Source organism: Parabacteroides sp. PF5-6, from assembly GCF_029504695.1.
In the GTDB taxonomy this organism is placed as follows: Bacteria; Bacteroidota; Bacteroidia; order Bacteroidales; family Tannerellaceae; genus QVMG01.
This window is the reverse complement of record NZ_JAQFIN010000001.1, coordinates 346,028-403,698: the sequence shown is the minus strand read 5'-3', so window position 1 is coordinate 403,698 and position 57,671 is coordinate 346,028. Positions and strand designations below refer to the sequence as shown.

General features: G+C 47.4%; 44 protein-coding genes and 1 pseudogene (2 of these 45 running past the window's edge). 27 read left to right on the top strand and 18 right to left on the bottom strand.

All coding sequences use genetic code 11. The features are described from left to right. The 3 genes from M2133_RS01605 to M2133_RS01595 all read left to right on the top strand — a co-directional run. Window positions 1-648: the 3' portion of an endonuclease/exonuclease/phosphatase family protein gene (locus tag M2133_RS01605; protein ID WP_277464209.1), read on the top strand. Its footprint begins 384 nt before the window's first position; 648 of the gene's 1,032 nt are visible here — the last part of the coding sequence; its start codon lies beyond the left edge, outside the window; the stop codon is at window positions 646-648. A 69-nt stretch (window positions 649-717) separates the two neighbouring features. Continuing rightward, window positions 718-1,779 carry a mechanosensitive ion channel family protein gene (locus tag M2133_RS01600; protein ID WP_277464208.1) on the top strand — a complete coding sequence of 354 codons (1,062 nt, stop codon included), beginning with the start codon at window positions 718-720 and terminating at the stop codon, window positions 1,777-1,779. A 163-nt stretch (window positions 1,780-1,942) separates the two neighbouring features. Next, the gene (locus tag M2133_RS01595; RefSeq protein ID WP_277464207.1) at window positions 1,943-3,073 is read left to right on the top strand and encodes an ATP-binding protein; all 1,131 of its coding nucleotides are present in this window, start codon (window positions 1,943-1,945) and stop codon (window positions 3,071-3,073) included. Window positions 3,074-3,266: 193 nt separating this feature from the next. Here the strand turns inward: M2133_RS01595 and M2133_RS01590 are convergent, their stop codons facing one another. Continuing rightward, window positions 3,267-4,148, bottom strand: a complete 882-nt coding sequence (locus M2133_RS01590) for an alpha/beta hydrolase (RefSeq protein WP_277464205.1) — start codon at window positions 4,146-4,148, stop codon at window positions 3,267-3,269. Window positions 4,149-4,398: 250 nt separating this feature from the next. Further along, a complete protein-coding gene (locus M2133_RS01585; RefSeq protein ID WP_277464203.1) occupies window positions 4,399-7,086 on the bottom strand; it encodes a hypothetical protein in 2,688 nt (895 codons plus the stop codon). 219 nt (window positions 7,087-7,305) lie between these two features. Between M2133_RS01585 and M2133_RS01580 the strand changes: the two genes are divergently transcribed. Next, on the top strand, window positions 7,306-9,105 hold the full coding sequence (locus M2133_RS01580) for a helix-turn-helix domain-containing protein (protein ID WP_277464201.1): 1,800 nt from the start codon (window positions 7,306-7,308) through the stop codon (window positions 9,103-9,105). A 277-nt stretch (window positions 9,106-9,382) separates the two neighbouring features. Here M2133_RS01580 and ccsA read toward each other — a convergent pair whose 3' ends face one another. From ccsA to nrfH, 4 genes are all read right to left on the bottom strand, one after another. Beyond that, window positions 9,383-10,165, bottom strand: a complete 783-nt coding sequence (ccsA, locus tag M2133_RS01575; protein WP_277464315.1) for a cytochrome c biogenesis protein CcsA — start codon at window positions 10,163-10,165, stop codon at window positions 9,383-9,385. After that, entirely contained in the window at window positions 10,152-11,396 is a 1,245-nt protein-coding gene (locus M2133_RS01570; RefSeq protein ID WP_277464200.1) for a cytochrome c biogenesis protein ResB, read from the bottom strand. The genes ccsA and M2133_RS01570 overlap by 14 nt, the downstream gene beginning before the upstream one ends. A gap of 132 nt (window positions 11,397-11,528) precedes the next feature. Further along, complete coding sequence (nrfA, locus tag M2133_RS01565; RefSeq protein WP_277464314.1) at window positions 11,529-12,956, bottom strand: ammonia-forming cytochrome c nitrite reductase; 1,428 nt, start codon at window positions 12,954-12,956, stop codon at window positions 11,529-11,531. 222 nt (window positions 12,957-13,178) lie between these two features. Then, window positions 13,179-13,760, bottom strand: a complete 582-nt coding sequence (nrfH, locus tag M2133_RS01560) for a cytochrome c nitrite reductase small subunit (protein WP_277464198.1) — start codon at window positions 13,758-13,760, stop codon at window positions 13,179-13,181. Window positions 13,761-13,936: 176 nt separating this feature from the next. Between nrfH and M2133_RS01555 the strand changes: the two genes are divergently transcribed. Then, window positions 13,937-17,038: a glycoside hydrolase family 2 TIM barrel-domain containing protein gene (locus M2133_RS01555; RefSeq protein WP_277464196.1), complete on the top strand. Its 3,102-nt coding sequence runs from the start codon at window positions 13,937-13,939 to the stop codon at window positions 17,036-17,038. 61 nt (window positions 17,039-17,099) lie between these two features. Here the strand turns inward: M2133_RS01555 and M2133_RS01550 are convergent, their stop codons facing one another. Next, complete coding sequence (locus M2133_RS01550) at window positions 17,100-17,774, bottom strand: Crp/Fnr family transcriptional regulator (protein ID WP_277464195.1); 675 nt, start codon at window positions 17,772-17,774, stop codon at window positions 17,100-17,102. A gap of 204 nt (window positions 17,775-17,978) precedes the next feature. Between M2133_RS01550 and M2133_RS01545 the strand changes: the two genes are divergently transcribed. The 4 genes from M2133_RS01545 to M2133_RS01530 all read left to right on the top strand — a co-directional run bounded on the left by M2133_RS01545 (window position 17,979) and on the right by M2133_RS01530 (window position 23,837). Beyond that, window positions 17,979-18,839: a 4Fe-4S dicluster domain-containing protein gene (locus tag M2133_RS01545; protein WP_277464194.1), complete on the top strand. Its 861-nt coding sequence runs from the start codon at window positions 17,979-17,981 to the stop codon at window positions 18,837-18,839. A gap of 96 nt (window positions 18,840-18,935) precedes the next feature. Then, window positions 18,936-20,567, top strand: a complete 1,632-nt coding sequence (gene hcp, locus M2133_RS01540) for a hydroxylamine reductase (protein ID WP_277464193.1) — start codon at window positions 18,936-18,938, stop codon at window positions 20,565-20,567. A 187-nt stretch (window positions 20,568-20,754) separates the two neighbouring features. Continuing rightward, window positions 20,755-22,377 (top strand): PepSY-associated TM helix domain-containing protein, encoded by a 1,623-nt coding sequence (locus tag M2133_RS01535; protein ID WP_346843223.1) that lies wholly within the window; start codon window positions 20,755-20,757, stop codon window positions 22,375-22,377. A 260-nt stretch (window positions 22,378-22,637) separates the two neighbouring features. Next, on the top strand, window positions 22,638-23,837 hold the full coding sequence (locus tag M2133_RS01530) for a glycoside hydrolase family 99-like domain-containing protein (RefSeq protein WP_277464192.1): 1,200 nt from the start codon (window positions 22,638-22,640) through the stop codon (window positions 23,835-23,837). 6 nt (window positions 23,838-23,843) lie between these two features. On the opposite strand, the gene rluF is transcribed toward M2133_RS01530, so the two are convergent. Further along, window positions 23,844-24,788 (bottom strand): 23S rRNA pseudouridine(2604) synthase RluF, encoded by a 945-nt coding sequence (gene rluF / locus M2133_RS01525; protein WP_277464191.1) that lies wholly within the window; start codon window positions 24,786-24,788, stop codon window positions 23,844-23,846. A 422-nt stretch (window positions 24,789-25,210) separates the two neighbouring features. On the opposite strand from rluF, the gene trpB reads away from it, so the two are divergent. The 7 genes from trpB to trpA all read left to right on the top strand — a co-directional run bounded on the left by trpB (window position 25,211) and on the right by trpA (window position 32,041). Continuing rightward, window positions 25,211-26,410, top strand: coding sequence for a tryptophan synthase subunit beta (gene trpB / locus M2133_RS01520; protein ID WP_277464189.1), 1,200 nt, complete (start codon window positions 25,211-25,213; stop codon window positions 26,408-26,410). 26 nt (window positions 26,411-26,436) lie between these two features. Beyond that, window positions 26,437-27,921 carry an anthranilate synthase component I family protein gene (locus M2133_RS01515; RefSeq protein ID WP_277464188.1) on the top strand — a complete coding sequence of 495 codons (1,485 nt, stop codon included), beginning with the start codon at window positions 26,437-26,439 and terminating at the stop codon, window positions 27,919-27,921. Between the two features lie 12 nt (window positions 27,922-27,933). Continuing rightward, entirely contained in the window at window positions 27,934-28,503 is a 570-nt protein-coding gene (locus M2133_RS01510; RefSeq protein WP_277464186.1) for an aminodeoxychorismate/anthranilate synthase component II, read from the top strand. Between the two features lie 236 nt (window positions 28,504-28,739). After that, window positions 28,740-29,735 (top strand): anthranilate phosphoribosyltransferase, encoded by a 996-nt coding sequence (trpD, locus tag M2133_RS01505; protein ID WP_277464185.1) that lies wholly within the window; start codon window positions 28,740-28,742, stop codon window positions 29,733-29,735. Between the two features lie 27 nt (window positions 29,736-29,762). Continuing rightward, window positions 29,763-30,569: an indole-3-glycerol phosphate synthase TrpC gene (gene trpC, locus M2133_RS01500; RefSeq protein ID WP_277464184.1), complete on the top strand. Its 807-nt coding sequence runs from the start codon at window positions 29,763-29,765 to the stop codon at window positions 30,567-30,569. Beyond that, complete coding sequence (locus M2133_RS01495; RefSeq protein WP_277464183.1) at window positions 30,566-31,234, top strand: phosphoribosylanthranilate isomerase; 669 nt, start codon at window positions 30,566-30,568, stop codon at window positions 31,232-31,234. Before trpC ends, M2133_RS01495 begins: the two co-directional genes overlap by 4 nt. Before the next feature lie 33 nt (window positions 31,235-31,267). Continuing rightward, window positions 31,268-32,041: a tryptophan synthase subunit alpha gene (gene trpA, locus M2133_RS01490; RefSeq protein ID WP_277464182.1), complete on the top strand. Its 774-nt coding sequence runs from the start codon at window positions 31,268-31,270 to the stop codon at window positions 32,039-32,041. 81 nt (window positions 32,042-32,122) lie between these two features. Here trpA and M2133_RS01485 read toward each other — a convergent pair whose 3' ends face one another. Both M2133_RS01485 and M2133_RS01480 read right to left on the bottom strand, forming a co-directional pair. Then, window positions 32,123-34,528 carry an ABC transporter permease gene (locus M2133_RS01485; protein WP_277464181.1) on the bottom strand — a complete coding sequence of 802 codons (2,406 nt, stop codon included), beginning with the start codon at window positions 34,526-34,528 and terminating at the stop codon, window positions 32,123-32,125. 87 nt (window positions 34,529-34,615) lie between these two features. Continuing rightward, entirely contained in the window at window positions 34,616-35,320 is a 705-nt protein-coding gene (locus tag M2133_RS01480) for an ABC transporter ATP-binding protein (protein ID WP_277464180.1), read from the bottom strand. Between the two features lie 387 nt (window positions 35,321-35,707). Between M2133_RS01480 and M2133_RS01475 the strand changes: the two genes are divergently transcribed. From M2133_RS01475 to M2133_RS01435, 9 genes and pseudogenes are all read left to right on the top strand, one after another. Next, window positions 35,708-36,577, top strand: coding sequence for an Rpn family recombination-promoting nuclease/putative transposase (locus M2133_RS01475; RefSeq protein WP_277464179.1), 870 nt, complete (start codon window positions 35,708-35,710; stop codon window positions 36,575-36,577). Between the two features lie 161 nt (window positions 36,578-36,738). Continuing rightward, window positions 36,739-36,837 (top strand): annotated as a pseudogene (locus M2133_RS01470) (KilA-N domain-containing protein); the annotation flags it as partial. Between the two features lie 15 nt (window positions 36,838-36,852). Next, the gene (locus M2133_RS01465; protein WP_277464178.1) at window positions 36,853-38,205 is read left to right on the top strand and encodes a sigma-54 dependent transcriptional regulator; all 1,353 of its coding nucleotides are present in this window, start codon (window positions 36,853-36,855) and stop codon (window positions 38,203-38,205) included. Continuing rightward, window positions 38,202-39,452 (top strand): ATP-binding protein, encoded by a 1,251-nt coding sequence (locus M2133_RS01460; protein ID WP_277464177.1) that lies wholly within the window; start codon window positions 38,202-38,204, stop codon window positions 39,450-39,452. The genes M2133_RS01465 and M2133_RS01460 overlap by 4 nt, the downstream gene beginning before the upstream one ends. 92 nt (window positions 39,453-39,544) lie before the next feature. Continuing rightward, a complete protein-coding gene (nusB, locus tag M2133_RS01455) occupies window positions 39,545-40,471 on the top strand; it encodes a transcription antitermination factor NusB (protein WP_277464176.1) in 927 nt (308 codons plus the stop codon). Window positions 40,472-40,513: 42 nt separating this feature from the next. Beyond that, window positions 40,514-40,834 (top strand): preprotein translocase subunit YajC, encoded by a 321-nt coding sequence (gene yajC, locus M2133_RS01450; RefSeq protein WP_277464175.1) that lies wholly within the window; start codon window positions 40,514-40,516, stop codon window positions 40,832-40,834. 8 nt (window positions 40,835-40,842) lie between these two features. Beyond that, on the top strand, window positions 40,843-41,856 hold the full coding sequence (locus M2133_RS01445) for a CdaR family protein (RefSeq protein WP_277464174.1): 1,014 nt from the start codon (window positions 40,843-40,845) through the stop codon (window positions 41,854-41,856). Then, window positions 41,849-42,436: a dephospho-CoA kinase gene (gene coaE, locus M2133_RS01440; RefSeq protein ID WP_277464173.1), complete on the top strand. Its 588-nt coding sequence runs from the start codon at window positions 41,849-41,851 to the stop codon at window positions 42,434-42,436. The genes M2133_RS01445 and coaE overlap by 8 nt, the downstream gene beginning before the upstream one ends. 93 nt (window positions 42,437-42,529) lie before the next feature. After that, window positions 42,530-42,979: a DUF5606 domain-containing protein gene (locus tag M2133_RS01435; protein WP_277464172.1), complete on the top strand. Its 450-nt coding sequence runs from the start codon at window positions 42,530-42,532 to the stop codon at window positions 42,977-42,979. Between the two features lie 223 nt (window positions 42,980-43,202). On the opposite strand, the gene M2133_RS01430 is transcribed toward M2133_RS01435, so the two are convergent. The 4 genes from M2133_RS01430 to M2133_RS01410 all read right to left on the bottom strand — a co-directional run bounded on the left by M2133_RS01430 (window position 43,203) and on the right by M2133_RS01410 (window position 52,725). Beyond that, window positions 43,203-43,781: a Crp/Fnr family transcriptional regulator gene (locus tag M2133_RS01430; RefSeq protein WP_277464171.1), complete on the bottom strand. Its 579-nt coding sequence runs from the start codon at window positions 43,779-43,781 to the stop codon at window positions 43,203-43,205. A gap of 1,212 nt (window positions 43,782-44,993) precedes the next feature. Next, complete coding sequence (locus tag M2133_RS01425) at window positions 44,994-45,926, bottom strand: hypothetical protein (RefSeq protein ID WP_277464170.1); 933 nt, start codon at window positions 45,924-45,926, stop codon at window positions 44,994-44,996. Between the two features lie 168 nt (window positions 45,927-46,094). Beyond that, the gene (gene carB / locus M2133_RS01420; protein WP_346843220.1) at window positions 46,095-50,693 is read right to left on the bottom strand and encodes a carbamoyl-phosphate synthase (glutamine-hydrolyzing) large subunit; all 4,599 of its coding nucleotides are present in this window, start codon (window positions 50,691-50,693) and stop codon (window positions 46,095-46,097) included. Between the two features lie 142 nt (window positions 50,694-50,835). Continuing rightward, window positions 50,836-52,725: an amidophosphoribosyltransferase gene (locus M2133_RS01410; protein WP_277464169.1), complete on the bottom strand. Its 1,890-nt coding sequence runs from the start codon at window positions 52,723-52,725 to the stop codon at window positions 50,836-50,838. A 486-nt stretch (window positions 52,726-53,211) separates the two neighbouring features. On the opposite strand from M2133_RS01410, the gene M2133_RS01405 reads away from it, so the two are divergent. Further along, window positions 53,212-53,529 (top strand): type II toxin-antitoxin system RelE/ParE family toxin, encoded by a 318-nt coding sequence (locus tag M2133_RS01405; protein ID WP_277464168.1) that lies wholly within the window; start codon window positions 53,212-53,214, stop codon window positions 53,527-53,529. A 6-nt stretch (window positions 53,530-53,535) separates the two neighbouring features. Then, window positions 53,536-53,880 carry a HigA family addiction module antitoxin gene (locus M2133_RS01400; protein WP_277464167.1) on the top strand — a complete coding sequence of 115 codons (345 nt, stop codon included), beginning with the start codon at window positions 53,536-53,538 and terminating at the stop codon, window positions 53,878-53,880. An 89-nt stretch (window positions 53,881-53,969) separates the two neighbouring features. Here the strand turns inward: M2133_RS01400 and M2133_RS01395 are convergent, their stop codons facing one another. The 4 genes from M2133_RS01395 to M2133_RS01380 all read right to left on the bottom strand — a co-directional run. Further along, a complete protein-coding gene (locus M2133_RS01395) occupies window positions 53,970-54,437 on the bottom strand; it encodes a hypothetical protein (protein ID WP_277464166.1) in 468 nt (155 codons plus the stop codon). A gap of 117 nt (window positions 54,438-54,554) precedes the next feature. Then, window positions 54,555-55,556, bottom strand: coding sequence for a glycoside hydrolase family 43 protein (locus M2133_RS01390; RefSeq protein ID WP_277464165.1), 1,002 nt, complete (start codon window positions 55,554-55,556; stop codon window positions 54,555-54,557). A 34-nt stretch (window positions 55,557-55,590) separates the two neighbouring features. Beyond that, on the bottom strand, window positions 55,591-56,646 hold the full coding sequence (locus M2133_RS01385) for a glycosyl hydrolase family 28-related protein (RefSeq protein ID WP_277464164.1): 1,056 nt from the start codon (window positions 56,644-56,646) through the stop codon (window positions 55,591-55,593). A gap of 88 nt (window positions 56,647-56,734) precedes the next feature. Further along, on the bottom strand, window positions 56,735-57,671 hold the 3' portion of the coding sequence (locus M2133_RS01380; RefSeq protein WP_277464163.1) for a RagB/SusD family nutrient uptake outer membrane protein. 545 nt of this gene lie beyond the right edge of the window; the window shows 937 of its 1,482 coding nt (coding positions 546-1,482); the start codon falls outside the window, past its right edge — the gene reads right to left on this strand; its stop codon occupies window positions 56,735-56,737.

Genomic DNA, 57,671 nt, shown 5'->3' with positions numbered 1-57,671 from the left:
AAGGTGGCCGGTGAGATTGTCTTGCCACCCAACAAACTGATACAGGGAGAGTTGCAATTTGCCCGAACCCCGTTTTGCGTGGCGTTCCAGGCCGGCTGGTTCAAATTCCATCTGGCCACTGTGCATATCTATTACGGTAAATCTTCCGGCGTCGATCCCCGGCGGGTGGCAGAGATCGAAGCGATTGCTAAATTCCTGACCCAAAGAGGGAAAAAGGAAGATACGAGTTATATCCTGTTGGGCGACTTCAACATCCCCAAATGCGGCGACCAGACCATGCTCGCGCTCGAGCGCAACGGCTTCTCCATCCCCGACTGCATCAAGGAACATCCCAGCGACCTGGGCCGTACGAAGCATTACGATCAGATCGCTTTCAACCTCAAACTGGAAAAGAACATGACCGTCTTCTCGGAAAAGGAGCAGAAAGCGGGCGCTTTCAATTTCACCGAGTCCGTCTATACGCCGGAGGATGTGAAAGCTTACCAGAAATACTTCGATCCGAAATATACCGAAGGTAAGACTGAAGAAGAGATTAAGAAGTATTTCCTTTCGAAATGGCGCACGTTCCAGATGTCCGACCACCTGCCACTCTGGGTGGAGCTCAAAGTGGATTTCAGTGATGCTTATCTGAAGAAATTGAAAGCCTAAGAACGATAATTGTATTAACTTTGCCCCCGTTTTTCAAAACAATTCACAAAGTCTCTCGGTTAAATAAATATGTTAGAACAAGTCGTTTGGGGAAATACAGTTGAGAACTGGGGCATCTCCGTTATCATTATTCTGGGAACGATCGCGCTCACGAAGATCGTTTCCCTGTTCAATAAGAAAATATTGTACCGGATCACGCGCAAGACCGAGAACAAACTGGATGATATCATCTATGATTCCTTGGAGTCGCCGATCCTGTTCGGCATGATGTTATTGGGGATCTGGATCGCTTTCCACCGGTTGGCGTTCTCCGAGCAGCTGGTCAACGCCGTCAATGGGGCGTACCGGATCCTGGTGGTATTGAACGTGACCTGGTTCTTTGCCCGGTTGTCGAACAGCCTGATCGATGTATATGGGACTCATCCTTCCGATAGCTCTTCACGCGCCAAGAAACAAACGGCCAAGATGATGCCGATCATCAAACGCGGGGTATTGATTCTTGTCTGGATCATCGGAGCCATTACGGCGCTTAGTCATGTGGGTGTGAATATCAGTGCCCTGTTGGGGACCCTGGGTATCGGGGGGATCGCCTTTGCATTGGCAGCACAGGATACGGTGAAAAGCATATTCGGCGCCTTCACGATCCTGACCGACCGGCCGTTTAATATCGGGGATACCGTGCGAATCGACAGCCACGAAGGTACGATTATCGACGTGGGCATCCGCAGCACCAAGATGCGCAATTACGACAAGCGTATCATCACCTTCCCCAATTACAAGATCATGGACGCTTCGATTGTCAATATCTCCGCCGAGCCGATGCGTCGGGTAGTCACCAAACTGGGACTCACCTACGACACCACACCGGAGCAAATGCAACAAGCCCTGGAGCTCCTGCGCGCCATCCCGGCAAAGGTAGAGAACGCCTCTTCGAAAGAGGTCCTCGCCAACTTCACGGAATTTGCCGACTCCGCCCTGGTCATCACCTTCACCTTCTTTATCGAAAAGAAAGGCAACAACCAGAAAGTCACCTCCGACGTCTATATGGAGGTCCTGAAAGCCTTCAACCAGGCCGGTCTGAACTTTGCATTCCCAACCCAGACACTGTATATTGACAAAGGAGACGCTTAGTAAAAAGTTTGTAAATCAGCCGGAATACACTATTTTCGGCTAAAGCAAAGTGTGATTTGGCTAAATGATCGAGATGAAAAAATAGTCAATGAATTGACAATTTTATCATTAAATTTGTCAATTCACTTGAAAATATTATATTTGAAACTTAAGAAGAAATCTCATGGAGCCTATAAAACGATTATTGCAAGACAGAATAGCCGCCAGAATAGAACCGAATAAAGCGATTCTTATCTTCGGTGCGCGAAGAGTCGGGAAAACCGTATTGATACGCCAGTTGATAAACGGTTTTGAAGGAAAAACAATGCTGCTCAATGGAGAAGATTATGATACATTGGCTTTATTGGAAGAACGGTCTATTGCTAATTACAGGCATCTGTTGGAAGGTGTTGATTTGTTGGCAATAGATGAGGCACAGAATATCCCTGATATTGGTTCTAAACTAAAACTGATTGTTGACGAGATCAAGGGCATACGCGTAATTACAAGCGGATCGTCCTCTTTTGATTTATTGAATAAAGCTGGAGAGCCTTTGGTAGGACGAAGTACACAATTTCATCTTACTCCTTTTTCCCAAAGAGAAATAGCACCGACCGAAACAACCTTGGGAACCCGGCAAAACCTTGAATCGCGTTTGATATATGGTTCTTATCCCGAAGTTGTGAAATTGGATAGCTTCGAGCGCAAGACTGATTATTTACGGGATATTGTTGGCGCTTACCTGCTGAAAGATATTTTAGCTATTGACGGATTGAAAAATTCCGGTAAGATGAAGGATCTGTTACGTCTGATAGCTTTTCAACTTGGCAATGAAGTGTCTTACGATGAACTTGGCAAACAACTTGGTATGAGTAAAAATACGGTTGAGAAATATCTTGATCTGCTCTCCAAAGTTTTTGTTGTTTACCGTCTCGGAGCCTATGCACGTAACTTACGCAAAGAGGTAACAAAAGCCGGTAAATGGTATTTCTATGACAATGGAATACGAAATGCGATAATTGGTAATTTCAATCCTTTGTCTATTCGACAGGATGTAGGCGCATTATGGGAAAATTACCTGATCGGCGAACGCATTAAAGCTAACTATAATGAAGGTTTAGGTAAGGAGTTCTATTTTTGGAGAACTTATGACCACCAAGAAATAGACCTCATTGAAGAAAGTTCGGAATCGCTTACCGCATTGGAATTTAAATGGGGGAACAAAAAACCGAATATGCCGGGTGTTTTTAAGGAAGCATATCCTAATGCGACGTTTGATGTGGTCAATAAGGATAATTATCTGAATTATATTTAATATATACCTCCCGCTTTTTTCGCTTTCAGCATTATTTTTTTCGCTTTGGTCGGAAGAGCAACAGTGAGAAGGATTGAATTCTTTATGTTTGCATTGACAAGGTTAGAAATAAGATAGTCAGCAAGAATGTGAATCACTAATGAATTCTTCGAAAGTCCTTCTCTCGATACGATTGAAGGACTTTCTGTTATCTCTATTCGTTCGTCGTCCAAGGCTTCAGCCACATCTCCAGCAAGGCCAGCTTCTGGGCGCGGTATTTGAAGCCTTTCGTCATGCCAAAGCCATGGCCGCCTTCGGGGAAGATATACATGGAAGCCGGGATATTATTGTTTTTCAATGCCCGATAGTAATCAATACTGTTTTGTGGCAAGACCACCCGGTCGTCATCGCTCAGGAACAAGATCGTCGGCGGGGTATTGACATTCACCTGTTTCTCGTTCGAGAACATATGAATATCTTCCGGCGAAGGATTATCGCCCAACAGATTGGCACGCGATCCGCCATGTGTGGCGCGTTCCATGGTGATAACCGGATAGTAGAGGATACAGAAGTCCGGACGCGTGTTTATGCCATCAAAAGCAAAGTGTGTAGCAGCCGTCGACGCCAGATGCCCTCCGGCCGAGAAGCCGGCGATACCCACCTTCGAAGGATTGATATGCAACTGCTCGGCATTGCGGCGCACATAACGGATCGCTTCCCAGGCGTCGTTCAACGGGATCTCTTTGTGTTTGTTGGGCATCCGATATTTCAGGATCACCGCGGTAATACCCACGGAGTTCAGCCATTCGGCGAAGTCCGTGCCTTCATTCTTAAACGAGAGGCCGGCATATCCCCCACCGGGACAAACCACCACGACTGCGCCCGTATTCTTTTCCGCCTGCGGCGAATAAATGGTCAAGGTTGGATGCGACACATTGATATACCACGTGCCGTTGTTCTGCACCGTTTCCGCAACCGTCAGCCCATTCTCCGTCGGCGGCTGACCATTCCACAGATCCACCACTTGCTGGGCATAGCCGTTTACAACACCCACCAATAAACATAAAAACACCAGGAAACTCTTCATTTTCATCATACACATAGATTATACCTGTTAGTAATTGAAGCTATCTTCGATTTATTGAAACAAAGGTAGTGATTATTTAGCTATTTTTTCAATTTGCTGCATTTGCCGCGAGATAGGTCATTAAAGTCTTTTAGGTCTTTTAGATCTTTTAGGTCAGCGGTAAAACCTAAATGACCTAAATGACCTAAAAGACCTAAATGACTTTAAAGACCTAAAAGACCTTCAAATGCTCTTCTCTTCTGAAGCCTTCCCTATGATACTACGGAATCACCACTTTGGCTACCTTATTGCCGATCTGTACGATATACATACCGGCGGGCAGAGGCACGGTAGTGGTCCCGGCCGTGAGCTGGCGGGTGGCATAAAGCTTTCCGGCCGGTGTGTAGATGGACAAGCGAGTGGCCAAGGGGGTCTCAGCCACCAGCGCTCCATCGGAAACGTATAAATCAATCGGGGTAGTATCAATCAGGGCATTGCCGGTTGCGTTCACTCCTTCGACGGTGATCACCTGATGATCGGTCACCCGGTCGAGCAGGAAGCTCCATTCGGTAGCGCGCAGGGCATTCTCGGGAAGCCATTCCACACCGTTGAGGAAGACATGCACATCCGACGGATCATGTTCGTTCAGCGTACTCAGTGTCAGACGGAACGGATCGCCATAAGGCAGCGAATAGGTTCCGGGCAGCGGATTGCTGACAGCACCCGGCACTTCGGGGATCGTCAGCTTATATTCGCGCAGGGCGATCAGCACCTCACTGTCTTTCGTGATGGGATTAATGATATAGCTGAAAGTATTGTTTCCCAGTTCGCGAAGCGTTTCTTCTTTCCCATCGATGGTAAAGAGCAGTTCGTCGGCCGTGACCGGTTCCTCGGTATTGAATTGCAGATACAGATGTTCACCCTCTTCTATCGTCAGTTCACCTGCCGAATAGTTAGCGGTAATGCTTCCACCGGTTTCCAGGTTGATGATATGGTATACGGAGTTGGCAGTGGGGATTACGACAAACAGAGGCGAGGTAACGACGATTTCACCTACAGCTTTCTTGATAGTCGTTTGGATCCGGTAGAATCCGGCTCCGGGAGGCGTAAAGCTCAGGGTATAATCCTCAAGCTCATTTCCTGACTCAGCCCTTGAGAATGGGTTTTTAAACCGCTGTATACCGGAGTAAGCTCCTCCTCCTACGGGAACATCCTCAAGCTGGCCCGTATCTTCGTTCACCTTCTTTAAGTCATGCTTTATTTGCTCTAATTTTTCCTGATCTTCCGGCATACTGGCAGGCATATTAGCCGAATTAGCAGGTGTATTCGTAGTATTGCCAGGCTTTGGGAATATCGGAGGGAAACCCGGCAGCTGTTTAAAGAAATCAAGAGGATTAGGAGGATCTGTAGGATTAGGTCCCGCCACTTCCGTAGCACGTCCCGTTTCGTCGGTAAAGCTTGCCCTTTCATTAACGATCACCGCTGTTTCGATTTCATCTTCGCCAGGAGTCAGACCGTTTGTGTTTAGACCGCCTGTGTTTTTTATGAGATTCAACGTTTTCAGTATATCTTGTATTGTCTCTTCCTTCACCTGCGGTTCTGCCTGGATTATCCCATTGCGTATCTCTTCTTTGGCTGTCGTTCCCAACTCCGTTCCTGTGGGTTTGGCTTTTTCCGGAGTCTGAGGAACGATCTTAACCTTAGAGTCTTCTGCGATAGTAATCGTTTTTATTCTATTGAGATTCTGCTGGATCAATGTCAGGTCCACGTTTTTTTCCACAATCAAATTGGTGATATCGGTGTCCAATAGGGTGATTTCCCTCTTTTCTTGTTCTCCTCCATTAACGATGGTGGGCGAAGCAATTTCTATCGTGTTGATTGTTAGTCCGGGGATAATACCGTTGAAGGGGATTTCATCGCCTCCTTCAACTAATTTAAGCCTATTATTATTGGTGATCACAATCTTTTCTGCAGGTGTTTCTTTTTCTTCCAATTCTTTCAAACGGGCAGGAAGGTCATTCCCTTTTACTGCGAGATAATGGGTAAATAACACATTGCCGATCTGCGTTTCGATGCGATATTCTCCGGCTTCTACGCCTTTCCCGTTTTCTGCCTGGAGTTTCAGTCCTTTATTATCGGGTTCATTAAGCTCCTGTAGTAATTGATTCGTCAGCTCTAACCAATCCTCTCCTTCTCCTGTATTTTTCTTCTTCATATTAATTTGCTCAGCGGGAAGACCTGCTGGCTGGGCAAGAAGCGGACTGTACAATAGCGCGATATACTTTCCATCTTCCGCGGGAAGCATCGTCTCTGTCCAGGCCCGTTTTTTGAGCACCTTCGTGCCGACTGTGGCTTGTTGGATAGCACCTGTCCAATCTTTCAGCGTAGCTTTTTCATTCACCGACAGGGCCTCGGTGATTTTCAGCAATCTATCACTCCCGAGATCTTCGAATTGGGCAGCCATTACCGGCTCACAAATAAGTTCGCCGTCGACTTCGACACGTTTTACTTTCAATCCCGGCTCATCTGTTGTTCCGGACGCTTGGGCGATCTCCAGCGCTACTTTCGCCTTCTCATTAATCTTTAAGGCATTGGCGATTTCAACCCCTCTCATATTGATCGTAACTGCCGGCACAGCCGGTTTGACAGTCAGGTTATTGAGTTTCACGCCTTCTTCCATCGTCAGAACTAATTCATTACCCACATAGGAATCAATATCCAGGTTGTCAAATTCAATACGGAGAAACAAATCACTACTATCAAACTCTTTATAGATCTGCTGACCATTATCTATGCCAACGGTCGTTTTATACGCGATCAGATAAGTTTTATTATTTTCCGCCCTGATGCAAACGGAATAACCGGGTTCCAAATTACTTAATTCGAATTGCGTTTGCCCATACATGCTCACCGAGCACAAAAGGGCAATCAGCCAAAGCATCTTTTTTCTTGGTAGAAATGTTTTCATGTTGTTGTTTTTTTAGATATTACTGTTAATTAAGAATTGTTGTTCACTTTGTTTCGACCAAAAGTAAAATATGCAAATGAGAAAAATGTTACAATTGATCAATTGTAACCAAATTTTTCTACAGCCTTTCATTTTCGGTTTATTCTCTTTATCTTTCGGGGCTGAAAGCTGAATCCGTCTTTTCTCGATGAAAAGGCCAAAAATGAAGAAAAAACAGCGATGAAACAGATACGATTTGCACTCTTATTGGTATTTTGCCAAATATTCTTTCTGATGCCTTGTTTGGCAATGGATGAAGAGAATCCTTTTGCCAAAATGATCGATCGCTCTTATCCGGAGAACTGGGTGGAGCTGACCACGCAGTACACCCAACTCAGCTATACCGACTCTTTGCAAGGTCTGCGACTGACGCAACAGATCCGCGAAGTGGCCCAGCAGACCGGTAGTGATTACTGGCAGTTGGAAGCCGATTTCTTTCGGGTCAACTACAACCACCGCGAGGAGGTGCGCAACGCAGCAACCACCCAAGAGACTATGCTTCAGTTGGAGGAGATAGCCCAACAGGCTCTACTCCGCCATCATCCGGGCATACGTATCCGGGCGTTGGAAACCATCATGCGTGCTTACCGCGATATCCTGCAAAACTATGAGATGGCTTTCGAATACAGCCGGATATTGGCCGATGAGTTGGAACAGGTCGACGCCTCGATCTATATCGACAAATTGCAAGCCTACCGGATCATCGGTGACCTCTATTATATGTTCGGCGACCTGGAAGGGGCCGCTTTTTATTACGCCAAGCTGTTGGATGATAAAGGGAAAAAGACCGAACAGGAGATGTTGCATCACTTCCCGGCCTATTGCAACCTGGGACTGATCGCACGCAAGAAAGACAACGACATAGCGACCTCGGACAGCCTCTACAACCGGGTCTTGTATCTGGCGGAGCAGGGCAATGAGACCTATCGCCGGCAGGGAAGGGTATGGAAAGGCATCATCTATTCGCAACTGGGCGACAACCGCTACTTCGAGAACGACTATGAAAGCGCGATCCCCCTATACCAGCAGAGCCTGGAGATTATGGTGGATTATAATGATCCGCACTTTGTGGCCGGTACGTCTATCCGGCTGGCAAATCTGTACCTGTTGAAAGGAGAGCTCAAGGCCTGCAAGAGCTTGCTCGACCAGGCGCGCACGTGTATCGACCAGTCGTACCAGCAAAGGCGTTACCACGAACTCTTCCCCGTATTAAGCAAGTATTACGCGGCCATAGGCGACCGCTCGGCGTCCATGGCTTACCTCGATTCGGCAATGATTGCCCAGGAAGCATACAATAAACAATTCAGTTCTTTGCAGTTGTTGCGCGCCGAGCAGCGCAATTTCAAGCTCGAGCAGATAGCCCGCGAAGAAGAACTGCATACCGAGCAGGTACGCAGCCGCGGTTATCGCTTATTGTCGCAGGCCATATTGGCGGGATTCGTGATCGCACTGGGACTATTGCTTTATATCCTTTATATCTACCGGAAGAAACAGGCGGCATACCGCGAACTGGTGCGCCGGGCGCAAGCCTGGGCTGTCGAACGGCCGGCAACCCTTCGGGAAGCGGCAACGGCAAACGCTGCCTGGTGCGAGAATACAGACGACGACGAATATCCTGAAATAGACAACGACGACGAATCGGATCAGCAGATCGCTCAGGCAGTCATCACGCTGATGGATGCGGAAAAGATCTTCCTGGCCCACGACCTGACGCTCGATACCCTGGCATTGCGTCTGAAGGTCAATCGTTCCTACCTCTCCAAAGCAATCAACCAGTCGATCGGAAAGAAATTCACCGACTACGTCAACGAATACCGCATCCGCGAAGCCATCCACCGGCTGAACGACCCCTTGTTGCAAAGTCAGTCACTCGAAGGCCTGGCCGCCGAATGCGGTTTCAACGACCGCATCTCTTTCTACCGCGTATTCAAAAAGATCACCGGCCTCTCCCCTTCGGAATACCGTAAGAATATGCGATAAAACACTGTCTTTTTCGTAAGGATAAGGAAGGAAAAGTCCGAAGACCGGGAGAGAATAACAGTATAAGATAGGTCATAAAATTGTTAGAGGTACCTCAAAAACAATTATGAGGTACGTCAAAACAAATTATGAGGTACCTCATAACAGATTTAGAGGTACCTCATAATATTTTTTCTGCCCTACCTTCTCAAAACATCAACCAGTTGTTCCATCATTTGCCCCAAGGTATTTTCAGATTGTGCCGTATAGAAGTTGGTATCGATCTCAAATCGATTGATTACGAGTAGACATGAATACTGCCCTGGGCGGAAGGCAGATAGTTGACGCCGATCCAGGTGATCATCAACAGGATAAAGGCAATAGGCAACAGCCATAGGGTGAAGGTGGGATGCCACCGGCGCAGGCGCATATGGATATACATCAGATAGGCAGCTGCAGTGATAAAGGCCCAGGTCTCCTTCGGATCCCACGACCAATAATGTCCCCAGGCTTCTTTCGCCCAGACACAGCCCATCAACAGACCGAGCATCAGGAAACCGAAACCGGCATAGACCAGGTTATCCATCAACTGATAAAGCTTCTGATCGGCAAGGCCTTTACTCTGTTTCTTTATTTGAATAAAAGAGGCTATCGTAGCAGCGCCCAACAGGGCATACGATAGGATATAAGAGGTTACATGCGGCACAAACCAGATACTTTGCAAGGCCGGCATCAGGTTTTTCGAGTGAATCTCCGGTTTGAACAGGTTGATACAGACAAAGACACAGGCCATCAAGCTACTGAACGACAATAACCAGTTGTATTTCCAGTTCTTATAGGTCAGGAAACCGATCACCGACAGGAAAAAAGAGTACCACAAACGGGTCTCGCCCATCGTGCGCATCGGCGGACGCTCGAGGCTGATCCACATACCGACGATAAAGAGAACAAACACGGCAATACCCGCCAGCATCAGAAGATCAATCAGTCGCCGCTGTATCTTCGTATAGACCAACGTGCCCGCCGCGATCCATAACAACATCGCCGGAAGGGCAAACCAGACAAACTCATTCCACGTCACCATCACTTTCCTCCTTTCTTCGGTTTCCCATCCATAACATACATACCGAGCCGGCAGCCAACAAGAGAATACCCACGTAGACCGCGATCACCCAGGGATCGTAGACCAACTCCATACTGCTGTAAGAAGACAACTTCCCGGCTTCGGTGTCGTAGCCATACTGATAGATCATCCAGTGTTTCACCCGATAGGGCTTATTCACCTCCAACCGCGTATGTCCTTGTGCCCCGTCTTCGGTAAACACATCGATATCGGAGATAAAACGTTTGGGATCCGGGCGGGTCATCACCACCGTATAGGTATCGTCCAGCGGTAGGGTCATCAAGAGTTGAGCGGTACTGCCGCCACAGACCCAGCCCTGGGCAGTCTTTCCCGTATGGCGGTTCTTCGCATGAATCAAAACGGCGGGAGTAGCTCCGGGCATTGCTACCCGTCGATAGGTGCTGTCGCTGTTGCGCACCGCTTCATGGATATATTCTTCGACCGAGAGATCCCATGCGTCGATCTTTCCCGTCACCGGTTTCTCATCCAACTGAAGGTATTCAGGGTGCTGCTCGGGTTGTGCATGCCCCGATTGCCGGTCGATCACCGCCAGTTGCGGCGGATACTCTTCCATGATAAAATCATTCAAACGGATGGCGATCGGCAGTTCGAGCGCTTCGCCATCGGCATTATACACCCGCCATTCGGTATCTCCCTCACGCACATACATCACATAACGTTTCATATCCGAAGCCCCCAGCCCCGAAGCAAACAATAACAGCCAAAGGCCGATATGATTCAGGTAAAAAGCATAATCCGCCTTGCGGAAAGAGAAAAGACGGCGCGCGATCAATGTACCTAAAGAGAGTAACAGTAAAAGATAAAGTATGACAAACGGCCAGGAAGTCGTCATTTGCCGAAATCCCAGCGCCGTGCCCAGGCTTTTATCGCCAGGATGAATATGCGCAAGCTGCGGCGTCAGCCCCATAAAGATGCCCAATATCAGAAGCCCACCTATCAAAGCCACCGCCATCGGCACACCCGAAAGCCATTGCACCAGCGGGTTCTTCCGTTTCACCGCTAATAAGACAGACAGTAAGACAATCACCGCCCCTACAATCCCATTCACCGGCCAGAGCAACAAGGTAAAGTCAAAAGGCCCGGCAAAGATCTGTAAAACAGAGCCTACCACCAACAATCCAAACACCAAAGCAATGCTTTCCGGGTACCGCCAGGGGAATTGCCACATATTTCGTTTACTTTCTTCCACGAGAGTTCAATTACGAATTAAAAATTACGAATTACGAATGAAGATCAAATTACAAGGCGGAAAGATACAACTTTATAATTTTTAATTCGTAATTCGTAACTCGTAATTGTCTTATTTCATCGCCAGCCGTCCGTTTCCTTTCGCTTTCTCTACCCATTTGGGGACAACGGTTTGCTTCCAGTTATCTTTCTTGTCGTGTAGGGTTTTCATATCCAGTCCGATATACTCTTGTGCTTTGCTTTTGGTGGAGATATCAGGCAGATTAACATCCGTTACTCCGTTAGCAAACAATACCTTTTGCAGTTCCAATTGCGCCTGCAAGGTACGATCCAGACTATGAGCCAGGATGCGTTGCGTTTCTACCGGCGCATGGAACGAACCGCCATGCGAAGCCACCGCAAAGTCCCAACGCCATTGTGCTTGTCGAAGCAGTTGCAGGGAAGCAGCCATTTGCGCCTCATTTGCTCCATTATCCCAAGCGGTCTTCGCCAGGATATGCGCTTTGGAGAGTTCGGTCTCGATACGGTCGCGGATCTCTAAGGCTTTGTCCTGGTATTCATAGACATACTTGCGCAGGTTTTCTTCGCTGTCGCGGTGACAAGTCTGGCAGGTATTGGCGATGTTCTTCAAAGGGCTGACGATCTGATGATCGGAATACTTAATGCCCCCTTCCGATTTATAAGGCATGTGGCAATCGGCACAACCCAAGCCACGCTGACCGTGCGTACCCATCATAAAGAGTTCGTAGTCGGGATGCTGCGCTTTCAACATCGGGGCACGGCTGACGGCATGTGTCCAGTCGGCATAGTCGGCTTCGTCGTAATACTTTTCCATATCTTCCACCGTAAAACCACCGTCCCAGGGGAATGTCAGGTATTTACCGTCGCCCTGGAAATAATATTCCACATGGCATTGGGCACAGACCAGGTTACGCATCTCCTGCGGAGTCGCCTCAGCGATATTCTTTCCCTGGCGCTCGAACGCTTCGACCAATGCCGGACGAGTGATCGTCAGGTTCATCGTCTGCGGATCATGACAGTCGGCACAACCGATCGGGTTGACCACCTCATCACCCAACGCACCCCATTTGTCTTTATAGAAGTTTTCGATACCCATCTCCTGCATCATACGCGGCACATCGGGGCTTTTACACGTCCAGCAGGTAGCCGGTTGCGGTCCGTCGCCATCCGCCACCGGTGTGCCGGTGCGTAAGGTCGAGCGGATATCTTCGATCGCATACGCATGTCCGCGCGGAGCGGAATAGTCCTGCGCGAAAGCATAACCTGCCCAAAGCACCACCATCTCCGGACGACTTTCCAAGACGTCTTCCGGCATATTACCCAGGTGCTTGCTGCGGAAGTCCATATCGGCGGTTTTCTTCCAGGTGGCATACTCGCGCGGGTAATTGGTTCCCCACAACTCGTTATGCGGTTCTATACCCGCAATCTCTACCTTCTTATTATTAAATAAGGTAGCGATCTCTGCTCGTCGTTCGGTGATCGACGCCGCCAGTATCCCCAATACAAATACCGCTACCATCACTACGCCAAAGATTCCCCATCCGATCAGGGGTTTGCGTTTAATTGCTTCTGCTAATTTCGTGAACATGTATCTTAATTGTTAATTATTAATTGTTAATTATTAATTTTCCTAAGGCTTATAGGACTCCTTGGACTTCCTAGGACTTCTTAGGCTCCTTAGGGCTCCTTGCGCTTCCTAGGGTTCATAGGACTCCCAGAAGCTCCAGGAATCTTAGGTACCTTATTCTTCCTTCATCATTTTCTTTAACCATTCCGGTACCGGAGAAACAGGTAACGGAACAAGCGCATTCGGCGACGACGACAGGTTGCTCACCTTCGTATGTGGCACCTGCGTGTGGCAATCCCAACAGGCTTTGCCTTCGCCTTTCTTCACCTCCGCATACGTGATCATGCCGGTTTTCACAAACTCCGTATTGAGTTGCGTATGGCAACGGATGCAGTTGTTCATTATCACCGTATGGCTACCATCGCGCGGACGCAGGGTCTGCGGCTCGCCTTTGATCGTAAAGACGGCGGCATGATAGAGACCATCCATCGCTTTGAACGCGTATTTCTCAATGGCGTTGTTCTGCGGCACATGGCAATCGTTGCAATTCGTCCACAAGGCGTGCGAACTATGGTTCCAGGAATCGTAATAAGGCGACATGATATGGCAATTCACACAAGTCGACGGTTCATCCGACAGATACGAATGCATGCGCGACATATAAACGGCATACAGACCGATCCCGCCCAACAATCCCCCTGCGACAAAGAAAGCAAGGAGCATTTTCGAAGGGATGTGGCTGAATATTTTCTTCATGATAGAATATGAATACTTGTTGTTAATGCAAAGATAAGCGATCGTTCGGAGGCTAAATGTAATCAAAATTACATTCTGTCGAATAAAACAAAAGAAAAATTAGCGCACCTTCGACACTTAATCCCGATTATTTAATAAATTTGCCGTAATCTATCTAAATTAAAAACACGTAATCCATGAAAAAGAACATTTTGCTTCTATGCATTCTGCTTAGTAGCGGGCTTTTTGCCCAGAACGCTCCCAACTGGGAAAACCCGGAAATATTCGCCATCAACCGGGAAGCGACACGAACCACTTCCCTGCCCTACCCGAACGAGGCATTGGCGATGGCCGACGACTATGCGGCTTCACCTTATTATCAATTATTAGACGGACAATGGAAATTCTTTTGGGTGCCCAAGGTTGCCGAGGTGCCCGAAGGCTTCTGGCAAGAGAATTATAATGTGTCCGCCTGGAAAGAGATACCCGTGCCGGGCAATTGGGAGTTCAACGGGTATGGCATACCGATATATACCAGCGCCAGTTTTGGTTTCCGCGCCCGTCCGCCTCATATCGATCGCGAAGACTCTCCGGTAGGCGCTTACCGGCATACGTTCAATATCCCGGAGAACTGGGAAGGACGCAAAGTTTTTCTGCATTTCGAAGGAGGAACCAACGCGATGTATGTCTGGGTAAACGGCAAAGAAGTCGGTTATACGCAAAACGCCAAGAGCCCGGCGGAATTCGATATCACGCCTTATATCCGCCAGGGCAAGAACACCCTTGCCTGCCAGGTGCATAAATACAGTGACGGTTCCTATCTGGAAGACCAGGATATGTGGCGCCTGGGCGGTATCCACCGGTCGGTCTACCTCTACAGCACAGCGCAAACCCGTATCTGGGATTATTTTGCTCATCCGGAGCTCGACAAAAACTACAAGAACGGTACGCTTGCGTTGGATATGATCCTGAAGAATTATGCATCGACCGATCAATCCCAAACACTGGAGGCTACATTATTAGATAAGGCAGGCAAGAAGGTATTTGCCCGCACGCAGCAGGTGGTTATCCCTGCCAATGGCGTTTCCGAGTTTACCTTATCCGGCAATATCGCTTCGCCGGCGAAATGGACAGCCGAGACACCCCATCTCTATACCTTATTACTTACACTGAAAGATGCCAACGGCAAGGTGGTCGAAGCGACCTCCCACAAGCTTGGCTTCCGCAAGATCGAGATCAACGACGGCCAGCTCTTTGTCAACGGTAAGAAAGTATTCTTCAAAGGGGTTAACCTGCATGAGTTCGATACCCGCCGCGGCAATGTGGTCGACCGGGAGATTATGATGAAGAACATACAACTGATGAAAGAACTAAATATCAATGCTGTCCGTACGTCTCACTATCCGCAGCCGCCGTTATGGTATAAATTGTGCGACGCATACGGTTTGTACCTCGTAGACGAAGCCAATGTCGAGTCGCACGGCTTGGGTTACGGACCGGACAACGTATCCAACTTCCCCGAATGGAAAGCGCAACACATGGATCGCCTGTACAGCCTGATCGAACGCGATAAGAACCATGCCTCCGTCATCTTCTGGTCGCTGGGTAACGAAGCCAGCAACGGCAAGGCGTTCTTCGCGATGTACGATTGGGCCAAAGCGCGCGACAACAGCCGGCCCGTGCAGTACGAACAGGCTTACCAGAAAGATCCCAATACGGATATCATCTGCCACATGTATCCTTCGTGGGCAAATATGACGCGCGACGCGGCGAAAGACCTGGGCAAACCTTATATTATGTGTGAATACGCGCACGCCATGGGTAACAGTATGGGTAACTTCCAAGACTATTGGGACCTGATGCGCTCGAGCAAGAATATGCAAGGTGGCTTTATCTGGGAATGGTACAATCACGGCTATGCGGCACACGACGAGCAAGGCCGCTTCTACTGGGCTTACGGTGGCGACCTGAACGGTTACAACAAGATGAACAGCAAGAACTTCTGTATGGACGGCATTATCAGCCCCGATCATCAATACCTGCCGCATACTTATATCGTAAAGAAAGTATATCAGGATATCCTTTTCGAAGCCAAAGATCCGGATAAAGGAATGATCACAGTGATCAACGACTTCAAATTCACCGATATCAACGCGAAGAACTATGCTTTCAAATGGGTCTTACTGAAAAACGGCGAGCCCACGGCCGAAGGCAGTTTCACCGTCGATGTCAAAGCCGATAGCCGGAAAGACGTCACCCTCAAATTGCCGGCATTGGAACAAGGACCGGGAACGGAGTATTTCCTGCAGCTCTATGCCTATACCGTCGAAGCGACCACCTTCCTGCCGAAAGGATTTGAGTCGGCCAAAGAAGAGTTTGCGCTGGCAGGCAATAACTATTTCACGGCGGAAGAAAGAAACGGCTCCCTGCAAATGGATCAGCAAGAAGATAAAACCATTGTCAAAGCAGGCGATCTGACCTATACCTTCTCTACTGTGAACGGAGCTTCCCTCATCAGCCTGACGCAAGGAGACAGACGCGTCTTCAACGAACTGCCACGTATGAACTTCTGGCGCGCGCCCAACGATAACGACTTCGGTTCGAAAGAACAATACAATCTCCGCCTATGGGATGCCGCCAGCCATAACCTGATCTACCGTTACGGCTGGATGGAAGAGACCATAGGCGGCATCACGTTCCGCTACGTTGTCAAACCCCGCGGTATCGAAGCGAAAGTAGATCTGGCTTATACCGTAAACAAAGACGGCAGCCTGACGATCGATGCGCACTACCAGTCTTTGTCCGACGACGAACTGCCGGAGATGATGCGCTTCGGTATGCTGATGACGCTGCCGCGCGAGATGAACGACTTCACCTGGTACGGACGCGGTCCGCATGAAAACTACATCGACCGCAACCACGATACCTTTATGGGCATCTGGAACGGCAAGGTGGAAGATCAGGCATTCGCCTACTACCGTCCGCAGGAGACCGGCAATAAAACGGATGTGCGTTGGCTCACCTTGAAGAACGCCGCCGGCAAAGGTATCCGCATCTCCGGTCCCCAGCCGCTGGCGGCCACCGCCATTCCCTACAAACCCGAAGATCTCGACCCGGGAATGACCGAGAAGCAACAGCACTGGTCGGACGTTGTCGCCCGCCGGGAGAACGTACTCTACGTCGATCTCTTCCAACGCGGTGTCGGTGGTCTGAACTCCTGGCGCGATCGCCCGTTGGATCAATACCGCTTCCAAGAGAAAGAGTATAAATACAGTTATACGATTGAGTTTGTGAAGTAAAAGAACCGCATTTCAAGCTCCCTGCCTTAAATAAAGCAGGGAGCTTATTTTTTGTTTGGAATTAGAAGCGGATCAGCTGCATCAGTTTTCCTTTTTGCAAAAGGGTGATCTCGCGGCGTTCGGAAAGGATTAAGCCGTCGGTCTGCATCTTGGTCAGCTCGCGCTCGAGTGAAGGGCGCGAGACACCAAAGAAATCCGCCAGTATGCTCTTGGGTTTATCCAGCGTAACCCGGTCCGATTGCTGCTCTTTCGAGAGATCGAGTAGATACACCGCCATCTTCTGCCGGATCGTGCGGAAAGACATAAAATGCAATTTCCGACTCAGGCGGGAAGCGAAGTTGGCCGAGATATCGAGGTAATTACGCAACAGCGTCTCATTCATCTGTAAGAGTTTCAGGATCGACTGGCGAGGGATAATCAAAGCCTCCACCTCTTCCCGTGCCATCGCCTGCACCGGAAACCGGTTGTGCTCGCCAAACAGGAAAAGAATAGCCAACGGGTTAGGCGCTTCGATATCTTCTACTTTCACAATGCGCCCGGACGGATCGCTCATCTCCGCCTTTACACTCCCCGACAACAGGATAATCAACCGGTTCACCGGCTCATCCTGCATCGCCAACACCTCATTCTTCCGAAACCGCACTTCCGAAAAAGGGATCGAAGCAAACAGCCGTTCCAACTCATTCAACGAAACCGAGCGGAACAAAGGCAATTTTGATAAAAGGGATATATCCATTCTGCAAAGATAGAGTATTTTGTTCTTTGGTGTATATCTGCTAATACTATCTAAGCTCCTCTCCTGGCCAGGAGAGGAGCTTAGATAGTATTAATCGATACCACCAGCTTCCGCACATCAAAATATTTATACCACTGTAACATTGGTTACACTTTCGCGGGCTTTTCCTACGCTACCTTTGCGGTGAACTTAAATCAAAGGGATATGAAGCGGACAATTATTAAAATTGACGAAGCGAAATGTAACGGTTGCGGCGGCTGTGTGAAGGGTTGCCACGAAGGGGCTTTGCAACTGATCGACGGGAAAGCGGTGATGATCAGCGATCTGTATTGCGACGGCCTGGGTGCCTGTATCGGTGAATGCCCGGTCGGTGCGATCACGTTGGAGGAACGCGAAGCGGAGCCTTACAGTGAAGAAGCGGTAATGGAGCGGATCGTACCCAAAGGGGAAGCGGTGATCCTGGCTCATCTTCGTCATCTGAAGGAACATGGCGAGAAGGAACTCGTACACCAGGGACTGGATTACCTGGAACGGCATCAGATCGAGATCGATCTCTCTTCATTGAAGCCCACCCAACAGGCGGAGCCACTGGCTTGCGGTTGTCCGGGATCTATGGCACGTGAGATCAAACGTCCGGTAATCACCGGCATGGCTCCGGCAGGATATACACCGACAGCTTGCGTTTCCGAACTGCGACAGTTCCCCGTGCAGCTCCACCTGATTAATCCCGCCGCCGGTTTCTTCCGCAACGCCCATCTCTTATTGGCTGCCGACTGTACGGCTTTTGCTTCGGGTGATTTCCATAGTCGTTTCCTGCGAAACCGGATGTTGGCGATCGCCTGTCCGAAGCTCGACAGCAATACCCAGAGTTATGTAGAGAAACTAAAGGCGATGATCGACGAAGCCCGTATCGAAACCCTTACCGTATTGGTGATGGAAGTGCCTTGTTGTGGCGGCCTTGTCAAGATCGCCCAGCTGGCGCGTGAACAGGCCGAACAGCATATCCCCATCAAAGTCATTGTGCTTTCCGTGCAGGGAGAGGTGAAGAGCGAGCAGTGGATCTAAACTAATGATGAATGATTAATGTTTAATGAATATAAACTGAACTTACGTCAGAATTAATAATTAACAATTAAAAATTAAAAATTAAGAGACATGAACATGTTTTGTTTTCAATGTCAGGAAGCAGCCGGAGGTAAAGGTTGCACCGTGAAAGGAGTATGTGGGAAAGAACCCGAAACAGCAACTCTGATGGATTTATTGATGTATGTCACCCGTGGCATGTCTATTGTCAATCAGGCGTTACGCGAGAAAGGGATGGCTGAGCAAGAAGCCAGCCGTCAGATCCTCGACGCTTTGTTTTGCACCATCACCAACGCCAATTTCGATAACGAGGCAATCGCCCAACGGATCGATAAGGCATTGGCTACTAAAAACCGGTTGATCGGCCTGGCCGAGAAACACGGCATCGCATTGCCCGAACTGGAAGAGGTGCATTATCAGACGACTCCGGATAAATACCTCGAAGAAGGTGCCCGCGTGGGTATCTTAACGGAAGCCAATGAAGATATCCGTTCACTGAAACAGTTGGCGATCTACGGCGTCAAAGGGGCGGCTGCCTATGCAGAACACGCATTAAATCTCGGCTTTGAAGAGGAAGCGATCTATGAAATGTTGGAGAACGCCCTGGCTGAAGTAAGCCGTACGGATATCGATGCCGACAGCCTGACGGCTTTGGTCTTGAACATCGGCGAGTGTGGCGTCAAAGCCATGGCACAGTTGGATAAGGCGAACACCACCCGCTACGGTAATCCGGAAATTACGAAAGTAAATATCGGTGTAGGCAAGAACCCCGGCATCCTCGTGAGCGGTCACGACCTGAAAGACTTCGAAGAATTGTTGGAACAAACCGCCGGAACGGGCATCGACGTTTATACCCATAGCGAGATGCTGCCGGCCAACTACTATCCGGCGTTCAAGAAATACCCGCATTTCGTAGGCAATTACGGCAACGCCTGGTGGAAACAACGCGAAGAGTTCGAAACGTTCAACGGCGTATTCCTGTTTACCACCAACTGCATCGTTCCTCCCTTAAAAACGAACACCTACGCGGATCGCATCTATACCACCGGATCGGCCGGACTACCCGGTGCCAAACATATCGCCGCACGGCAGGACGGACAGCCGAAAGACTTCTCTGCCCTGATCGAACATGCCCGCAGATGTGCCCCACCGACCGAGATCGAACACGGAGAGATCATCGGTGGATTTGCCCACAACCAGGTATTGGCATTGGCCGACAAGGTAGTGGATGCCGTCAAAGCAGGTGCGATCAAGAAATTTGTGGTGATGGCCGGATGTGACGGACGCATGAAGTCGCGCGCCTATTATACCGATTTCGCGCAGGCATTGCCCGGCGACTCGGTGATCCTGACGGCCGGATGCGCCAAATACCGTTACAACAAACTGGCATTGGGCGATATCGGTGGTATCCCCCGCGTATTGGATGCCGGACAGTGCAACGACAGCTATTCCCTGGTTGTCATCGCTTTGGCCTTGAAAGAAGCATTCGGTTTGAAAGACATCAACGACCTGCCAATCGTCTACAATATTGCCTGGTACGAACAAAAAGCGGTGATTGTTTTATTAGCCCTATTGAGCCTCGGCGTCAAGAATATCCATCTCGGCCCGACCCTGCCCGCCTTCCTTTCGCCCAACGTGACGAACGTCTTGGTGGAAAACTTCGGCATCGGCGGCATAAGCACCGTAGAGGCAGATATGGAGTGGATGTAGTCTACATTTCGCACCGACTCACGCCTAAAAAAACATCTAAATGACTCTTCAAAAACGCTTAGATGTTTCTTCAAAAACTCTTAGAAGTTTTTGGAAGAACATCTAAGCGTTTTTAGAAGAACATTTAGATGTTTTTTGGCTTGGGGGGGTCGCTGTCAAATAGGGTGAGGTGTGAAGGAAACAGGCTATAGGGATTATTTATGTACCTTATATACTACCCCATCAAAAACTGTCATCATTCATACATCCCACCATACGACAAAAGTTTATCTTTGCCAGGCAAAGCTACAAAGGCATGAAGAAAACGCATAAGTTACTCGGTTTGTTATTACTCTTGTTTATGATCTGGATGGCGGTGTCGGGCGTTGTTCTGAACCACCGTTCCCTGTTCTCCGATAAAGAGATCAGTCGGGCGGCATTGCCGACAGACTATCTTTATGAGAACTGGAACTATGGCTTTTTCAAGGGATCGGCTCCATTATCGGGCGACTCTGTACTTCTTTATGGCAACGAAGGGGTGTGGCTGTCGGATGCGGCCAATACGTTTATCCGGGAGTTTAACGCGGGCATCAAAGAAGGAGCCGACAACCGCAAAGCGATGCGGGTGGTACGGACGGCATCGGGCGAGGTGTATTGCGCGACTTTGTTTGCGCTTTATCGTTTGGAAAGCGATAAACAATCGTGGAGTCCGGTTGATATTCCGGCGAAATTAGACCGGATCAGCGATATGGAAGTCATGGGCGATTCGGTGGTGGTCGTTACCCGCTCGGAATTGTTAGTCAATAAAGGTGACGGCAAATTTATACGGAAAGAGCTCGCTACGACGCCCGATCTGGACGAGAAACGGTCGCTTTTCCGGTTGATCTGGACGTTGCATAGCGGGGAATTGTTCGGCTGGATAGGCAAATTGATTGTGGATGGTATGGCGATCGTTCTGGTGTTTCTGAGCATCACCGGTGCATTGATCTGGCTGTTGCCGAAAGTGATCCGACGCCGGAAGAAGAAAACGTTATCTGCCAAACGATCAACCCATACTTTGCGTTTCTCCGGGAAATGGCATAATAAAGTGGGCTATTGGCTGACGATTCCATTATTGATTGTGGTGATCACCGGCAGTTTCCTGCGTCCTCCGCTGTTGATTGCCATCTCCCGGGCGAAAGTTACGCCGCCACCACTGACGACAATGCGTACAGCGAATCCCTGGCACGACCTCTTGCGCGCATTGCGTTACGATACGGAACACGATGATTGGCTATTATATACTTCGGAAGGATTCTTTTCATTGGCTTCATTGGATGCTGCTCCGCGGCGAATGCCCTATCAACCGCCCGTCAGCGTGATGGGCTTGAATGCCTTCCATCCCTTGGGCGATGACTATTGGATCACCGGATCGTTCAACGGGCTATTGCTCTGGAACCGGACAAACGGCGAGATCATCGACGGCTTCACCGGCATGCCTTACCGGGCCGCACCCGGAGGAATGCCTTTCGGCAACCAGAAAGTAAGCGGCTTCGCGGCGGATTTCACAGGCAAGGTATTCATCTTCCTCTACGACACCGGAGCATTCGCCTTCGAAGCCGACAAAGGATTTATCGCCATGCCGGAGGAACACGCCCGACGCCCGATGTCGTGGTGGAACCTGGCGCTCGAAATGCATACCGGACGACTTTTTACTTTCCTCGGCTTAGCCTCCCTACTCTATCCGTTCCTCTTAGGCGTTTTGTCCTTCATTATGATTTACAGCGGCTGGAAGGTCTACCGGCGAAAGCGGCATCCTGCGATTCAAAAGAACAAGAGTATGTCATCTTAGTGCCGGATTTTGAAAGTGCTGATAACTGTCGGCACTTGTGCTGATAACTGTCGGCACTTGTGCTGATAACTATCGGCACTTGTGCTGATAACTATCGGCACTTGTGCTGATAACTATCGACACTTGTGCCGATAATTATCGGCACTTTTATTGCCTGGCTATTTCATTCACAATCAAGCCTATATATATCACGCGAAAAGAAGGGGGAAATCAGCATTTTTTTCTTAGCTTTGTTCGCTTACAATAAAGAAATAACCACCATGAAAAAGTCCATCAAAAAATTAGTCATGTTATCCTTCGCATCCGGCCTGTTTTTGTGTTTCAGCGGATGCAGTTCTCAAGTGAATAAACCGGAAAAAGCGCCGTCCGACACCTATTATGTGGCGGCTTACGTCTGGCCTTCGTGCCACGATGCACCGATGAACCGCGAGATCCTCTGGCCGGAAGGTATCGGCGAATGGGAGATTATTCAAAAAGGCAATCCCCGTTTCGAGGGGCATTACCAGCCGAAACTGCCACTCTGGGGATATGAGATGGATAATGATCCGAAGGTGATGGAACGTTGGATCGATGCGGCAACGGATCATGGGGTGAATCTCTTTATCTTCGACTGGTACTGGTACGACGAAGGTCCGTTCCTGGAAAGCTGTATCAACGACGGTTTCCTGAAAGCGTCGAATAACGAAAAGATGCAGTTCTACCTGATGTGGGCCAACCATGATGTGAAACGCAACTATTGGAATGTGCACCAATACAAAGACGACGAAACGATCCTGTGGGACGCGAAGGTCGACTGGAAAAATTTCCAGGCCATTGTCGAGCGGGTGATCCGTCAGTATTTCCACCAACCCAACTACTTCAAGATCGACGGCCAGCCGGTATTCTCGATCTTCAGTATCTACAAACTATTGGAAAGCTTCGATAACAATGTCGCCGAGACGCGCAAAGCGTTGGATTACTTCCGGGAAGAGACAAAGAAAGCAGGCTTCCCCGACCTGCATATCCAGGTGATTGCCTTCGGAGAGCCCAACCAGACCCTGGCCAATCACATCCGTGATCTGGGCATCAGTAGCGCCACGCAATACAACTGGGGCGGTCCCCATCCGGAAGACTATATGCAATGGGCCAACGAATCGATGCAACGGATCGAGAAATGGGACGAACAACTATCGGTACCCTTCTTCACCAACGCCTCAATCGGTTGGGACGACAGCCCACGCTTCCCGCACAAAACAGCCAAAGACATCGTGCACCACAACAATACGCCGCAAAGCTTTGCCACATTCCTGCAAAAATCAAAAGCATACTGCGACGCCCGCCCCGACCAGCCCAAGCTGATCACCCTCTTCTCCTGGAACGAATGGGTCGAAGGCGGCTACCTCCTGCCCGACATGAAATACGGCTTCGGCTACCTCGAAGCCGTCCGGGATGTGATGGATGGGAGATATGAGAAGTATTAATATATCTCAGCCTGAACGTCTTTGCCCTTTGCCACGCGGTTTAAACGAGGTATTGTGAGCGGAGGATTTCCCTGATTTCTTTGGGGAGGAAGGGGATGTTTTGTAGGGGCCTTTGGGCGCGAAAGGTTTCTTTTCGGCCGGTTTGGACGAGGATTTGGAAGCGCTTTTGGCGGCTGTAGGTTTGGATGAGGACTTAGCGGCGTTGCTTGCCGTCGGTTTCTTCTTTTTGGCGGAAGCCTCTTCGGTTTTGACTGAGGAGGCTATTGCTTTATATAAGGTGTCCGATTCGGCCGAAGTCAGTTCGCGGTATTGTCCGATCTTGAGCTTTCCCAAAGGAATATGCATCACACGGGTGCGTTGCAGTTTGACTACCTCATAACCCAGGTACTCACACATCCGGCGGATCTGCCGGTTAAGACCCTGGCGCAAGACAATGGTAAAGGAGTTGGGACCGGTCTGCGTCAGTTCGCATTTGCGGGTAACCACTCCCAGGATGGGAACACCCCCTTGCATACGCTGGATAAAGTCCGCAGTGACCGGCCGGTTGACGGTTACCGCATATTCTTTGTCGTGGTTGTTGTTTACGCGCAAGATCTTATTGACGATATTGCCATCGTTAGTCAACAAGATAAGCCCTTGAGAGTCTTTATCCAGGCGACCGATGGGGAAGATCCGCTCCGGATAGCCAACGGCATCGATGATATTGTCGCGTTCCTGCCGATCGGTGGTACTGACAACCCCCACCGGTTTGTTATAAGCCAGAATGATCGGCGTGAAAAGATTCGTGATCGTTTCGCCAAAGACCTTAACCACCTGTCCGGCTGCCACCTGGCTGCCCACTTCTGCCCGGCGTCCGTCGATGGTCACATGTCCCTGTTCGATATATTTATCCGCTTCCCGCCGCGAACAGTACCCGCTCTCACTGATGTATTTGTTGATGCGTATCTGCATGACTTCCCTTTTATGCGTTTCTTTGAGCATACAAAGATAGTACAAATGGTTACGCAGATTATTAATAATTCTAGCAAAAATAGATTCAACTATTTGCATTTTATAAAACAATCCTTACATTTGCCATCGAATTAACAGAAATAGATGAGAACGAATTTAGTAAATACATGTTGGTGGTGGCGCTCGTACAACTCAAAAAGTCGTAAGGGACGCAGACTCGCATGTATATATACTAAGTAAAAGGATATAGGACAAAAACGGAACGAAGAGGTCTGTCGCACTTGCGACAGGCCTCTTTTCGTTTTAGAGAACAGCCCCCTCCAACCTTCCCCAAAAGGGGAGGCTAAGGGAAAGAAAGTAAAAGAAATGAAACAGAATATCAACAATTTAAAAAACAAGGCTTCTTTAAGGGCCACTTACTAATGATGTATCAAGTAAACGAAAACGGTTATTATGGAGAATTCGGAGGCGCTTATGTTCCGGAAATACTCCATCAGTGTGTGGAAGAGCTGAGAGTGAATTATCTGAACGTATTGGAGAGTGAAAGCTTCCGGAAGGAATATGAATCCTTATTGCGGGATTATGTCGGCCGGCCTTCCCCACTCTATCTGGCGAAGAGGCTGAGTGAGAAATACGGGGCGCGTATCTATCTGAAGCGCGAAGATCTGAATCATACGGGAGCGCATAAGATCAACAATACGATCGGACAGATACTCTTGGCGCGCCGTATGGGTAAAACCCGGATCATTGCCGAGACAGGTGCCGGACAACATGGGGTGGCTACCGCTACGGTTTGCGCCCTGATGAACATGGAATGCATCGTCTATATGGGAAAAACGGATATCGAACGGCAGTATCCCAATGTGGAACGGATGAAGATGCTGGGAGCGACAGTAATCCCGGTTACTTCAGGCAATATGACGTTAAAAGATGCGACGAACGAAGCCATTCGCGACTGGTGTTGTCATCCGCAGGATACGTATTATATCATCGGATCTGTCGTAGGGCCTCACCCCTATCCGGATATGGTGGCTCGCCTGCAATCGGTGATCAGCGAAGAGATCAAAAAGCAATTACTGGAAAAAGAAGGACGTAACTATCCGGATTACCTGATCGCCTGTGTGGGAGGCGGAAGTAATGCGGCCGGAACGGTCTATCATTATCTGGACGATGAAAGGGTGCGTATTGTACTGGGCGAAGCAGGAGGAGAAGGTATTTATTCCGGGAAGAGCGCCGCCACGATCCAGTTGGGCAGAAAAGGGATTATACATGGTTCCCGTACCATAGTCATGCAAAACGAAGACGGACAGATCGAAGAACCTTATTCCGTATCGGCGGGCCTGGATTATCCGGGCATAGGTCCCTTACACGCAAACTTATACGCCACGAAACGCGCCGAAGTTATTGCCGTCAACGACGATGAAGCGATCGACGCCGCATTCGAATTAACCCGGACAGAAGGTATTATCCCGGCACTCGAAAGCGCTCATGCTTTAGGCGTTCTATCTAAAATGAGATTTAAACCGGAGGATGTGGTGGTATTGACGTTATCAGGCAGGGGAGACAAGGATATGCAGGCTTATGCTTTATATAAGCCTATATATCCTTTAATTGACAATTGACAATTAATAGTTTAAGCTTATAAAAAATGAATACACCAGATAATTTTAATCGAAAAGAGAATTCTTCAGGTACGAATTGTCAATCTAAGATCGGCCTTAGCCAATTATCAATTGTCAATTATCAATTAGTCAATAAGCAGTTGCTTGCCGACTTACATACGCCCGTAAGTATTTACCTGAAAGTAAGGGATCTATTTCCGGAATCTGCTTTATTGGAAAGTTCTGATTTTCATGGCAATGAGAATAGCCTTTCGTATATCGCGCTTTGTCCGGTTGCCCGTATAGGCATAAATCATGGTACGTGCAGTTTGTTATATCCGGATGGGCAAAAGGAGGTCAAGCCCTTGTCGGAAGAGTATACCGTTGCAGATGCGATGAACGCTTTTCTTTCTTCTTTCTCTGTGCGTGGTGAAAATAAAGAGGTGTGCGGGCTTTTTGGGTATACGGCTTTCGATGCGGTGCGTTACTTCGAACCAGTCCCGGTCATGGAGGCACATCACGACGAGAATGACGCACCGGATATGTTATATATCCTCTACAAATACATTTTGGTTTTCAACCATTTCAAGAATGAATTGACCTTGATCGAAATGTTACAGGAAGGGGAAACGAGCCGGATCGAAGAGATAGAGACATGGATTGAAAACCGGAATTTCGCTTCTTACAACTACCAGTCTGTCGGAGAAGAGCACTCACCGGTCACCGATGACGAATACAAAGCGATGGTACGCCAGGGCATCCGGCATTGCCTGCGGGGCGATGTGTTCCAGATTGTTTTGAGCCGCCGCTTCGAACAGGCGTTCAAAGGCGATGATTTCAAGGTGTACCGGGCACTTCGCAATATCAATCCTTCCCCTTATCTGTTCTATTTTGACTTCGGCGGATTCCGTATTTTCGGCTCTTCGCCGGAGACGCATTGCAAGATCAAAGAGAACCATGCCAATATAGACCCGATTGCCGGAACGGCTTTTCGCTCGGGCAATACCTTAGTCGACAGGCAGCGGACCGAAGCTTTACTTGCCGATCCGAAAGAGAATGCCGAACATGTCATGCTGGTCGACTTGGCGCGCAACGACCTGAGTCGAAACGCGCATAACGTTACGGTTGAGTTTTACAAAGAAGTGCAATACTACAGCCATGTCATTCATCTGGTTTCCCGTGTCGGCGGAGAGATCAATCCGGACAGCAACCCGATCCAAACCTATATCGATACGTTCCCGGCGGGCACATTGAGCGGCGCGCCTAAGGTACGGGCGATGCAGCTTATCACAGAGATTGAAAAACACAACCGTGGCGCTTACGGCGGATGTATCGGTTTTATCGGGTTCAATGGAGACTTGAACCAGGCGATCACGATCCGGTCTTTTGTCAGCCGGGATAATGTGTTGTATTACCAGGCCGGTGCAGGTATAGTTGCCCAGAGTAATGATGAACGGGAATTGCAGGAAGTGAATAATAAACTGGGGGCTTTGAAAAAAGCAATTGTCCTGGCCGAACAATTAATAAACTAAAAGAACACAGACATGAAGATCTTATTATTCGACAATTACGACTCTTTCACGTATAATCTGCTGCATATCCTGAAAGAATTTAATACGGATGTTGAAGTACATCGCAACGACAAAATCACGTTGGACGAAGTCGACCGGTTCGATAAAATCCTGTTATCCCCGGGTCCCGGCATTCCCAGTGAAGCCGGACTGCTGCTCCCATTGATCCGACGATATGCGCCGACGAAAAGCATTCTGGGCGTTTGCCTGGGGGAACAGGCGATAGCCGAAGCCTTTGGTGCCCAACTGATCAATCTCTCCCAGGTGCATCATGGCGTATGCTCCGATATCCGTTTGTTGGTAAAGAACGAATCCCTGTTTGACGGTTTGAATCCGGGATTCCGGGCAGGCCGTTATCATTCATGGGCCGTTTCTCCGGAGAATCTTCCCTGCTGCCTGGAAGTCACGGCCGAAGACCGGGAAGAGAAACAAATCATGGCTTTGCGTCATAAGACTTATGATGTGAGGGGCATTCAGTTTCATCCCGAGTCGGTTCTGACACCCCGTGGGAAACAGATTATCGAGAACTGGATAAAATACTAAATCTGCATTATTCATAAACAAAATGGCTCATCCCAATGGGAAAAGTGACAGATGGAAGAGGAGGTAAAAAAACATCTAAGAGACTTTCGGAAAACATCTAAGAGTTTTTCCAAAAACATCTAAGAGACTTTTGCAAAACATCTAAGAGACTTTAGGATAACATCTAAGAGTTTTTGACAGCCACGGATCAAACGATTTTCTGTTTGTGAATTATAGTAAAATGAATATAAAGAAAAATGAAACAAATATTATACCGATTATTCGAACATCAATACCTTGGGCGGGAAGAGGCGCGGCAGGTATTGCAAAACATGGCAAACGGGTTGTATACGGAGGCCCAGATCGCCAGTATGATCACCGTATTCCTTATGCGAAGCATTTCTGTGGAAGAGTTATCCGGATTCCGTGATGCATTGTTGGAGATGCGTACGCCTGTTGACCTTTCCGATTATAAACCGATCGACATTGTGGGGACCGGCGGAGACGGGAAAAATACGTTTAATATCAGTACGGCATCCTGTTTTGTGGTTGCCGGAGCAGGTTATCCTGTAGTCAAACACGGCAATTACGGGGCTACGTCCGTTAGCGGAGCCAGCAATGTGATGGAACAACATGGCGTAAAGTTTACCACAGACATAAGTTTATTGCGTCGTTCCATGGATGAATGTCATATCGCCTACCTACATGCTCCCCTGTTTAATCCGGCATTGAAAGCGGTTGCGTCGGTACGAAAGAGCCTGGGTGTGCGTAGTTTCTTTAATATGTTGGGTCCTTTGGTCAATCCGGTTATGCCGGCCTATCAATTACTTGGGGTGTATAATCTGCCTCTGCTGCGGTTGTACAATTATACCTACCAGGAAAGTGGCACCCGCTTTGCGGTCGTACATAGCCTCGACGGCTATGATGAGATCTCCTTGACTTCCGAATTCAAAGTGGCGATGGCGGAAAAAGAAAAGATCTATAATCCGGAAAGCTTAGGTTTCCGGCGTTGCACCGATGCAGAGCTGGATGGAGGCGATACTCCGGAAAAGGCAGCACTCATTTTCGACAAGGTATTGAATAATACGGCAACGGAAGCCCAGAAGAATTGTGTGATCGCAAATTCAGCCTTTGCCATTCAGGTGATCTGTCCGGAGAAGAAAATAGAAGAATGCATTGCCGAAGCCCGGGAATCATTGGAAAAGGGAAAAGCATTGGATACATTAAAACGTTTCCTGAAAATTAATGGTTGATGGAGCGGTTGATTGAAAAAAAAACAAATGGACATACTAGAACAAATTATAGCCACCAAACGCATTGAAGTCGCCCACCAGAAAGAAGCCATCCCTTTAAGGACCTTATTGGCCATGGGCAATGACCGGTTAGATCGAAACAGCCCTTCGATGCGAAAAGCGTTAGCGGCATCCCCTTCGGGTATTATTGCGGAGTTTAAACGCAAAAGTCCGTCTAAAGGTTGGCTGCATCCCGACGCGGAGATCACCGATATTCTTCCCCTTTACGAACAGGGCGGAGCCGCCGCCTGCTCTATCCTGACGGATAAGGTCTACTTCGGCGGTTCATTGAACGATCTGCAAAAGGCGCGCAAACAGGTAGATATTCCTCTCCTGCGCAAAGACTTTATCATCGATCCCTACCAGATCTATCAGGCGAAAATCATGGGAGCAGATGCAATCTTACTGATCGCTGCTTGCCTGACAACAGACGAATGCCGGGAACTGGCGCAGACAGCGCATAGCCTCGGCTTGGAAGTTCTGCTGGAGATTCATTCATCCGAGGAACTGAAGTATCTGAATCAACACATTGATCTATTGGGGGTTAACAACCGGAATTTGGGAAGTTTCCATACCGATATTAATAATTCTTTCCGCCTGATCGAAGAGATAAAGCAGTACCTCGGAGATAAAGCCACCTCTCCCCTGCTTGTCGCTGAGAGTGGGATCTCCCAAACGAACGCGGTAAAGGCATTGCGCGCGACAGGATTTCAAGGTTTCCTGATCGGCGAAACCTTTATGAAAACGGGAAATCCGGGCCTTACATTATCTAACTTTATACAGGAACTCCTATGATCATCAAAGTATGCGGCATGCGCGACACGCAAAACATACAGGAAGTTGCCGCCCTCGGAGTCGATTGGATCGGATTGATCTTCTATCCGAAATCACCAAGAGCAATTGAAAATGAAGAATGTAGAATGAAGAATGAAGAATTAAATATGAAGAATTCTTCATTCAAAAAGGTCGGTGTCTTTGTCAACGCCACCTTTGAAGAGATGATGGAAGCTGTCGCAGTCTATGGTTTGGACTACCTGCAACTGCATGGGGATGAGTCGCCCGAACGCTGCTTTTCCCTGCAAAAGAGAGGGATATCCCTTATCAAAGCGATTTCTATTGCTACAATCGAAGATCTTGAAAAGACGAAAACATATGAAGAATACGTCGATTATTTCCTTTTCGATACAAAATGCAAACACTATGGCGGCTCGGGAAAAACATTCGACTGGTCGATCCTTTCCGCCTACAAGGGAAATACACCTTTCCTTTTAAGCGGAGGCATTCATCCCGGTTCGGTAGAAGCAATCCGGAACGTTTCGCATCCCCAATGCGCTGGGATAGATCTCAACAGCGGCTTCGAAACCGAACCCGCCCTGAAGGATATCGAAAAACTCAAGTTCTTCCTCTCCCAATTATCAAACAACGTTCGCTTAGCGAAGCGTAAAGCAATTAATAATTAATAATTAATAATTAACAATTAACAATTAACAATCATGAATCGTATCAATCAATTATTCGAAACACAGAAGAAAGGAATTCTTTCCGTTTACTTCACCGCCGGTTATCCCAACTTAGCAGATACGGCACCTATTATTCAAAGCCTTCAAAAGGCAGGAGTTAAGATGATCGAAATAGGCATTCCTTTTTCCGACCCGATGGCCGACGGTCCGGTTATACAAACATCATCGACTAAAGCATTAAAAAACGGGATGTCATTAAAGTTCCTGTTCGAACAGCTTAAAGATATTCGCAAAGACATTCAGATCCCGTTGCTGTTGATGGGCTACCTGAACCCGATCATGCAATTCGGCTTCGAACGTTTTTGCCAACACTGTGTCGCAACGGGTATCGACGGCATGGTCATCCCCGACTTGCCTTTCGCCGATTATATAGCGGACTACAAACCGATTGCCGACCGGTACGATCTGAAAATCATTCTGTTGATCACTCCCGAAACGTCCGAAGAACGTATCCGTGAGATAGATGCTCATACAGACGGCTTTATTTATATGGTCTCCAGCGCTGCGACTACAGGTACACAGCAGCACTTCGACGAACAGAAACAGGCCTATTTCCGCCGGATCAATGCAATGAATCTCCGGAATCCCCGGTTAGTCGGTTTTGGCATCAGCAACAAAGAAACCTACAATGCGGCTTTGAACAATTCATCCGGCGCAATTATCGGCAGCAAATTCATCCAGCTATTAGACAATGAACCGACAACAACCCAAGCAGTTTCCCGACTACTCCGTTCGTTAGAGGAATAACGCGAGACCATGACAGGCACCACCTCGGCCGGGTGTCTATCTGGTAAGGATCATCGACACGACAAAGAAGGTGACAATGCTTTATTCCGCCTTCACTACTTCCGCCGGATTACTGTTAGCCGCTTTGCGTACTTGTCCGAATACGGTCAGTAAGACCACGGCAACGACTCCTACGATCGTTCCGGCCAGAAGCCACCACGGAATATCCGTACGATAAGCATATCCCTGCAGCCAACGACTCATTGCCAGGTAGGCCACCGGCAAGGCAAAGGCAGCAGCAATACAGACCAACAGGATATATTCGCGGAAGAACAGGCGGATAATATCATCTGCTTTGGCACCGGCAACCTTTCGGATCGCGATCTCTTTGCGCCGACGTTGCGTAGCAGCAGTGGCTACAGCATAGATCCCGAATAGCGAGATCAACAGGCAGACAGTCGCCAAGACGGAGAAGAGTTGCAAACCTACCTGCTCCGAATGGTTGAAGCTGTCGTACAACGCATCGAGCGTGGTCAACTGAAGGTCGGCAAAAGCCGGATCAACATCGGGAAGAACAGCCCTGAGCCGTTGAATGACTTCCTGTTCCTGACCGGCAGTTACCTGCAGATACAAGATATTATCCATTACGATCTGGCCACCGACAATCTCATAAGGAGGTCGGAAAATCGTCGGATGGATGCGGCTGCGGAGCGAGAGCGTATGAAAGTCTTTCACTACCCCTACCACCCGGTAGTTCACATCCCGCTCTTTCTCCATCACCTCCATCTCCACATTATTGATCGACAAACGGATTGTCGTACCCACCGGCTCGGTAAGTCCCATCACCCGGACGGCTTCTTCGTTGAGCACGACGTTTTGCTCGCCATCGCCTTCGCCCCACCATCTGCCTTCAAGCATTTCCAGGCCCAGGGTTTCGGCAAACCGGCTGCCGGTAGAAATCACATTGAAAGTCGGCTTTTCATCAAGCGTTTTTCCGGGCCATTCTACCACACTGATCAGTTCGAGTGCATTGGCATTGTGCTGGGGCATAAAGATCGACGTGGCGATCTTTTCGATTTGCGGGATGGTTTCCAGTGCTTCTAACAAGGGAACGCGCAATCTGTTCTCCATATGAGAAGACAAGCCGTGTAACTGTATGATCCCGCTGCGATTGAAACCCAGGTCTTTCTGATCGGCAAAACGCATTTGTTTCATCACTACCGATGCGGCAACGAGGAAGACCATACTCACGGCAAGCTGCAAGACCACAGCCATACGCCGCAATAGCGGTCCACGCACAGTCTTTCCTTTCGACAGCGGCTGCAAAGCCAAATGGCTCAACCGCCAGAAAGTAAGCCAGCCAATCCACAACATCACAGTGATCACCCCTATCGCGCACCAAACGAAAAGGCGGATCAACTCCGGCATCTCCATCGCCAGATCCAACAGGCGAGAGAAGAGCGGGCGGACAACGATCACCAAACAACCACCCAACACAAATGCCAAAAGAACGGTACACCCCAGTTCGAACAACATCTGCCGGATAAGTTGCCGCTTTTTGGCACCATGCACCGCGCGCTGACGCATCTCCCGGATACGCCGGCGGAAAAGATCGAGATACAGGTTCAGGAAGTTGAACAGGGCGCTGAACAATAAGAGCACGCCGGCAGCAACAAACAGTTGTATGAAATTCAACGTAAAGGGAGTATTTGCGTTTAACCGGTGACGCACGTCACGGATGGGAACCAGCCGTATCTCCACATCGATATCCACACTGAACCGGGAAGCAAAATCACGCAGTTCCGCGGCGAAGCTATCGACATCGGCATGCGGATTGAGCGCCACATACACTTCCGCATTGAATTCCATCCATTGCATTTGCTCCGGCATCCCGCCATAACCCACATCAAAACAAAGAAGCGCATCGTACGGTAGATTTGTGTTGGGCGAAGGATCCTTCACTACGGCCCTAACCGTATACGGCGGATGAAAGAAGTAGAAGGTACTCTGGATATGCTGCCCGATCGCTTTTTCCACATCCCCAAACAAACCGATAGCTGTACTTTCCGTCAAGACGATATCCAGTTCCGAATGAAAAGGCTCGTTTGCATCGCCACTGACAAACTGGGGCGCAAACACCCGGAAGAATGTACTGTCGGTATTGAGAGTCTGCAATCGGATATGCGGCATAGACTCCGCTTTGCAATTATTCGATTCGGGGATCAAGAAAGTCGAGGCTTTTATTGCCGGGAAATGGGCGCGCATCTGCTTTTCCAGAATGCCCGGCACCCGCTCGTTCACTTTTCCTGATTGCCGATCGACGGCATAGATACGGTAGATCTGCCCGGCATCGGGATAGAAACTATCGTACGACGTTTCATAACGCATCCAGTAAAGTGCCGGCACAAAGCAGGCCATTGCAAATGCCAACCCAAAGATACCGGTCAACGATTGTGCCTTGTATTTCCACAGATTGCGGAAGGTTGTTTTTATGTAGTGTTTGATCACGATTTTTAATGATTAATAGTTAATTATTAATGATTAATTGAAAAACCTTTATTGCGTCACGCCTCTCTATTCTTCATTCTTTATTCTTCATTCTTCATTTACTGTGTACGCCAATTCCTTCAGAAAGTTTTCCGTAACGGGTTTACCATCGAGCATATGTACGATGCGGTGGGCATAGCGGGCATCGTATTCACTATGGGTAACCATCACGACAGTGGTTCCCGCGTCGTTCAGGGAAGTCAATAGATCCATAATTTCCATACCGTTCTGGCTGTCCAGGTTACCGGTCGGCTCATCGGCAAGGATCAGTTTGGGGTCGTTCACTACCGCCCGGGCAATAGCCACACGCTGTTGCTGCCCGCCGGAAAGCTGCGAAGGGAAATGATTACGCCGATGGCTCAACTGCACGCTTTTCAAAGCCTCTTCCACTCTTTGCTGACGTTCGGAAGTTTTCACGCCACTATATAATAAAGGTAACTCCACATTTTCAAACACCGTTAGTTCTTCGATCAGGTTGAAACTCTGAAACACAAAACCGATATTCCCTTTGCGCAGGTCACAGCGTTGGTTTTCCGTCAGCCGACCGACTTCCATTCCATTGAAAAGGTATGACCCCGCAGCCGGTTCATCCAACAAGCCCAGGATATTCAACAGGGTAGACTTTCCACAGCCCGAAGGTCCCATAATGGCCACAAATTCATGTTCTTTTATATGCAGCGCCATATCGTCGAGTGCAATCGTTTCGACCTCTTCCGTCCGGTAGACTTTCCGTAGTTTGTTTATTTCAATCATAATCTGCTTTTTATTGTTTTATCTATTGAAATACAATCTCCATACCATAACACCAACCCACTGGGAATAAAGCATTTGAACAAACCCTGCAAACCAAAAAGTGTCCACAAACGGACAGGTCATGTATATTGGTGGACAGATCGGCAATTATAAGACACTGTATTTGAGCCTATTCGAGGGAGCATTCATTTGTTGATAATTATCAACAAACAAATACTCCTGGGGAAAAGAGAAAATAGTCTTGCGAATCCAGAATAAAACCTCCTCTGCCTTTTGATCTTCAATCTCTGCGTATTTTCGCTGCAAGAAAAACAACGAATAGCTTGATTTTTAGAGAATTATTCCCTATTTTTACACTCAGAGAAACGACTAAAAAAGACTTGAGCTATGGGAAAATATATAAACCCTTTTCTCGACTTTAGCTTCAAGCGATTGTTCGGGCAGGAAGCCAGCAAAGAGTTGCTGATTGATTTCTTGAATATCTTGCTCGAAGGTGAGCGAAAGGTAGAAGATATTACGTTTATGGACAAAGAAATTCCTGCCGAGTCGTGGGAAGGACGGATGGCCATCTTCGATATCCTTTGCCGCGAGAAAGACGGGACGTATTTCATTGTGGAGATGCAGAACAGCAACCAATTCTATTTTTTCGATCGGGCGCTGTTCTATCTCTGCCGGATGATCAGCAGTCAAGGACAGAAAGGCGGGGATTGGATGTTTGAGATCTGCCCCGTGTATGGAATCTACTTCTTGAACTTTCGACTGCCGGGGTTGAATAAGCTGCGAACGGATGTGATCCTGGCCGATCGGGATACAGGGCTTCAGATCGATGGGAGACTGCGACAGATCTTTATCTCGTTACCGCATTTCGAGTTAACGGCTGATGAGTGTAAAACAGATTTTGAACGATGGATTTATTTATTCAAATATATGGATACGTTAGAAAGAATACCATTTGAGACCAAGAAAGCAACCTTTAGGAAGTTGCTTAAGGCAGCCGAGATTGAAAGTCTCAACTCGGGTGACCGCCGGCGCTATGATAAAATGCTAAAAGACTACCGCGATTATGTTAATACCGTTGAATATGCCAAAGTAGAAGGAATCGAGATCGGGATGGAGAAAGGTATAGAGAAAGGCAAACTCGAAGGCAAACTCGAAGGCATAAAGGCAGTAGCCTTTCGCTTGAAAAAATCAGGTGTCTCGCTGAACTTGATTATGCAGACCACCGGCCTGTCACCCGAAGAGATCAAGAGGCTCTGACCTACCAACTACGAACTACGAACTACTAACTACTAACTACCAACTACGAACTTCTACCTTCCAACTTCTACCTTTCGAAAAAACTAAAGTTTTTTTCCAACACGCTTATTTCCCCAGCAAAGATTGTTCGCCAAACTATTCTTAATATATTTACAACCGTAAAAGAATTGAAAAACCTGGATTTTAACCCCCTCGAATTCGAAGGGGTTAAAAAAGAAGCCGGACTTAATGCCTTTACAATGTCACCTTCTAAATACCTGAAATAAGAATTGAAAATGAACTTGCACCAGGCAAATATACTGATTGTGGATGATGATCGGGATGTGTTGACGGCGGTACGCTTTCTGTTGAAGGCGGAGGCGAAAACAGTATTGACGGAGAGTAATCCGGAGAATATCCGTAAATTGATTACGGAGAATGAGGTGGATATTATCTTATTGGATATGAACTTCAAAAGCTCTATCCATACCGGCAATGAAGGGTTGTACTGGCTGAAGGAGATTCGCAGATGGAAGCCTTCGCAGTTGGTGATTATGATCACGGCGTATGCCGATATCGACCTGGCGATCCGAAGCCTGAAAGAGGGGGCGGCAGACTTTATCGTCAAGCCCTGGCACAATGAGAACCTATTGAATACCCTGGCAGAAACGCTTCAGAAACAAACCGTTCCCACACGCAAGAATAGCCCGGTCGCTAAGAAACCGGAAATCGAGATTGTCGGCGCGTCGGAAACAATGCAGCAACTGTTCCATAAACTACAAAAGATCGCACCGACGGATGCCAATGTGTTGATCCTGGGAGAGAACGGGACGGGCAAAGACCTCGTCGCCCGGTATATCTATCAATTGTCTTTGCGCCGCGACCAGCCCTTCGTCAAGGTGGATGTCGGCTCGCTGACGGAGACGCTCTTTGAAAGTGAACTCTTCGGACACAGGAAAGGGGCGTTCACCGATGCACGCGAAGACCGTAAAGGACTGATCGAAACGGCCGACAAAGGCACGCTCTTCCTGGATGAGATCGGCAATATCAGCCTGCAACAACAGGCGAAACTACTGACCGTATTGCAAAACCGGGAAGTCACCCGTCTGGGTGCTAACAGCCCTACCCCGGTGGATATGCGCCTGATCACGGCAACCAACCTACCCTTATATGAACTGGCCAACGAAGAGCGTTTCCGCAAAGACCTGATCTACCGCATCAATACGGTAGAGATCACCGTGCCTCCCCTGCGCGAACGGGGCGAAGATATCATCCGGCTGGCCGAATACTTCTTGGAGATGTATGAAAAGAAATACTTCAAACAGAAATTTCGCCTGTCGGATTCGGCCAAAAAGCAACTGATGTTGTATCATTATCCGGGAAACGTGCGCGAACTGCAATATACCATCGAAAGAGGGGTGATTATGGCCGACAACCCGGTATTGAAAGCGGAAGACATCACCTTCTCGCCCATCGAGCAACCCAAAGAGACCCCCCATTCGATACCGACGCATAACCTGGAAGACCTGGAACGTACAGCGATCGAACAGGCATTGAAGAAACATAACGGCAACATCTCGCAGGTCGCCCGCGAAGTGGGGCTCACACGCGGCGCATTATATCGCCGGTTAGAGAAATACGGATTATGATTGTCGGGGCATCCATAGTATTCCTATTCCTGGCAGTCTTATCGATTTATCTGTTGTGCCGGCAGCGAAAGATCTACCGGGATATGGCAGATTATACGGAATCGCTGCTCAACAAAGACTTTTCGAGAAAATATCCCGAGAAGGGGAAAAACAAAAGGTTACATACGCAATTCAATACCATCACGACCGCTTTCCTGAACCTCGCCGGCGAGAAAGAGGCGCAACAGCATTACCTGAAAGAGATGTTGGAACTGGTAGATACCGGTATCCTGGCGTATGATATCGAAACGCATGAAACACTGTGGATGAACGATTCGCTGGCGACCCTGTTGAATATTCCCCGCATCAAAAACATCAACTGGCTGAAAAAGCAGAATGCCGGCCTCTTCAATGAATTATTGACGATCCCCCTGAATGAAAATATCCTGTTGACGATCCACGCGAAAAAGCAAACCTTGAAGACCATGACCAACGCCTCCCTGTTCCATACCGGGGGAAAGACGTATAAACTGATTGCTTTTCATAACGTAAGCGCCACAATGGAAGAAGTCGAGTCGGACGCATGGAAAGGACTATTGAATGTGATGACCCATGAGATCATGAATTCCATTGTTCCGGTCTCTTCCCTTTCGGATACGTTAAAGAAAAAGATACACAGTTTACAACAGACCGCTCCGACATTGTCCGAAGCAGAACTGGAGGATATGAAGTTTGCCTTGGAAACGATCCACCGGCGAAGCGAAGGACTATTGTATTTTGCCGAGACCTACCGCAACCTGAGCCAGAAGATCGTTCTCCATAGTCAATCCTGTAATCTTTACGAATTGATCTCTTCCGTTCATTTCCTGATGAGCCCGTCGCTCACGCAGAAAGGCATTGTTTTCACACTGAAAACAGATCATCCCGAAGTGACCACCCTGATGGACCGAGACCTGATCGAACAGGTGATCATCAATTTCGTGACCAACGCCACGTATGCCGTCAGCGGCAAAGAACAGCCGCAGATCCATCTCTTCTCCGGCTGCGACAAAGAAGGACATCCCTATATCACCGTCGCCGATAATGGCAACGGCATACCGGACGAGATCCGGGAAAAGATCTTCATCCCTTTTTTCAGCACCAAGAAAAACGGCAATGGCATCGGTCTGAGCATTTCCCGGGAAATCGTCAAGCAGCATAACGGAAAGATACATGTGCAAAGCCAGACCGACAAAGGCAGCGCCTTTACTATATTATTCCGTCAATAGGGGAATATCAAAAAATATATCATGCTTGCTTGCTTCTGTATTCAGCTTTCACTATCTTTGCAGTCTAAATCAAACAGAAGCTCCTTCAAACGATGGTTAACAGAATTTTAATCCGGATAAAAGTTTTACAGATAGTTTACTCATTCTATCAAAACGGAACCGGAAGCCTCCAAACAGCTGAAAAAGAGCTATTATTCAGCCTTCGCAAGTCGTATGACCTTTATCATTATTTCCTACTGCTTATTTTAGATGTGACCTACCTCTTGGAACGGGTACAGGATAACAAAAAGAACAAACTGATGCCGACCGAACAGGATCTGCATCCCAATACGCGTTTGCTCGATAACCGGTTCACCAAACAATTGGCAGAGAATAGCGAACTGAAGAAATACATTGCGGAAAGTGGAATATCCTGGAGTAACGACACGGATTTCCTCAAAAGCATCCTGGATATCCTGTTGGCGTCCGACCTGTATGCCGAATACCTGGAGAACCCGGAAGATTCGTATGCGACCGACAAAGAATTCTGGCGGGCTTTCTTCAAAAAATATATCTGCGGCAATGAGATGATCGAGGATTTCCTGGAAGATAAAAGCATTTACTGGAACGATGATATCGATATCGTTGAAACATTCACGCTGAAAACCATCAAGAAGTTTGAAGAACAAGCCGGCAGCGAACAAGCACTTCTGCCGATGTTCAAAGATCAGGAAGACCATGAGTTTGCCGTCAAACTGCTTCGCCAGACCTTGTTCAACGGCAAAGAATACCGCGAACGCATTGAAAAACACACGAAGAACTGGGAAACCGAACGCGTAGCCCATATGGACCTGATCATTATGCAGGTAGCCCTGGCGGAGATCCTGACGTTCCCGACTATTCCCATCAGCGTATCACTCAACGAATATATCGATGCGGCGAAATATTATAGTACGCCCAAAAGCGGAACCTTTATTAACGGGGTATTGGATTCGATTGTCGGTGAGTTAAAAAAAGAGAAGGCATTGCTTAAAGATTAATTATTATATATACATTTGCATAAACTAAAAACATTATAAGACATGAATTTACTTGGAATTATACTTCAGGCTGCCGCAGGCGGAGGAAACGCATGGTCGGGATTGATGATGATGGTTGTGATCATCGCCATCTTTTATTTCTTCATGATCCGTCCGCAACAGAAAAGACAAAAGGATATCACCAAAGCACGCGAAGCCTTGAAACCGGGTGATAAAGTAGTTACTGCCGGAGGAATCTACGGGAAGATCAAAGAGATCGGCGATGTGTATATGTTGCTCGAGATTGCTGACGGCGTACGTATCCGTATCGATAAAGCGTCTGTTTTTGCATCGAATGAAGATGCGCAACAACAACAAAAATAATCAGGCTTATGTCACGACTTGATGCCCTACCCCAACCCTTCAAGTCAGCCAAACGAAAGATTAATGTCTTTTTGCATCGTCGAAGATGGAAGGAAACATTGATCTTTCTCGCTTTTGTATTCCTGTCGTTCGGGTTTTGGTATCTGCAAAGCCTGCAACAAGACTATGAGATCGAACGGACCATTCCGATCCGCTACAAGAACATCCCGCACGAGATCGCTTTTACCGATACCGTGCCCAATAAGATCAAAATCCGCATCAGGGACAAAGGCAGCGTATTGCTCAACTATTCATTCGGAAGAACCTTCAATCCGATAGAGATCAATATGAAAGACATGCCGGTGGATCAGGGCACAGTCGTACTGGAACGGAAAGATATCGAATCGGATATCTACAAACAACTGATGACCTCGACTGTATTGACCAATTATGAGCCGGAGCAGATCCATGTCACCTACAATAAACGGATAGAAAAAGACCTGCCGGTGGTTTTCAACGGAAACATCCAATACGAACCCGGATATCACCGTTCCGGTGAGATGCAGATCACGCCTGCCTACGTACAGGTGTACGCGGCTAAATCCGTATTGGATACCTTAACCCGCATCCAGACCGCTTATGCGGACATCAAAAAAGCCAATAAAAGCTTCACCCGCGCCCTGCCTTTACAGAAGATAGAAGGGGTAGCGTATAATCCCGAGTCCATCACCATCACCATTCCGATCGAACAATATACGGAAAAGACATTGGACATTCCGGTGGTCATCACCCAGGTGCCCGCGGATTATGCGGTCCGTTTATTTCCTCCGACGGTGAAAGTGATCTCCAGCCTTCCCCTGAGCAAATACAAAGACCTGGAGGCCGATCAGTTTGAAATCCGTATTCCATTCAGCGAACTGGAACAAAACCTGAGCGGCATACTTCCGATCTCCTTAACCCAAAGACCGGATTGGACCCGCTCCTCCAGCCTTTCTCCCGATAAGATCGAATTTATTTTAGAACAACACCGCGAAAATGATTAAGATCGGTATCACAGGTGGTATCGGCAGTGGAAAGACCGTAGTCACCTCCATTCTGGAAGTCATGGGCATACCCGTTTATATTGCGGATGAACAAAGCAAACGGCTCACCGACACCTCGCCGGTGATCAAAGAGCAACTCATTGCCCTCTTTGGTGCCACGATCTATACTTCGGAAGGGCTCAACCGCGGCCTGTTGGCTTCTTATATCTTTAACTCTGCCGACTATCTGGCCCGGGTCAATCAGATTATCCATCCGGAAGTGAACCGCCACTTCCTGCATTGGACCCAGCAACAACAAACAACTCTTTGCGCCATCGAATCGGCCATACTCTTTGAGTCGGGCTTCGACCGCATTGTCGATTACAGCCTGATGGTTTATGCCCCGTTGGCACTCCGGATCGAACGTGCCTGCCGACGCGACGGCGTGAACCGCGAAGAGATCGAAAGGCGCATCAACAGCCAGATGCCGGATGAGATCAAAAAAGAACGAGCTTCTTTTGTCGTTTTTAATGACAACAACCAGCCATTGATCCCCCAGATACAAGAAGTGATAACTACTTTGACTCCTTTGACTACTTGACTCCTTAACTACTTTTCTCCCCTTTTCTTCTTTTAATTCCTGCAGTTGTGCTACATTTGCACCTTTAATTATTTAACACAAAAGAAAAAACTTATGTTGAAAACTATTTTATCTATTTCAGGCAAACCAGGCCTGTTCAAGTTGGTTTCTCAAGGGAAGAACATGTTGATCGTTGAGTCTTTGACAGATAAGAAAAGAATACCGGCTTATGCTAAGGATAAAATCATCTCACTGGGCGATATTGCCATATATACCCATGAGGAAGAAACTCCTTTACACGAAGTGCTACATACGATCAAAGAAAAAGAAAACGGCGCCAAACTGCCATTCCAGCCATCAGCACTCAAACCCAACGAATTGGCTGCCTATATGAAAGAGGTGCTTCCCAACTACGATGAAGAACGCGTTTACAACAATGATATCAAGAAACTGTTGAACTGGTATAACCTGCTTATCGAAAACGATATCACTGACTTCACCCCCCAAGTGGTAGAAGAAGAAGAAACAACAACAACGGAAGAAGAAGAAGGAAAAGCGGAATAAAATAACAAAAGGGACAGAACTCACGCTCTGTCCCTCTCTGAGAATTAAAAACTAACCTAATCCATCTGTGTATATATCATAGTAATGCTTGGTGTCACATTCTAACGAAAAAAGACTCTACGCCCTTTTCGTACTGCAAATATCATATATATTTATAGATTACGACTTGATCTATGTCAATTATGTAACAAATTTAAAGTTTATTGACTAAAGTCATCCCACCTTACAGGATATTGGCGCGCACACGGCTCAGCGTCTCCGGTGTCATCAACAGATAAGAGGCTATGTAAGACAAGGGTGCACGCTTAATGATCTCGGGATCATCCTTCATCAACCGGTTATAACGCTCATGCGCTGTTTCAAAACGAAGCGAATCAATTTTTCTCTGTGAAATAATCAAAGAACTCTCCATCAGAAAACGATACAGCCGGGCAATTTCTTCATCTTCCTGGCTTAATGCGATAAACTCGTCGTACAACAAACTATACACGACAGTAGGTTCCAAAGCCTCGATAATCAAATGCGAAGGCGTTTTCCGGAAGCAGCTTTCAATGCTCAGGAAAAACTTCTGTTCGTAAGCAAAATACTCGGTGAGCTCCTTATTGTTCTTATAATAAAACACACGCAGCATCCCTTTATACACATAACCTATATTTTTAGCCACCTCTCCCTCTTTCAGAAAAAGTTCACCTTTCTTCAGCTCCGAACAGTGCAGGATCGAGAGCAACTTACTTTGCGCCTTATCGCTTAAAGGAATGGTAATCTTACTGATCTGTTGAACGATGAGTTTTTTTGTTTCCATATAAGACTTCTTTTCAGTATGCCGAAGCCGGAACCTTAGCTGTCTCCATCCGCCTTCCGCATGATTATCGGGCTAATATAGGAAATTATTTCTGATATTTCCGACAACCGCGTTTACCACATAAAAGTTTTCATCCCGGTCTTCACCTTTCACCCGGTCGCCAGATCCCTGTATTGATCCGCATTCCGGGTGAAAGAACAAGTTAAAAAAACGACAGCTGGCGGCTTCCCGAAAAAGGCCGGCGGCCTTTTACAAAACCCCGGCAGCCCTTTAGAAAAGGCCGCCGGCCTTTTGGAAAACCCTGCCGGCCTTTTTCGGGAAGCCGCCATCCTGGAACGCAGACGACGCAGACCTTCCCCAAACCTTCACCCGAAACGCTGATCAACACAGGGATCTGGCGACCGGGTGAAAGGTGGAAGGGGGTACGAAACTTTTATGTGGTAAATACCCAAAATAAACATCGCACTTTGGTCGCCCAAAGCGCAATGTTTTTTTCACCAAAGTGCAATGTTTTTTCACCCAAAGCGCGATGTTTTGGAAAGGGGTTTTGGCGGGGTTCTAATATTTGAGATTTGAAGATTTTCCGGTGATAGCAGATGGACATTCTTGGCTCTCCTCCTTTGAAAAGGAGGAGTACGGCGAGGTACGAGCCGGGAGGTGGTTAGATTCTTATATTGCTAATTAATAGTCACTTAAAAGATCTAACCACCCCACCGCTGCAAGCAGCGGTCCACCCCCTCCTTTTCAAAGGAGGGGAGCCGAGATAGTCCACTTGCTATTATCCTGCACCTTCACATTCTCTTCCATTTGCCGCTCCTCGCCTACCAACTACTAACTACCCACTACCAACTACCGAAGAAAATCTTCCAATTTTCTTCCATTTACCGCTCCGCGCCTACTAACTACCAACTACCCACTACCAACTACTGAAGAAAATCTTCCGATTTTCTTCAATGCGATTTCTAAACCATTGAAAATGAATCGTTAATATTCTCTTCATAAACTACTGGTAGTTTGCGAACAAACTACCGGTAGTTTGGCGACAAAATATTAGTAGTTTGCGCGCAAAGTACCGGTAGTTTGAAAAAGGGGGTGTGTGATAGGTTTCAAATAGGGTGAGATGTGAAGATTGTCACAAAAGTTCCACCTACTCGAAAGAAGGTGGAACGATTGATTTGGGGATCTTTTTACTATCTGGAAGCCTCAAAAAGCTTATTCATAAATGGGCAATCTCACGTCCAGGTGGATGCCATAGAAATTGGATGCAGGCACTTCGACAACCAAAGATTCGCCTTTATAGGTTTTGAACTGTCCCGGAGCCGGATTTCCAGAAGGAGCCGCTTCGTATCCCTGGATCTTTACGGTTTCCGTTTTCTCTGCATTCAGTTCCCAGCCACCGGTCAACGCGATTGTAATGGTGATATTACCCTCCACTACTTCAGAGAATGTAACCGTACCGACGTCAATCGTTTGTCCGGCATAAACAGAAACCGTCAGTTCTTCACCGGCATAAGCCGTATACGTACCCCAGTTTCCTTTTTCCGTATAACGGTCACCAGCCGACCAGGCAGATTCTGTCTCATAACGGATCGGTTCCGCAGGCACTTCGATACATTCCTGTACACAATATTCAAACTTCATCGCGCCACTCTTTCCGAAAGCCGTACCTTCGCCCCAGGCACTTGCCGTTTGTTCTTCCGGAGAAATCACTTCACCTTGTGCGGCAATAGTCACACATTCCGAAATCTCTTCCAAAGAAATCACATACGTAAAGGTATTCACGGCCGGAGAATGAGTCGTTTTATAAGGAAAATGACCCATTTGAGGATTGCCTCCATTGTTTACCGGTAGATCGGCATCATCACCCACAAACAATTTGGTATCACTCAAATTCCAGGAAGCATCCAATGTATAGGTCACATACAGATTTTCTTTATCGTTACCTACCGTAACCGTTCCCACCGGAGTTTGTTTGCCGGCAATAAGGGAAGTCACAAAAGGTTCACCGCAATACCCAAATTCGGGGGCATCTGCTTTTGTTACAAGGACTTCATTGGCTTTTTCTTCTGTTAATGCATCATCACACGAAGTAAATGCAAACGGAATGAAACACATCGCTGCGAATAGTACAAAACTTTTTTTCATGATTCAGAGAGTTTAATTATTAATTATTGAACACTATTATCCCAAAAAGAGTGCGCCCACTATTTTCGGATAATAGTGGGCGCAATTTACAGTGCTGCAAGCGAAAATTAATTCACAAATATCACTTTACTATTCAGCATTTCAGCAAGACACTTATTTTTTTACCATTCAATACTCCTGCCAGCTCTTAATGTGAATATCATCGAGGCTTAGTGTACAGAAGGCCTCGATAAAAGCACTTGCCAGGCGGGCATTGGTGATCAAGGGAACGTTCAGGTCGATCGCGGCACGACGTACCTGATATCCGTTGCTCAATTCGCGGGCAGTCAGGTCACGCGGGATATTGACAACCATATCTATTTGCTTCTCACGTAAGAGATCCAAAGCCTGCGGATGTCCTTCTTCACTGGGCCAGTAGACCTTCGTATTGGCGATGCCGTTCTCTTCGAGGAAACGATGGGTTCCACCTGTCGCGTAAAGGTTGTATCCTTTGGCCGAGAGCATCTTGGCAGCATCGAGCATCGTGACTTTCTGTTTGGCACTACCGGTCGAAAGCAAGATATTCTTTTCCGGAACGCGCTGTCCGACCGATAGCATACTGGTCAGGATCGCTTCCGACACATCATCGCCCAAACACCCCACTTCGCCCGTAGAGGCCATATCGACACCCAATACCGGGTCGGCCTTTTGCAGGCGGTTGAAAGAGAACTGCGAGGCTTTGATACCGACATAATCCAGATCGAACTCGTTCTTGGCAGGTTTCTCTACCGGCAGGCCGAGCATAATGCGCGTGGCCAGTTCGATAAAGTTGATCTTTAACACCTTACTGACAAACGGGAAACTCCGCGAAGCGCGTAGGTTACATTCGATCACCTTGATCTCGTTTCCTTTTGCCAGGTACTGGATATTAAAAGGACCCGAGATATTCAATTCTTTGGCAATCTGTTTGCTGATGCGCTTGATCCGGCGAACAGTCTCGACATAGAGCTTTTCGGCCGGGAACTGGATCGTGGCATCTCCCGAATGAACGCCGGCAAACTCGATATGTTCCGAAATAGCATACATCACGATCTCGCCTTTATCGGCCACGGCATCGACCTCGACCTCTTTGGCATATTCGATAAACTGGCTAACCACCACAGGGTGTTTCTTACTCACATTGGCTGCCAGTTTCAGGAAACGTTCCAGTTCTTCGGGGTTGGAGCAGACGTTCATCGCCGCACCACTCAACACATAACTCGGACGCACCAGTACCGGGAACCCGACTTCTTCGACAAAGCTATTGATATCCTCCAGCGAAGAAAGCTCTTTCCAGCGGGGTTGGTCCACCCCGATCCGGTCGAGCATGGCGGAGAATTTCTCGCGGTCTTCCGCATTGTCGATACTTCGGGCCGAAGTGCCCAGAATATTTACATCTTGTTCATCCAGGCGAATGGCCAGGTTATTAGGGATCTGTCCGCCGGTCGAGACAATCACACCGTGCGGGTTCTCCAGTTCGTGAATATCCATCACCCGTTCAAACGTCAGTTCGTCGAAGTATAACCGGTCGCACATATCGTAATCGGTCGATACCGTTTCGGGATTATAGTTGATCATCACCGAACGCCAGCCTTCCTTGCGTATGGTATTCAATGCCTGTACGCCGCACCAGTCGAACTCGACCGAGCTGCCGATCCGGTAAGCGCCCGAGCCCAATACGATGATCGAGCGATGATCGCCCTGGTATTGCACATCGTTCTCCGTGCCGCAGTACGTCATATAGAGGTAGTTGGTCTGCGCCGGATATTCAGCGGCCAACGTATCGATCTGCTTCACAACGGGCAGGATCCCCCTACTCTTTCTATCGGCACGCACCCGAAGACTCATTTGTTCCAGGTCGGCCTCTTCTTTAAAGACGGCGCGTCCGATCTGGAAGTCCGAGAAGCCTTGTTGTTTAGCATGGCGCAACAGGAGATCGGAGATTTCCGATAGTTCGGTGCATTTCTCTAGTTCTTCCGCTGTTTCAATAATTTCATAGAGCTTTTGCAGGAACCACTTATCGATCTTCGTCAACTCATGAATCTGATCGATGGTATATCCGGCGCGGAAAGCTTTGCTGATCACAAAGATCCGTCGGTCGGTCGGTTCGCGTAAAGCTTTATCGATATCTTCGATCACCAACTCTTTGTTTTCCACAAAACCGTGCATCCCCTGCCCGATCATACGCAATCCCTTCTGCAAGGACTCTTCGAAGGTACGCCCGATCGCCATTACCTCGCCGACCGACTTCATACTTGATCCCAGTTCGCGATCGACACCATGAAACTTGCCTAAGTCCCAACGCGGGATCTTACAGACCACATAGTCTAATGCCGGCTCGAAGAAAGCGGTGGTAGTCTTAGTAACCGAGTTCTTCAGATCGAACAAACCGTAACCCAATCCCAACTTCGCTGCCACAAAAGCCAAAGGATAACCTGTTGCCTTCGATGCCAAAGCCGACGAACGGCTCAAGCGGGCATTGACCTCGATCACCCGATAATCTTCGCTTTCCGGGTCGTAAGCATATTGCACATTACATTCGCCGACAATACCGATATGACGGATGATTTGGATCGCCAACTCACGCAGTTTATGATAATCGGTATTTGAAAGGGTTTGCGAAGGAGCAATCACAATGCTTTCTCCGGTATGGATGCCCAATGGATCGAAGTTCTCCATATTACAAACCGTAATACAATTGTCGAACCGGTCGCGCACCACTTCATATTCAACCTCTTTCCATCCCTTCAGACTCTTTTCCACCAACACCTGTGGCGAGAAAGAGAAAGCTTTTTCAGCCAGGGTATTCAGTTCCTCTTCGTTATCGCAGAAGCCGGAGCCCAATCCTCCCAGTGCGTAAGCCGCACGGATAATCACCGGATAGCCCAGTTCACGAGCCGCCCGGCGGGCATCGGCGATATTCTCCACCGCTTCGCTCTTGATGGTCTTCACTCCGATCTCATCCAGTTTGCGGACAAACAATTCACGATCCTCGGTATCCATAATGGCCTGCACCTGGGTTCCGAGAACCTTTACATTATATTTTTGTAGTACACCTTCTTTTTCCAAAGCGACACCACAGTTCAACGCTGTCTGTCCACCGAAGGCCAAAAGAATCCCTTCCGGCCGTTCCTTGGCAATCACCTTCTCCACAAAGTAAGGCGTAACGGGCAGGAAATAAACCCGGTCGGCCACCCCTTCGGAGGTTTGCACCGTTGCGATATTCGGATTGATCAGAATGGTTTCGATCCCTTCTTCTTTCAAGGCTTTCAGTGCCTGGCTACCCGAGTAGTCGAACTCACCGGCTTCGCCGATTTTCAAAGCGCCCGATCCTAAGACAAGAACTTTCTTGGGAAAGTTCTTGTCTAATTGACAATTGACAGTTGACAATTGACAATTAAATGTTTCAGATGGTATTCTTTCTTTATCATCCGTTTCTGACGACTCAATACTATCAATTGTCCATTGTCCATTGTCAATTGTCAATTGCGAATTGGCTTCTGCCAATTCGCTTCGTCCATTGTCAATTGAATTTATGTTCAATTTATTCGTTTCCAAAGAGGAAATGAATAAATCGAATATAAATTCCGTATCCGTCGGCCCGCTACAAGCCTCGGGATGGAACTGGGAAGAGAAGAAGGGTTTCGTTCGATGGCGGATCCCTTCGTTGGTACCGTCGTTCATATTGATAAACAGGGGTTCCCAATCAGTTCCCAGGCTATCGTTATCCACCGCGTAACCGTGGTTCTGCGAAGTGATAAAGCAACGATCCGTGCCAACCATCTTCACCGGCTGGTTATGACTGCGGTGTCCGTATTTCAATTTAAAGATAGACGCACCTCCCGCTTTGGCCAGTAATTGGTTTCCCATACAGATCCCGCAGATCGGTTTATCTCCGTCGAGGGCTTTGCGTATATTTTCGACTGCTTCCACACAGGTATCGGGGTCACCCGGCCCGTTACTGATAAAGAGGCCATCGTATTCTAACTGATTAAAATCATAGTTCCAGGGCACACGGATCACTGTCACATCCCGGTTTACAAGGCTGCGTATGATATTGTGTTTCACACCGCAATCGACCAATACGACACGTTTCTTGCCGGGGCCTTCGTTATAGGTAATAACCTCTTTTGTGGAAACTACATCGACATAATTCACATCACCATAGTTTCCAAATTGACAATTGACAGTTGACAATTGACAATTAAATGTTTCAGATGATATCTCTTCATTGTCATCCGTTTCTAATGACTCCAAACTATTAATTGTCAATTGTCCATTGTCAATTGTCAATTGATGATGGGTAGAATCGTCTACGACGATTCTACCCATCATCACTCCGCTCTCACGAAGTTTCTTCGTCAGCGCCCGTGTATCAATCCCATAGATACCCGGCACTTTCTCGTCTTTCAGCCAATGTCCGAGGCTTTCCACCGCGTTCCAGTGGCTGAATTCATGACTATAATCGCTTATAATAATGGCGTTGGCATGGATCTTCTCGCTCTCCATCCGGGTAGCGATCCCGTTCGCACTGAATGTACGCGGAGGTACCCCATAGTTTCCCACCAGCGGATAGGTCAGTACAATCATTTGTCCCGCATAGGAAGGGTCGGTCAAACTCTCCGGATAACCGGTCATGGCGGTATTAAACACCACCTCGCCCGTCACCGGTCCTTCATAACCAAACGAATATCCCTGATACACACTACCATCATCAAGGATCAACGTTGCTACTTTGTCTTTTTGCATATATTCTTTTCTTTACTAAAAAATTTTGATATTCAGCTATTCAGCTCCTTGCCTGGCCAGGCGAGGACCATCAAGACAACCTCTCCACCACTGCAAGCAGTGGTCCCCCTCTCCTGTCCAGGAGAGGAGCTTAGATAGTATACTACTTCATCATATAATCATTTTCTACAAAACTGATAAACGCCTGATTCACCCGCCGGATCCCTCCCGGTGTCGGATAGTTACCGGAGAAATACCAGTCGCCCGGATGATCGGGACAAGAGGCATGCAGGCCTTCCAGTGTTTGATAAACAATCTCTACCTCGGACTGAACATCTTCCGGTTTCAACAAGTCAACCATCTTTGCCGAGATCTCTTTATCCGTAAACAGCGCGTAGATCTCTTTCACATAATTCACCAGGTTCGTACGTTCGGGATGTTTATCCTGCTCTTTTGCCTTGGCATAGGCATCCCGGATAACCTGCGTCTGCCCCCGGTCTTCCAACAGAGCAATCGCCGCTTTGAAAGCGATAAACTCACTCATCCGCGACATATCGATCCCGTAATAATCGGGATAACGCACCTGCGGCGAAGAGGATACAATCACAATCTTCTTCGGATGCAACCGGTCCAGGATACGGATAATACTCTGCCGCAAGGTCGTTCCGCGCACAATGCTATCATCTATTACAACCAGATTATCGGCATAAGGTTTAAGGCTTCCGTAGGTAATATCGTACACATGGGTCGCCAGATCGTTCCGGCTATTGCCTTCGGCGATAAACGTGCGGAGCTTGATATCTTTGATCGCCACCTTTTCCGTGCGGACCGACATCGAAAGGATCCGTTCCAGTTCCTCTTCCTGCAACAGGTGGCTCCGGTCGGCGATCCAGTCTTTCTTCAGTTTATTCAGGTAATTGTTCAAACCTTCCAGCATCCCGTAATACGCCACCTCTGCCGTATTGGGGATAAAAGAAAAGACTGTTTGATTCAAATCGTAATCAACAGCCTTTAATATCGGTTCTACTAAGTTTTCTCCCAAACGTTTCCTTTCTTTATATATGTCGATATCACTACCCCGGGAGAAATAAATCCGTTCAAAGGAACAGGCTTGATTCTCTAAGGGTTCGACTATTCGTCGGACATTGACATCCCCTCGTTTACTGACGATCAGGGCTTCTCCCCTTTGCAACTCGGTCACCTCATCGGCTTGCACATTCATCACCGTCTGGATCACCGGCCGTTCGGAGGCCAACACCACAATCTCATCATCGGCATAATAAAAGGCCGGCCGGATGCCTCGTGGGTCACGCACGCCGAATGCCTCGCCGCTACCCGTCAGTCCGCAGATCACAAAACCACCATCCCATGAAGGCACACAACGTTTCAACACATTCGACAGATCCACCTGCGCCTCGATCGCATGGGTTATATCCATACCTGTCAGCCCTTCCGCCTCACATTGCCGATACAAACGCTCCACCTCCCGGTCCAGACGGTGCCCCATCTGTTCCAACATGATATAGGTATCCGAATATTTACGCGGATGTTGCCCGATCGCGGTGATCTCATCGAACACCCCATCGACATTGGTCAGGTTGAAGTTGCCACAAAGTGCCAGGTTCTTCGCCCGCCAATTGTTTCGTCGTAAAAAAGGATGAACATAAGAGATGCCGGATTTCCCGGTCGTACTGTAGCGGAGATGTCCCATATAAAGTTCTCCGGCAAAAGGAAGGTTTGTCTTGGCAAAATAAGGATCGTTCAGTTGGTCTTCGGTCAGTTCTTTGTAGTGATCATGAACGGCGGCGAATATCTCCGTGATCGCCCCGGTTCCCATCGCCCTTTCGCGAAACATATATTCTTCACCCGCGTTGGCTTCCAGTTTGACACAGGCCAATCCTGCGCCTTCCTGTCCCCGGTTGTGTTGCTTCTCCATCAACAGATAGAGCTTGTTCAATCCATACATCCAGGTTCCATACTTTTGGTGATAATATTCTAAAGGTTTCAGCAATCGGACCATGGCCACACCACACTCGTGTTTCAATATTTCCATCTTGAACATTTTTAATCCGACTGCAAAGGTAGTTATTTTCATGGAAATATTTTCGGACGATCCCCCATTTGTTCGCCTAATAGATGTTGAGTAAACAAAAAGAATTCAAATTCTCCGGTATATTTCCCTAAAATCCCGGGACTATTTGTTTGTTGATAACCGTCAACACATTTGTTGATAATTGTCAACAGATCTGTTGATAACTATCAACAAACTTGTTGATAATTATCAACAAGTGAATACCCCCTATAATTCACTCATATCCTGCGGCTTACAAATCGTCGTTTTCAGCCGTAAAAAAAACGCAGAATAATCTGCGACCAGCGGGTGATATTTGACTTTGATTTGGCGAAAATGTAAGGAATTGAGACCAAACGCCTGATTGAATATTTAAGATTATTTAAGAAAATCATACCGAATGGAGTTGTTCACTTTTTTGTGAATTCAAGAAATAATCACTATCTTTGTTTTGATAACGGGAACGGTATGATTGTATCTTTCGAAAAGCAGTACTTACGTGACTTGTATGAGCAAGGGAAAACCGATGATAAGAAACATCGCTATCAGCCGGAAATCATACGTAAATACAAACGTTGCATTGATATCCTCCTGGATGCAAGTAATATAGAAGCGTTGTTTAGAATCAACTCTTTGAATTACGAAGTCCTGAAAGGTAACAAGCAAGGTATTTCATCAATCAGAGTAGATAAGCAATACCGAATAGAGTTTACTGTAACAAATGATGGAGCCGAGCCTGTTGTTACTTTATGTAATATTTTGGAATTATCAAATCATTATAAATAAGTCAATATGATTGAAATAAAGGGTATAGACCCACAAATGATTGCAAATAATCTCACGCCGTATGAACCCACCCACCCGGGAGAAGTTCTTAAAGAAGAGATTGAATACCGTGGCCTTTCGCAACGAAAGCTTGCCAAGCAAATGGGCATATCCTATACACTATTAAACGAAGTTTTAAATAAAAAACGTCAGGTAAATACGGAATTCTCCATGCTAATTGAAGCGGCTTTAGGTATAGATGCAGATATGCTTATGCGTATGCAAGCCCGCTATAACAGACAAATGGCCAGCAAAGATCAAACATTCGCGGCACGCCTTGAAAAAGTCCGCCAAGCAGTAGCTCTATTATAACCACAACGCACACCAAGAGCACCACGCTTTAAAGTGATTACTCTTCCTTAACTTCGTGTCCTTCGTGTGCGTTGTGGTTCCCCCTTTAATTAATCATTAATCATTATTTTCTCGTACCACTCCCATAACACCTCCGCTGTGATCTGTTCGCGGATCATCTGATTGCATTGCGTATCGATGGTCACCGCGTCTTGAAACGCAAAAGCCACCTGCATACAAAAGGCCAGGTGGCGACGATTTGATTCGAGATTATCTTCTTCCAGAAAGACAATCATTTTTTGCAATAGCCCATCATCATAGGGTTTATAACGCTCTGCCCCCAATAACGTATGACCGACGATATAATCGAGATACTCCTGCCGGTAGCTTGTTGTAAAAGTACGCAGAAAAGCTTTGAAAGTTTTCCCTTTCCTCCTATAATGACAAAAAGAAGTGATAAAGATTTTTTCTTTCCAAAGTTGTTGCTCTTCCGCCGGAAGATCTTGGATTGCATTTTTGAAGTTAGGGACAGAGAGTTTGTTTTTACCAAAAAGACTTTTAATTTCATTTGTATACATAATCAACGTCGGCGGGGCTTGGTTTGCATTCCCCTACCGACGTTGAAGCCCGTTGAGAGGCTTTATAAAAAAGGATCACAATGGGTAGTCCATATAAATAAATACCTTTTATATTAATCAAGGTATGAACTCATTTGCCTGGTCTATTTTCAGTTCACCTTCGTCATTAAAAAACAAACGGTTCATACAAACGACACGATCCCAGTTTGGTTTCTCACAATGGGGATCGGCATGGCGATGATAAATCATATACAGATTACCGTCTGGCATTTCTACAATCGAATTATGCCCCGGAGAAGAAACACCTTTTGAAAGATCTGTCGTTATTAACGGATTGTCCGCACTTTTTGTCCAGGGTCCCATCGGATTCTTCGCATAGGCTACGCCTACACCATAATATTCATATCCCGTATCATTTGCCGAATAGGTCATATAATAGGTTCCTTTTCTTTTGAAGACAAAAGATCCCTCGTTGCATCTGTTTCTTTCCCAGTTGACTCGCTCCCAAGGTTGGGAAGCGCCAGAAATGAATACCGGCTCGCTATCCAGTCCTGACAGGTCAGTTTTTAATTTTGCCACGTATAACTCACCCGTTGCCAGCGAGTCTTGCATACCATTCCGACTATAATAGACATAAGGCGTACCATCATCGTCCACAAAGATATTGGCGTCAATCGCCGAATAGCCCAAATCAAACCACGGGGTATAAAGATCGACAAAGGGACCTCCCGGTTTTTCACTTACTGCCAGGCAGGTCAGCATCCGTCCATACTTCTCTACATAACAACTATACGTCATATAGAATTTCCCTTTGTAATACTTTACTTCCGGCGCCCAAAAGCCATAAACTCCGATATGGTTTTCTGGTTTACGATAAAGTTCTCCGAGATATTCCCATACAGCAAGATCGGTAGATCTATAACAGACAAAGCCCTCACCTTCGGGCAAATTGGATGTTCCCGTCATGTAATAAATACCATCGTGTTTATATACAAACGGGTCAGCAAGATGTATTTCAGTCTGGTCTATTGTTTTTACAGGATTAATATACGATCCGGAGTGATTGCAACCAATCAAAAGTATGGATACACAAAGGAGTGATATTATTTTATGTCGCATATTTATTTAACTTTTTTGCTAATCTTTATTGTTGTTATTTTATGTAATCCGCACTGACGTCTTCGTCGGAGAGCTTCCGTTCCGGCATTATCTGATTTTGTAATATACCCTTTCCGCCTTTACTGGCTTTAAGTAGTGTAACTTTCGTGCAATCAGCGTGAAATCCCATTCGGAATCCAGTCACAATAGAGTTGAATGTTCCTTCTGCGTCTATGGCAGTTTGAAAAGGTACTTTGCCGGAATACCACCAGCAAAAGCAATCGGTGAGATTTACAGATACCCCTTTCTTGATATTAAATGCCGTAGCGAACTGATCGCTATAGCAGTAATTAAACCAGTTGTTATCACTTTCGATTATGAAGCCGTAACTTGTTTCATAATTCTGGTCTTTGGCGAATATATAGAGCGGGTGAATATTACGCAAACTATTACCTCCGCTTTTCACCCAAACGCCTTTATTAACGGATGCTATACGCATGTTGCTGAGCGTGTTGTCGTAGCCCTCAATCAGTACGCCTATTGAAGTGGCAGAGTCGTTGCCTACTATATTTACATTATTAATGTCGGCATCCGATGAACCACTATTGGCACCGGTCTTGATATGCACTCCTACCTGGGTACACTTGATAGAAACGTTTTCAATTCTCGTTTCGCGTCCTCCGTCAATCGAGATACCGTCGGCAATGCCTGAACCGTCAATTATCCCGCCATAAATGCCGTAATTGCTACCCGGGATAGTTATGTTGTTAGCCGGATTTGACGCTCCGAGCCTTATCACGGCTCCGCCATCTTTCCATTCGCCTGTAGCCTTGAATATAGCATAATTACCCAACACCAGATGTACGCTTTTACGTGGGTCGGCAGGGGTGAGAATCGAACGTGATACAAGATATGTTCCGTCGGGAAAAACAATGGTACGGTTCGGGTTAGAATCTATGAGTTTTTGAATAGCCTCAGTCGCATCGGTTTTCCCGTCGGAAGGTACATAATCCGTGGCGGTAAGGAACGCGCTTTGCGCAAACGCAGGCATAATACAAAATGAGGCAATAACGAATGCCGTAAACATGATAATAAATACTTTCTTTTTCATGATTGATAGAATTTTATAAGCTAGACAGTATAAATCAAAAAGGAAGAGATATAGAAATCATATCTCTTCCTTTATGATTATAGGATTATTATTCGTATCCTGGATTGTTTTCCACAACACCTCCTGATTCGATAATCACTTTAGGAGGAATCGGGAAAAGCACCATGTGGTCTTTTGCCGGATAGCCCTTACTTTGACCATATTTAATATAGGTGCCGAAGCGTATCATATCTTGTCTCCTCCAACCTTCAAAATAAAGTTCGCGTCCCCGCTCTGCCAGGAGAAATTCGTTGAATTTCTCTTTGCTTGATTGTATATCCGCCGGAATAGTATGAGTCACACCCGAACGTTCGGTTATCTGCTTCAGATAGTTCAATGCCTTATCGGTCGGTCCATTCAGTTCGTTTTCTATTTCCGCCAGGGAAAGAATAACGTCGGCATAGCGGCAAATTACCATGGGAAGATTACCCGCGCTAGTCAATTCTTTGGGATAGCGGTATTTAACCATAATAGCCCCATAGGGCAGACGTTCTCCCTGATTGCCATCACGCGAATAGAGAGTACCGTCAGTTCCGGTATAACTGTCAGCAATGCCGCTCAAACGCTTATCCTGTTTGTCATAAGTGTCGTAGAATTCCCACGGCATCATAGTTACCCCCCAATAAGGTGCCACCTCTATGCCGCAAACTTCGGCACAGGAAGGCGGAATCATATAATAGAACCACTCGTTACCCATCTGCGGACCACTCGGCACTGACCAAATGTTTTCATTGTTGTGTTCTTCACTGAATATCTTATCGTAATCGTTGGAAAGTGAATAGCCCATCTTCGTCAGGCTTTCCGCATAAGGCAATGCTTTATCATACTGATGATCATTCATATAGAGCTTCATCACCAACATGGTGGCAAGTCCCTTATTTACACGTCCCCAGTTTTTTGTATTGTTTGTCTTATCATACAGATAAGGGATAGCTTCGGTAAAGTCTTTAATCATGTGATTAAAGTATTCTTCTTTGGATGGACGC

Excerpts from the sequence above, each read along its gene's own strand:
- trpC (WP_277464184.1), top strand. The coding sequence starts at position 29,763 with ATGGACATACTAGAACAAATTATAGCCACCAAACGCATTGAAGTCGCC.
- M2133_RS01510 (WP_277464186.1), top strand. The coding sequence starts at position 27,934 with ATGAAGATCTTATTATTCGACAATTACGACTCTTTCACGTATAATCTG.
- trpD (WP_277464185.1), top strand. The coding sequence starts at position 28,740 with ATGAAACAAATATTATACCGATTATTCGAACATCAATACCTTGGGCGG.
- M2133_RS01425 (WP_277464170.1), bottom strand. The coding sequence starts at position 45,926 with ATGAAAAAAAGTTTTGTACTATTCGCAGCGATGTGTTTCATTCCGTTT.
- carB (WP_346843220.1), bottom strand. The coding sequence starts at position 50,693 with ATGCAAAAAGACAAAGTAGCAACGTTGATCCTTGATGATGGTAGTGTG.
- M2133_RS01555 (WP_277464196.1), top strand. The coding sequence starts at position 13,937 with ATGAAAAAGAACATTTTGCTTCTATGCATTCTGCTTAGTAGCGGGCTT.
- nusB (WP_277464176.1), top strand. The coding sequence starts at position 39,545 with ATGGTTAACAGAATTTTAATCCGGATAAAAGTTTTACAGATAGTTTAC.
- M2133_RS01515 (WP_277464188.1), top strand. The coding sequence starts at position 26,437 with ATGAATACACCAGATAATTTTAATCGAAAAGAGAATTCTTCAGGTACG.
- M2133_RS01495 (WP_277464183.1), top strand. The coding sequence starts at position 30,566 with ATGATCATCAAAGTATGCGGCATGCGCGACACGCAAAACATACAGGAA.
- M2133_RS01475 (WP_277464179.1), top strand. The coding sequence starts at position 35,708 with ATGGGAAAATATATAAACCCTTTTCTCGACTTTAGCTTCAAGCGATTG.
- M2133_RS01545 (WP_277464194.1), top strand. The coding sequence starts at position 17,979 with ATGAAGCGGACAATTATTAAAATTGACGAAGCGAAATGTAACGGTTGC.
- M2133_RS01400 (WP_277464167.1), top strand. The coding sequence starts at position 53,536 with ATGATTGAAATAAAGGGTATAGACCCACAAATGATTGCAAATAATCTC.
- M2133_RS01435 (WP_277464172.1), top strand. The coding sequence starts at position 42,530 with ATGTTGAAAACTATTTTATCTATTTCAGGCAAACCAGGCCTGTTCAAG.
- M2133_RS01390 (WP_277464165.1), bottom strand. The coding sequence starts at position 55,556 with ATGCGACATAAAATAATATCACTCCTTTGTGTATCCATACTTTTGATT.
- nrfH (WP_277464198.1), bottom strand. The coding sequence starts at position 13,760 with ATGAAGAAAATATTCAGCCACATCCCTTCGAAAATGCTCCTTGCTTTC.
- trpA (WP_277464182.1), top strand. The coding sequence starts at position 31,268 with ATGAATCGTATCAATCAATTATTCGAAACACAGAAGAAAGGAATTCTT.
- M2133_RS01395 (WP_277464166.1), bottom strand. The coding sequence starts at position 54,437 with ATGTATACAAATGAAATTAAAAGTCTTTTTGGTAAAAACAAACTCTCT.
- M2133_RS01595 (WP_277464207.1), top strand. The coding sequence starts at position 1,943 with ATGGAGCCTATAAAACGATTATTGCAAGACAGAATAGCCGCCAGAATA.
- M2133_RS01385 (WP_277464164.1), bottom strand. The coding sequence starts at position 56,646 with ATGAAAAAGAAAGTATTTATTATCATGTTTACGGCATTCGTTATTGCC.
- M2133_RS01570 (WP_277464200.1), bottom strand. The coding sequence starts at position 11,396 with ATGTGGCAATTCCCCTGGCGGTACCCGGAAAGCATTGCTTTGGTGTTT.
- M2133_RS01460 (WP_277464177.1), top strand. The coding sequence starts at position 38,202 with ATGATTGTCGGGGCATCCATAGTATTCCTATTCCTGGCAGTCTTATCG.
- M2133_RS01410 (WP_277464169.1), bottom strand. The coding sequence starts at position 52,725 with ATGGAAATATTGAAACACGAGTGTGGTGTGGCCATGGTCCGATTGCTG.
- nrfA (WP_277464314.1), bottom strand. The coding sequence starts at position 12,956 with ATGGTAGCGGTATTTGTATTGGGGATACTGGCGGCGTCGATCACCGAA.
- hcp (WP_277464193.1), top strand. The coding sequence starts at position 18,936 with ATGTTTTGTTTTCAATGTCAGGAAGCAGCCGGAGGTAAAGGTTGCACC.
- rluF (WP_277464191.1), bottom strand. The coding sequence starts at position 24,788 with ATGCAGATACGCATCAACAAATACATCAGTGAGAGCGGGTACTGTTCG.
- M2133_RS01465 (WP_277464178.1), top strand. The coding sequence starts at position 36,853 with ATGAACTTGCACCAGGCAAATATACTGATTGTGGATGATGATCGGGAT.
- yajC (WP_277464175.1), top strand. The coding sequence starts at position 40,514 with ATGAATTTACTTGGAATTATACTTCAGGCTGCCGCAGGCGGAGGAAAC.
- M2133_RS01580 (WP_277464201.1), top strand. The coding sequence starts at position 7,306 with ATGAAACAGATACGATTTGCACTCTTATTGGTATTTTGCCAAATATTC.
- M2133_RS01530 (WP_277464192.1), top strand. The coding sequence starts at position 22,638 with ATGAAAAAGTCCATCAAAAAATTAGTCATGTTATCCTTCGCATCCGGC.
- M2133_RS01480 (WP_277464180.1), bottom strand. The coding sequence starts at position 35,320 with ATGATTGAAATAAACAAACTACGGAAAGTCTACCGGACGGAAGAGGTC.
- M2133_RS01445 (WP_277464174.1), top strand. The coding sequence starts at position 40,843 with ATGTCACGACTTGATGCCCTACCCCAACCCTTCAAGTCAGCCAAACGA.
- trpB (WP_277464189.1), top strand. The coding sequence starts at position 25,211 with ATGATGTATCAAGTAAACGAAAACGGTTATTATGGAGAATTCGGAGGC.
- M2133_RS01590 (WP_277464205.1), bottom strand. The coding sequence starts at position 4,148 with ATGATGAAAATGAAGAGTTTCCTGGTGTTTTTATGTTTATTGGTGGGT.
- M2133_RS01550 (WP_277464195.1), bottom strand. The coding sequence starts at position 17,774 with ATGGATATATCCCTTTTATCAAAATTGCCTTTGTTCCGCTCGGTTTCG.
- M2133_RS01585 (WP_277464203.1), bottom strand. The coding sequence starts at position 7,086 with ATGAAAACATTTCTACCAAGAAAAAAGATGCTTTGGCTGATTGCCCTT.
- coaE (WP_277464173.1), top strand. The coding sequence starts at position 41,849 with ATGATTAAGATCGGTATCACAGGTGGTATCGGCAGTGGAAAGACCGTA.
- M2133_RS01405 (WP_277464168.1), top strand. The coding sequence starts at position 53,212 with ATGATTGTATCTTTCGAAAAGCAGTACTTACGTGACTTGTATGAGCAA.
- M2133_RS01430 (WP_277464171.1), bottom strand. The coding sequence starts at position 43,781 with ATGGAAACAAAAAAACTCATCGTTCAACAGATCAGTAAGATTACCATT.
- M2133_RS01600 (WP_277464208.1), top strand. The coding sequence starts at position 718 with ATGTTAGAACAAGTCGTTTGGGGAAATACAGTTGAGAACTGGGGCATC.